At 56.7% G+C, this 57,671-nt stretch carries 53 protein-coding genes (2 of these 53 running past the window's edge); 27 read left to right on the top strand and 26 right to left on the bottom strand.

Annotated elements, in window-relative coordinates; genetic code table 11:
- From glgX to AC6I8C_RS17340, 5 genes are all read left to right on the top strand, one after another.
- Positions 1-1,074 carry the 3' portion of a glycogen debranching protein GlgX gene (glgX, locus tag AC6I8C_RS17360; RefSeq protein ID WP_497823143.1) on the top strand. Its footprint begins 909 nt before the window's first position, so the window shows 1,074 of its 1,983 coding nt (coding positions 910-1,983); the start codon falls outside the window, past its left edge; its stop codon occupies positions 1,072-1,074.
- Between the two features lie 10 nt (positions 1,075-1,084).
- Positions 1,085-2,377, top strand: coding sequence for a glucose-1-phosphate adenylyltransferase (gene glgC / locus AC6I8C_RS17355; RefSeq protein WP_497823142.1), 1,293 nt, complete (start codon positions 1,085-1,087; stop codon positions 2,375-2,377).
- A 63-nt stretch (positions 2,378-2,440) separates the two neighbouring features.
- Positions 2,441-3,874, top strand: coding sequence for a glycogen synthase GlgA (gene glgA, locus AC6I8C_RS17350; RefSeq protein WP_098052165.1), 1,434 nt, complete (start codon positions 2,441-2,443; stop codon positions 3,872-3,874).
- A gap of 19 nt (positions 3,875-3,893) precedes the next feature.
- On the top strand, positions 3,894-6,341 hold the full coding sequence (gene glgP, locus AC6I8C_RS17345) for a glycogen phosphorylase (RefSeq protein ID WP_497823141.1): 2,448 nt from the start codon (positions 3,894-3,896) through the stop codon (positions 6,339-6,341).
- A 227-nt stretch (positions 6,342-6,568) separates the two neighbouring features.
- Complete coding sequence (locus tag AC6I8C_RS17340) at positions 6,569-7,504, top strand: LysR family transcriptional regulator (protein WP_497823140.1); 936 nt, start codon at positions 6,569-6,571, stop codon at positions 7,502-7,504.
- On the opposite strand, the gene mdcH is transcribed toward AC6I8C_RS17340, so the two are convergent.
- From mdcH to glpD, 9 genes are all read right to left on the bottom strand, one after another.
- The gene (gene mdcH, locus AC6I8C_RS17335) at positions 7,485-8,387 is read right to left on the bottom strand and encodes a malonate decarboxylase subunit epsilon (RefSeq protein ID WP_497823139.1); all 903 of its coding nucleotides are present in this window, start codon (positions 8,385-8,387) and stop codon (positions 7,485-7,487) included. The genes AC6I8C_RS17340 and mdcH overlap by 20 nt on opposite strands.
- Positions 8,384-9,001, bottom strand: coding sequence for a malonate decarboxylase holo-ACP synthase (locus AC6I8C_RS17330; protein WP_497823138.1), 618 nt, complete (start codon positions 8,999-9,001; stop codon positions 8,384-8,386). Before AC6I8C_RS17330 ends, mdcH begins: the two co-directional genes overlap by 4 nt.
- A gap of 1 nt (position 9,002) precedes the next feature.
- Positions 9,003-9,962, bottom strand: a complete 960-nt coding sequence (locus AC6I8C_RS17325; protein ID WP_497823137.1) for an AEC family transporter — start codon at positions 9,960-9,962, stop codon at positions 9,003-9,005.
- Positions 9,963-10,092: 130 nt separating this feature from the next.
- Positions 10,093-10,893: a biotin-independent malonate decarboxylase subunit gamma gene (gene mdcE / locus AC6I8C_RS17320; protein ID WP_497823136.1), complete on the bottom strand. Its 801-nt coding sequence runs from the start codon at positions 10,891-10,893 to the stop codon at positions 10,093-10,095.
- A complete protein-coding gene (locus tag AC6I8C_RS17315) occupies positions 10,893-11,726 on the bottom strand; it encodes a biotin-independent malonate decarboxylase subunit beta (RefSeq protein WP_497823135.1) in 834 nt (277 codons plus the stop codon). The genes mdcE and AC6I8C_RS17315 overlap by 1 nt, the downstream gene beginning before the upstream one ends.
- A complete protein-coding gene (gene mdcC, locus AC6I8C_RS17310) occupies positions 11,719-12,018 on the bottom strand; it encodes a malonate decarboxylase acyl carrier protein (protein WP_033734248.1) in 300 nt (99 codons plus the stop codon). The genes AC6I8C_RS17315 and mdcC overlap by 8 nt, the downstream gene beginning before the upstream one ends.
- A gap of 8 nt (positions 12,019-12,026) precedes the next feature.
- The gene (locus AC6I8C_RS17305; RefSeq protein WP_497823134.1) at positions 12,027-12,887 is read right to left on the bottom strand and encodes a triphosphoribosyl-dephospho-CoA synthase; all 861 of its coding nucleotides are present in this window, start codon (positions 12,885-12,887) and stop codon (positions 12,027-12,029) included.
- Positions 12,887-14,542 (bottom strand): malonate decarboxylase subunit alpha, encoded by a 1,656-nt coding sequence (mdcA, locus tag AC6I8C_RS17300; RefSeq protein ID WP_497823133.1) that lies wholly within the window; start codon positions 14,540-14,542, stop codon positions 12,887-12,889. Before mdcA ends, AC6I8C_RS17305 begins: the two co-directional genes overlap by 1 nt.
- 376 nt (positions 14,543-14,918) lie before the next feature.
- Complete coding sequence (glpD, locus tag AC6I8C_RS17295; RefSeq protein WP_497823132.1) at positions 14,919-16,424, bottom strand: glycerol-3-phosphate dehydrogenase; 1,506 nt, start codon at positions 16,422-16,424, stop codon at positions 14,919-14,921.
- Between the two features lie 230 nt (positions 16,425-16,654).
- Here glpD and glpE point away from each other — a divergent pair, with 230 nt between their 5' ends.
- The 5 genes from glpE (at position 16,655) to malQ (ending at position 23,275) form a co-directional block, all read left to right on the top strand.
- On the top strand, positions 16,655-16,981 hold the full coding sequence (gene glpE / locus AC6I8C_RS17290) for a thiosulfate sulfurtransferase GlpE (RefSeq protein WP_049788879.1): 327 nt from the start codon (positions 16,655-16,657) through the stop codon (positions 16,979-16,981).
- Between the two features lie 29 nt (positions 16,982-17,010).
- Complete coding sequence (gene glpG / locus AC6I8C_RS17285) at positions 17,011-17,832, top strand: rhomboid family intramembrane serine protease GlpG (RefSeq protein WP_013359304.1); 822 nt, start codon at positions 17,011-17,013, stop codon at positions 17,830-17,832.
- A gap of 32 nt (positions 17,833-17,864) precedes the next feature.
- Positions 17,865-18,623, top strand: coding sequence for a DeoR/GlpR family transcriptional regulator (locus AC6I8C_RS17280; RefSeq protein ID WP_013359303.1), 759 nt, complete (start codon positions 17,865-17,867; stop codon positions 18,621-18,623).
- Positions 18,624-18,778: 155 nt separating this feature from the next.
- On the top strand, positions 18,779-21,184 hold the full coding sequence (gene malP / locus AC6I8C_RS17275) for a maltodextrin phosphorylase (RefSeq protein WP_497823131.1): 2,406 nt from the start codon (positions 18,779-18,781) through the stop codon (positions 21,182-21,184).
- Positions 21,185-21,193: 9 nt separating this feature from the next.
- Positions 21,194-23,275 carry a 4-alpha-glucanotransferase gene (malQ, locus tag AC6I8C_RS17270; protein ID WP_497823130.1) on the top strand — a complete coding sequence of 694 codons (2,082 nt, stop codon included), beginning with the start codon at positions 21,194-21,196 and terminating at the stop codon, positions 23,273-23,275.
- Positions 23,276-23,310: 35 nt separating this feature from the next.
- Here malQ and nfuA read toward each other — a convergent pair whose 3' ends face one another.
- The gene (gene nfuA / locus AC6I8C_RS17265; protein ID WP_161733698.1) at positions 23,311-23,886 is read right to left on the bottom strand and encodes a Fe-S biogenesis protein NfuA; all 576 of its coding nucleotides are present in this window, start codon (positions 23,884-23,886) and stop codon (positions 23,311-23,313) included.
- Positions 23,887-23,944: 58 nt separating this feature from the next.
- The gene (gene gntX, locus AC6I8C_RS17260; RefSeq protein ID WP_497823129.1) at positions 23,945-24,625 is read right to left on the bottom strand and encodes a DNA utilization protein GntX; all 681 of its coding nucleotides are present in this window, start codon (positions 24,623-24,625) and stop codon (positions 23,945-23,947) included.
- A gap of 34 nt (positions 24,626-24,659) precedes the next feature.
- On the opposite strand from gntX, the gene bioH reads away from it, so the two are divergent.
- Complete coding sequence (gene bioH / locus AC6I8C_RS17255) at positions 24,660-25,436, top strand: pimeloyl-ACP methyl ester esterase BioH (protein ID WP_497823128.1); 777 nt, start codon at positions 24,660-24,662, stop codon at positions 25,434-25,436.
- A 170-nt stretch (positions 25,437-25,606) separates the two neighbouring features.
- Positions 25,607-25,876 (top strand): YdgH/BhsA/McbA-like domain containing protein, encoded by a 270-nt coding sequence (locus tag AC6I8C_RS17250; RefSeq protein ID WP_003853019.1) that lies wholly within the window; start codon positions 25,607-25,609, stop codon positions 25,874-25,876.
- Here the strand turns inward: AC6I8C_RS17250 and AC6I8C_RS17245 are convergent, their stop codons facing one another.
- The 4 genes from AC6I8C_RS17245 to yjbE all read right to left on the bottom strand — a co-directional run bounded on the left by AC6I8C_RS17245 (position 25,877) and on the right by yjbE (position 31,023).
- Complete coding sequence (locus tag AC6I8C_RS17245) at positions 25,877-27,562, bottom strand: sugar phosphorylase (protein WP_497823127.1); 1,686 nt, start codon at positions 27,560-27,562, stop codon at positions 25,877-25,879.
- Positions 27,563-27,690: 128 nt separating this feature from the next.
- Entirely contained in the window at positions 27,691-30,018 is a 2,328-nt protein-coding gene (locus AC6I8C_RS17240; protein ID WP_497823126.1) for a Tex family protein, read from the bottom strand.
- 103 nt (positions 30,019-30,121) lie between these two features.
- Positions 30,122-30,595 (bottom strand): transcription elongation factor GreB, encoded by a 474-nt coding sequence (gene greB, locus AC6I8C_RS17235; protein ID WP_013359296.1) that lies wholly within the window; start codon positions 30,593-30,595, stop codon positions 30,122-30,124.
- 179 nt (positions 30,596-30,774) lie between these two features.
- Entirely contained in the window at positions 30,775-31,023 is a 249-nt protein-coding gene (gene yjbE / locus AC6I8C_RS17230; RefSeq protein ID WP_013359295.1) for an exopolysaccharide production protein YjbE, read from the bottom strand.
- Between the two features lie 535 nt (positions 31,024-31,558).
- Here yjbE and ompR point away from each other — a divergent pair.
- Together ompR and envZ are read left to right on the top strand one after the other, a co-directional pair.
- Positions 31,559-32,278 carry an osmolarity response regulator transcription factor OmpR gene (gene ompR, locus AC6I8C_RS17225; protein ID WP_003853014.1) on the top strand — a complete coding sequence of 240 codons (720 nt, stop codon included), beginning with the start codon at positions 31,559-31,561 and terminating at the stop codon, positions 32,276-32,278.
- The gene (envZ, locus tag AC6I8C_RS17220) at positions 32,275-33,642 is read left to right on the top strand and encodes a two-component system sensor histidine kinase EnvZ (protein WP_013359293.1); all 1,368 of its coding nucleotides are present in this window, start codon (positions 32,275-32,277) and stop codon (positions 33,640-33,642) included. The genes ompR and envZ overlap by 4 nt, the downstream gene beginning before the upstream one ends.
- 39 nt (positions 33,643-33,681) lie before the next feature.
- On the opposite strand, the gene pckA is transcribed toward envZ, so the two are convergent.
- The 5 genes from pckA to AC6I8C_RS17195 all read right to left on the bottom strand — a co-directional run bounded on the left by pckA (position 33,682) and on the right by AC6I8C_RS17195 (position 39,841).
- A complete protein-coding gene (gene pckA / locus AC6I8C_RS17215) occupies positions 33,682-35,301 on the bottom strand; it encodes a phosphoenolpyruvate carboxykinase (ATP) (RefSeq protein ID WP_497823125.1) in 1,620 nt (539 codons plus the stop codon).
- Between the two features lie 368 nt (positions 35,302-35,669).
- A complete protein-coding gene (gene hslO, locus AC6I8C_RS17210; protein ID WP_195857619.1) occupies positions 35,670-36,536 on the bottom strand; it encodes an Hsp33 family molecular chaperone HslO in 867 nt (288 codons plus the stop codon).
- A 50-nt stretch (positions 36,537-36,586) separates the two neighbouring features.
- Complete coding sequence (gene hslR / locus AC6I8C_RS17205; RefSeq protein ID WP_013359290.1) at positions 36,587-36,988, bottom strand: ribosome-associated heat shock protein Hsp15; 402 nt, start codon at positions 36,986-36,988, stop codon at positions 36,587-36,589.
- Positions 36,989-37,001: 13 nt separating this feature from the next.
- The gene (gene yrfG, locus AC6I8C_RS17200) at positions 37,002-37,649 is read right to left on the bottom strand and encodes a GMP/IMP nucleotidase (protein WP_033784167.1); all 648 of its coding nucleotides are present in this window, start codon (positions 37,647-37,649) and stop codon (positions 37,002-37,004) included.
- A gap of 56 nt (positions 37,650-37,705) precedes the next feature.
- The gene (locus tag AC6I8C_RS17195; RefSeq protein WP_497823124.1) at positions 37,706-39,841 is read right to left on the bottom strand and encodes an intracellular growth attenuator family protein; all 2,136 of its coding nucleotides are present in this window, start codon (positions 39,839-39,841) and stop codon (positions 37,706-37,708) included.
- Between the two features lie 391 nt (positions 39,842-40,232).
- Here AC6I8C_RS17195 and nudE point away from each other — a divergent pair, with 391 nt between their 5' ends.
- Positions 40,233-40,796, top strand: a complete 564-nt coding sequence (gene nudE, locus AC6I8C_RS17190) for an ADP compounds hydrolase NudE (RefSeq protein WP_033784164.1) — start codon at positions 40,233-40,235, stop codon at positions 40,794-40,796.
- Between the two features lie 50 nt (positions 40,797-40,846).
- On the opposite strand, the gene AC6I8C_RS17185 is transcribed toward nudE, so the two are convergent.
- The 4 genes from AC6I8C_RS17185 to mrcA all read right to left on the bottom strand — a co-directional run bounded on the left by AC6I8C_RS17185 (position 40,847) and on the right by mrcA (position 46,324).
- Positions 40,847-42,145, bottom strand: a complete 1,299-nt coding sequence (locus AC6I8C_RS17185) for a cytosine permease (protein WP_497823123.1) — start codon at positions 42,143-42,145, stop codon at positions 40,847-40,849.
- 19 nt (positions 42,146-42,164) lie between these two features.
- The gene (locus tag AC6I8C_RS17180) at positions 42,165-42,854 is read right to left on the bottom strand and encodes a helix-turn-helix transcriptional regulator (RefSeq protein WP_497823122.1); all 690 of its coding nucleotides are present in this window, start codon (positions 42,852-42,854) and stop codon (positions 42,165-42,167) included.
- Between the two features lie 24 nt (positions 42,855-42,878).
- The gene (locus tag AC6I8C_RS17175) at positions 42,879-43,289 is read right to left on the bottom strand and encodes a GNAT family N-acetyltransferase (protein WP_497823121.1); all 411 of its coding nucleotides are present in this window, start codon (positions 43,287-43,289) and stop codon (positions 42,879-42,881) included.
- A 485-nt stretch (positions 43,290-43,774) separates the two neighbouring features.
- The gene (mrcA, locus tag AC6I8C_RS17170) at positions 43,775-46,324 is read right to left on the bottom strand and encodes a peptidoglycan glycosyltransferase/peptidoglycan DD-transpeptidase MrcA (protein WP_278495493.1); all 2,550 of its coding nucleotides are present in this window, start codon (positions 46,322-46,324) and stop codon (positions 43,775-43,777) included.
- A 117-nt stretch (positions 46,325-46,441) separates the two neighbouring features.
- Between mrcA and pilM the strand changes: the two genes are divergently transcribed.
- From pilM to hofQ, 5 genes are read left to right on the top strand one after another with little or no spacing between them, the layout of a single operon-like run.
- Positions 46,442-47,248: a type IV pilus biogenesis protein PilM gene (gene pilM / locus AC6I8C_RS17165; protein ID WP_497823120.1), complete on the top strand. Its 807-nt coding sequence runs from the start codon at positions 46,442-46,444 to the stop codon at positions 47,246-47,248.
- On the top strand, positions 47,245-47,790 hold the full coding sequence (locus tag AC6I8C_RS17160) for a PilN domain-containing protein (protein WP_497823119.1): 546 nt from the start codon (positions 47,245-47,247) through the stop codon (positions 47,788-47,790). Before pilM ends, AC6I8C_RS17160 begins: the two co-directional genes overlap by 4 nt.
- On the top strand, positions 47,783-48,280 hold the full coding sequence (locus AC6I8C_RS17155; RefSeq protein ID WP_497823118.1) for a HofO family protein: 498 nt from the start codon (positions 47,783-47,785) through the stop codon (positions 48,278-48,280). The genes AC6I8C_RS17160 and AC6I8C_RS17155 overlap by 8 nt, the downstream gene beginning before the upstream one ends.
- Positions 48,270-48,653, top strand: coding sequence for a HofP DNA utilization family protein (locus AC6I8C_RS17150; protein ID WP_497823117.1), 384 nt, complete (start codon positions 48,270-48,272; stop codon positions 48,651-48,653). Before AC6I8C_RS17155 ends, AC6I8C_RS17150 begins: the two co-directional genes overlap by 11 nt.
- Positions 48,592-49,863: a DNA uptake porin HofQ gene (gene hofQ / locus AC6I8C_RS17145; protein ID WP_497823116.1), complete on the top strand. Its 1,272-nt coding sequence runs from the start codon at positions 48,592-48,594 to the stop codon at positions 49,861-49,863. Before AC6I8C_RS17150 ends, hofQ begins: the two co-directional genes overlap by 62 nt.
- A gap of 91 nt (positions 49,864-49,954) precedes the next feature.
- Here the strand turns inward: hofQ and AC6I8C_RS17140 are convergent, their stop codons facing one another.
- On the bottom strand, positions 49,955-50,128 hold the full coding sequence (locus AC6I8C_RS17140; protein WP_223811662.1) for a hypothetical protein: 174 nt from the start codon (positions 50,126-50,128) through the stop codon (positions 49,955-49,957).
- 97 nt (positions 50,129-50,225) lie between these two features.
- Here AC6I8C_RS17140 and aroK point away from each other — a divergent pair, with 97 nt between their 5' ends.
- The 7 genes from aroK to trpS all read left to right on the top strand — a co-directional run bounded on the left by aroK (position 50,226) and on the right by trpS (position 56,338).
- Positions 50,226-50,747, top strand: a complete 522-nt coding sequence (aroK, locus tag AC6I8C_RS17135; protein WP_003852989.1) for a shikimate kinase AroK — start codon at positions 50,226-50,228, stop codon at positions 50,745-50,747.
- A gap of 38 nt (positions 50,748-50,785) precedes the next feature.
- A complete protein-coding gene (gene aroB / locus AC6I8C_RS17130) occupies positions 50,786-51,874 on the top strand; it encodes a 3-dehydroquinate synthase (RefSeq protein WP_497823115.1) in 1,089 nt (362 codons plus the stop codon).
- A 72-nt stretch (positions 51,875-51,946) separates the two neighbouring features.
- Positions 51,947-52,999 carry an SPOR domain-containing protein gene (locus AC6I8C_RS17125; RefSeq protein WP_497823114.1) on the top strand — a complete coding sequence of 351 codons (1,053 nt, stop codon included), beginning with the start codon at positions 51,947-51,949 and terminating at the stop codon, positions 52,997-52,999.
- Positions 53,000-53,092: 93 nt separating this feature from the next.
- On the top strand, positions 53,093-53,908 hold the full coding sequence (gene dam / locus AC6I8C_RS17120) for an adenine-specific DNA-methyltransferase (protein ID WP_161733667.1): 816 nt from the start codon (positions 53,093-53,095) through the stop codon (positions 53,906-53,908).
- A gap of 67 nt (positions 53,909-53,975) precedes the next feature.
- On the top strand, positions 53,976-54,659 hold the full coding sequence (gene rpe / locus AC6I8C_RS17115) for a ribulose-phosphate 3-epimerase (RefSeq protein ID WP_497823113.1): 684 nt from the start codon (positions 53,976-53,978) through the stop codon (positions 54,657-54,659).
- The gene (locus AC6I8C_RS17110) at positions 54,643-55,320 is read left to right on the top strand and encodes a phosphoglycolate phosphatase (protein WP_497823112.1); all 678 of its coding nucleotides are present in this window, start codon (positions 54,643-54,645) and stop codon (positions 55,318-55,320) included. Before rpe ends, AC6I8C_RS17110 begins: the two co-directional genes overlap by 17 nt.
- 16 nt (positions 55,321-55,336) lie before the next feature.
- Positions 55,337-56,338, top strand: coding sequence for a tryptophan--tRNA ligase (gene trpS, locus AC6I8C_RS17105; protein ID WP_013359276.1), 1,002 nt, complete (start codon positions 55,337-55,339; stop codon positions 56,336-56,338).
- Positions 56,339-56,393: 55 nt separating this feature from the next.
- On the opposite strand, the gene cysG is transcribed toward trpS, so the two are convergent.
- Positions 56,394-57,671 carry the 3' portion of a siroheme synthase CysG gene (gene cysG, locus AC6I8C_RS17100; RefSeq protein ID WP_497823111.1) on the bottom strand. Its footprint extends 87 nt past the window's final position, so only the last 1,278 of its 1,365 coding nucleotides appear in the window; its start codon lies beyond the right edge, outside the window; the stop codon is at positions 56,394-56,396.

Raw genomic sequence — 57,671 nt, 5'->3', positions numbered from 1 at the left:
GGCAACACGCTGAATATCCACCATCCGCAGGTGATGGCGTGGACCTTAGAGGCGCTGCGCTACTGGGTACGCGTCTGCCATGTCGACGGCTTCCGCTTTGACCTTGCGCCGGTTCTGGGCCGCACACCCGATTACCAGCGTGATGCACCCTTTTTTGAGGCGATACGCGCCTGTCCGCTGCTCTCTCAGGTCAAGCTGATTGCAGAACCCTGGGATATCGGCCCTGACGGCTATCAGGTTGGCCGTTTTCCGCCACCGTTTGCCGAATGGAACGATAAGTTTCGCGACACCGCGCGTCGTTACTGGCTGCATGGCGGCTTGAGCAATGGTGAGTTCGTCCGCCGCTTTGCCGCCTCCAGCGATCTCTATCAGCATGATGACCGGCCGCCACACGCCACGGTTAACCTGATCACCGCCCATGACGGCTTTACGCTGTGGGATGTGGTGAGCTTCGAACGTAAACACAACGAAGCGAACGGGGAAGATAACCGTGATGGCCACGGTGATAACTACAGCCACAACCACGGCAAAGAGGGGCTGAACGTCAGCTTTGACGTGATCGAACGCCGCCGTCGCAGCGTACGGGCACTGCTAACGACGCTGCTGCTGTCACAGGGCACGCCAATGCTGCTGGCCGGCGATGAGCGCGGCCATACGCAGCGTGGCAACAACAACGCCTACTGTCAGGATAACGCCCTGAGCTGGCTTGACTGGCAGGCGGATGAGAAGGGATTAGTCGGATTCACCGCAGCACTGATTGCTCTGCGGCAGCGCATTCCGGCGCTGACCGCAGATCGCTGGTGGCAGGACGGTGACGGCAATGTGCAGTGGCTCAATGCCGGTGGCCAGCCACTGCAACACGATGAATGGGCACAGGGGATGCACAGATTGCAGATCCTGCTGTCCGGCCGCTGGTTAATAACAATAAACGCCACGGATACGGTGAATGACATCGTGTTACCAGACGGAGAATGGCGTGCCCTTCCTCCTTTCGCCGGGGACGACAACCCCATCCTGCTAACTGTCTGGCATGGTCCCGCACACGGTGTGTGCGTGTTCCAAAAGCAATCATAAGGAGTCAGACATGGTTAAGTTAGATAGAACAGAACACCTGATGCTGGCCCGCCAGCTCCCTACACAGACGGTTGCTCTGATCCTTGCCGGCGGACGCGGCACGCGGCTGGTCGATTTAACGGCCAAACGTGCCAAACCGGCGGTGCATTTCGGCGGCAAGTTCCGCATTATCGACTTTGCCCTCTCCAACTGCGTCAACTCCGGTATCCGGCGGATTGGCGTCATTACGCAGTATCAGTCCCATACCCTCACTCAGCATATCCAGCGTGGCTGGTCGATCTTCAATGAAGAGATGAATGAGTTTGTCGATTTGCTGCCAGCGCAGCAGCGCTTTTCGACCGAACAGTGGTATCGCGGAACGGCCGATGCCGTGACGCAAAACCTTGATGTGATTCGCCGCTATCAGGCGCAGTACATCGTGATCCTTGCCGGGGACCACATTTATAAGATGGATTATTCACGCATGCTGCTGGATCACGTGGTAAACGAGGCGAAATGTACCATCGCCTGTTTACCGGTACCGGTGCATGAAGCCACGGCGTTTGGCGTGATGGCGGTGAATGAGGAGAACATGGTGATCGACTTCGTGGAGAAACCCGCGAAACCGCCCACCATGCCAGGTGATGACACGCAGTCGCTCGCCAGCATGGGGATTTACGTGTTTAACGCGGACTATCTCTATGAGCTGCTGGAGGAGGATCTGCAGACGCCAGGCTCTAACCATGATTTCGGCAAAGATATCCTGCCGAAAATCGTGGCAAGCGGCGAAGGCTATGCGCACTCCTTTGCGCTCTCCTGTGTCCAGAACGATGACAATGCGCCGCCTTACTGGCGCGATGTCGGAACGCTGGAAGCCTACTGGCGCGCCAATCTCGACCTGGCCTCGGTGATGCCTGAGCTTGATATGTATGACGTCACCTGGCCGATTCGTACGCACATGGAGCCGCTGCCGCCGGCCAAATTTGTTCAGGATCGTTCCGGGAGTCACGGGATGACCATGAACTCGCTGGTTTCGGGCGGCTGCATCATCTCCGGTTCGGTGGTGGTCAATTCCGTGCTGTTCCCACGCGTTCGCGTTAACTCGTTTTGTAATATTGATTCAACCGTACTGCTGCCTGATGTGGTAGTGGGCCGATCGTGTCGCCTGCGTCGCTGTGTGATTGATCGCGCCTGCGAACTGCCGGAAGGCATGGTTATTGGCGAAAACCCCGATGAAGACAGTCGCCGGTTTCACCGTTCGGATGAAGGGATCGTACTGGTCACCCGCGCCATGCTGGCAAGGCTGGCCAAAGCGGGGCTGTAAGCGATAAGCGGAACTTACGCAATCGGCACGCGGAGCGTGCCGGATAACTTAATGAGGTCGAGGATGCAGGTTTTACATGTCTGTTCAGAACTTTTCCCGCTGCTGAAAACGGGCGGACTGGCTGATGTAGTCGGGGCATTACCTCAGGCGCAGATTGCGGGCGGCACGGATACACGGGTACTGTTGCCCGCTTTTCCCGCATTGCGCAAAGGCATACCCGATCTCCAGGTAGTGACGGAGCGAGAGACATTTGCCGGTCATATACGTCTGCTATTTGGTGAATTTAATGGTGTGGGCATCTACTTAATTGATGCGCCTGGCCTCTACGATCGTCCCGGCAGTCCCTACCATGACGAGTCGCAGTTTGCGTATGTTGACAACTATCTGCGCTTTGCGCTGCTGGGCTGGGTCGGCTGTGAACTGGCGTGCGGCATGGACTCTATGTGGCGTCCCGAGATTGTGCATGCGCATGACTGGCATGCTGGCCTGACCTGCGCCTATCTGGAAGCGCGTGGTCGTCCGGCTAAATCCGTCTTCACCGTACACAACCTGGCGTACCAGGGGCTGTTCATGGCGCATCACATGGATGAGATTGGCCTGCCGTGGTCGTTCTTTAACATGCATGGGCTGGAGTTCTTCGGTCAGATCTCCTTCCTGAAAGCGGGACTCTTTTACGCTGACCACATTACGGCGGTGAGCCCGACTTACGCGCATGAAATTACCTCTGCCGAATATGCTTATGGCATGGAAAGCCTGCTGGCGCAGCGGATGCTGGAAGGCCGTCTTAGCGGGATCCTTAATGGCGTCGATCCCTCTATCTGGGACCCGGCGCACGACCTGCTGCTGAGTGCGCGCTATAACCGCGACACGCTGGAAGCGAAAGCGGAAAACAAACGGCAGTTGCAGGTGGCGATGGGGCTGAAGGTGGATGATAAAGCGCCGGTATTCTGCGTGATCAGCCGACTGACTAAACAGAAAGGCCTGGATTTGGTGCTTGAGGCGCTGCCTGGCCTGCTGGCGCAGGGCGGACAGCTGGTGCTGCTGGGACAGGGTGATGCCGAGCTGCAACAGGGATTCCTGGCGGCAGCAGCGGAGCATCCGGGCAGTGTGGGTGTGCAGATTGGCTATCACGAAGCGTTCTCCCACCGCATTGTCGGTGGCGCGGATGTGATCGTGGTGCCGAGTCGCTTTGAGCCCTGCGGCCTGACTCAACTTTATGGCCTGAAGTATGGTACGTTGCCGTTAGTGCGCCGCACCGGCGGGCTGGCAGATACCGTCAATGACAGCTCTCTGGAGAACCTTGCCGACGGTATCGCCAGTGGCTTCAGCTTTGAAGATGCCAACGCCTGGTCGCTGTTGCGGGCCATCCGGCGCGCGTTTGTGTTGTGGTCCCGTCCTTCACTGTGGCGTTACGTTCAGCGTCAGGCGATGGGCATGGACTTTAGCTGGCAGGTGGCCGCACAAGCCTACCGTGATCTCTACCAACGTTTGATGTAACGGATTGGGAAAACTGGATATGAATGCACCTTTCACTTACGCCTCACCAACGTTGACGGTTGATGCCTTAAAGCATTCGATTGCCTACAAACTGATGTTCACTATCGGCAAAGATCCCTCGATCGCCAACAAGCACGAGTGGCTCAACGCCTCGCTGCTGGCAGTGCGAGACCGGATGGTGGAGCGCTGGCTGCGTTCCAGCCGTGCCCAGCTCTCTCAGGATGTCCGCCAGGTCTATTACCTGTCGATGGAGTTCCTGATGGGCCGCACGTTAGGAAATGCGCTGCTGGCGATGGGGATCTATGACGATCTCAACCAGGCGCTGGATGAGATGGGTCTGGATCTGGCCGAGCTGATGGAAGAGGAGAACGATCCGGGGCTGGGCAACGGTGGTCTGGGTCGCCTGGCGGCCTGTTTCCTCGATTCACTGGCAACGCTGGGCATGCCGGGCCGCGGTTATGGCATTCGCTATGATTACGGCATGTTCAAACAGAACATCGTGGAAGGTGAGCAGAAAGAGTCGCCGGATTACTGGCTCGAATATGGTAATCCGTGGGAATTCCAGCGTTTCAATACCCGTTACAAAGTACGATTTGGCGGTCGCGTTCAGCATGAAGGCACGAAGGTGCGCTGGCTGGAGACCGAAGAGATCCTGGCGATGGCCTATGACCAGATCATTCCGGGCTTCGACACTGATGCCACCAATACCCTGAGACTGTGGGGGGCGCAGGCCAGCAACGAAATCAACCTCGGCAAGTTCAACCAGGGTGACTATTTTGCGGCGGTGGAAGATAAAAACCACTCTGAAAACGTGTCGCGCGTGCTCTACCCGGATGACTCCACCTATTCAGGCCGTGAGCTGCGTCTGCGTCAGGAATATTTCCTGGTCTCCGCGACCGTGCAGGACATCCTGAATCGCCACTGGCGGATGCACCAGACCTGGGACAACCTGGCGGACAAGATCGCCATTCACCTGAATGATACCCATCCGGTGCTGGCGATCCCCGAACTGATGCGCCTGCTGATCGACGAACATAAATTCAGCTGGGACAGCGCTTTTGACGTCTGCTGTCAGGTCTTCTCCTATACCAACCATACGCTGATGACCGAAGCGCTCGAGACCTGGCCGGTCGATATGATCGGTAAGATCCTGCCGCGCCACCTCAGCATCATTTTCGAGATTAACGACTTCTTCCTCAAGACGATTCAGGATCACTATCCTGATGACCTGGATCTGCTGTCGCGCATTTCGATCATCGACGAAAACGATGGACGCCGGATACGCATGGGCTGGCTGGCCGTCGTCGTCAGTCATAAAGTGAATGGCGTGTCAGAGCTGCACTCCAATTTAATGGTGCAGTCACTGTTTGCCGACTTCTCCCGTCTGTTCCCGGGCCGCTTCTGCAACAAAACCAACGGCGTCACTCCACGTCGCTGGCTGGCGCTGGCGAACCCGGCGCTGTCAGAGGTGCTGGATGAGGAGATTGGTCGCAACTGGCGTACCGATCTCAGCCAGCTGGATGAGCTGAAAGCCCAGATCGACTATCCGGCGTTTATTGAAAAAGTCGCAGTTGCCAAGCATCAGAACAAGCGTCGGCTGGCCGACTGGGTAGCGAAGAATCTGGATGTGGTGCTCGACCCGAACGCGCTGTTTGATGTACAGATCAAGCGTATTCACGAGTACAAACGCCAGCTGCTCAACGTGCTGCATGTGATCACCCGTTACAATCGCATCAAAGCCGATCCGCAGGCGGATTGGGTGCCGCGCGTGAATATCTTTGCCGGTAAAGCGGCGTCGGCCTATTACGTCGCCAAGCACATCATTCATCTGATCAACGATGTCGCGAATGTGATCAACAACGATCCGCAGGTGAAGAACAAACTGAAGGTGGTGTTCATCCCGAACTATAGCGTGAGTCTGGCACAGATCATTATACCGGCGGCCGATCTCTCTGAGCAGATCTCGACCGCAGGGACGGAAGCGTCCGGCACCAGTAACATGAAGTTTGCGCTGAACGGTGCGCTGACGATCGGTACGCTGGATGGCGCCAACGTTGAGATGCTGGATCACGTCGGGGAAGAGAACATCTTTATCTTTGGTAATACCACGCCGCAGGTCGAAGCGCTGCGTAAGGGCGGCTATAACCCGCGTGACTATTACGAAAAGGACGAAGAGCTGCATCAGGTGCTGACTCAGATTGCCTCTGGTGTATTCAGCCCGCAGGATCCGGGTCGCTACCGCAATCTGTTCGATTCTCTGGTTAACTTCGGCGATCACTACCAGTTACTGGCGGATTATCGCAGCTATGTGGATACCCAGGATAAGGTGGATGCGCTCTATCGTAAACCGGATGAGTGGCAGCGCCGCGCAGCGAAAAATATCGCCGGCATGGGCTACTTCTCGTCGGACCGTACCATTCAGGAGTACGCCGATGAGATCTGGAACATCACACCAATAAGGCTGTAGGGTCGGGCAGTACGCCTTTCTGACGCTCTTTGCGGCCGGGTAACCGGCCGCCACATTGCCATCTTCTCTTCTGACCCTCCCGCCATCCCGCGCACTTTTTCATAGGGTTCAGCGTCTTATGATTTCTGTGCCGGTATCTGCCCGCAGAGCGAGCCAGATCATTACACCCTGGCTGAGAATCGCTACTATGCGGGAAAGCAAAACGACCCGACAGGCAACCGCGGCCCATGAGTGACAACATCAATCAGGAAATTACCTTTCGCAAGCTCAGCGTCTTTATGATGTTTATGAGCAAAGGGAATATCGCCCGCACGGCGGAATCGCTGGCGCTAAGCAGCGTCAGCGTGCATCGCGCGCTGCACACGCTGGAAGAGGGCATCGACTGCCCGCTGTTCATCCACAAAGGCCGTAACCTGGTGCCGTTGCCTGCCGCCTGGACGCTGCTGGACTACTGTCGCGACGTAACTACCCTGATGGGCAAAGGTATTGAAGAGGCGCGCAAGGTGGCGGGCATCGGCGTAGGTCGTCTGCGGCTTGGCACGCTCTACTCGCTGACGCTTGAAACCATCCCCCGGCTGATTATGGGTATGAAACTGCGCCGGCCCACGCTGGAGCTTGATCTGACCATGGGCTCCAATCAGATGCTCATGAATATGCTGGAAGATGACGCGCTGGATGCGATTCTGATCGCCACCGATGACGGTGAACTCAGCGATGCGCATTTTGATGTGATTCCGCTGTTTGAGGACAGTATTTTTCTGGCTGCACCGGCCGGAGAGACGCAGGAGGGAACCGGCCCGGTGGATCTGCGTGATTTTGCCAACCGTGATTTTGTCTCACTGGCTGAGGGATTTGCCACCTATGCCGGTTCGCGGGAGGCGTTTCAGATAGCCGGATTTGAACCGCGCATGGTCACCCAGGTAAATGACATCTTCTCAATGATAAGCCTGGTGCAGGCGGGCATTGGCCTGGCGCTGATCCCGGGACGAATGAAGAAGGTGTATGAAAACAACATTCAGTTGCTGCCGCTCGCTGAGCCTTATCAGATGCGTCAGCAGATCTCGATTGTCTACTCACATCGTCGCGAACGGGATAATGACCTGCTGGCGCTGGCGGCAGAAGGGCGGATGTATGCCCGCAGCCTTACTGACTCAACCGTTTAGCCAGATGCTGCGCCACCCCGACGCTGTTGCGCTCCAGACAGATCGCTTCGCCCTGCCAGTTCGCCTGCAGCGTCAGGCCGGTCAGAACATTGCCAGGCGGCATCTCAATCGCCAGTCGGGCATCGCGCTGATTAGCGGAAACCATCGCATCATTCCACTGCACCGTGCGCGCCATATTAAAGGCGAGATCGTCAGCAATCTTCTCCGGTTCCCAAATTACCCGTCCGGTTGAGCCGCTGAGGTAAGCGCAATCGGGGCGGGAGAGGGTGACGGACTCAAAGGCGCGAGCCAGTTCGGCGGCGGGTTTATCCAGCAGTGCGCAGTGCGACGGCACGCTCACCGCGAGTTTAATCGCTTTACTGGCACCGGCATCCAGCGCCTTCTTCGCCACGACAGCCATATCCTCATCACGACCGGCAATCACAATCTGCGTTTCCGCATTCAGGTTGGCGATGTAGGTATTGCTGCCAGCCAGTAGCTTCTCAAGACGATTCAGCGTCAGGCCGGCGATGGCGGTCAGGCCATATCCCTGCGGATACGCCTGCTCCATCAGGTCACCGCGCAGCGCAACCAGCCGCAGGGCATCGCTGAAATCGAGCGCACCGGCGATCACCGCAGCGGGAAATGCACCAATCGACAGACCACTGACGATGTCCGGTTTCACTCCACAGCGTATCAGCTCGCGCGCCCAGGCGACGCCGGCAATCAGCAGACTAAGCTGCACGGCGCGGGTATGGCGCAGCGCCTCAGTGCTGTCGAGCCGGTCGGTCTCGTCGCCCAGTACCACTCGCACGCTGTTTAACACCGCGTCGCCGTCGGGCAGATGCTGCAGCATCCCGGCACGCTGGGTGCCCTGGCCGGGAAAGGTAAAGAGTATTTTCATGGATTCTCCCTGCTCCAGGGTGAAGCGGTCAGTATCGGTCCGGTATCGGTTTTTAACAGCACGCGCCCCTCACGCAGCCACTCGTTCAGCGCAAACGCGCCAGACGGCGTTTCCACCTGGGTATCCACACGGCAGTCCAGTGCGTCGGTCTGCGTCAGCCACTGTTGCAGCGCATCGCGTGGCTGCGGCTGCGGGGCGCGGATCACTAAATCAAGATCGCTGGCAGCGTGCAGCACAGGGCGCTGCGTCGCCAGCGCATAACCGGTGCTGCCGGTAATGCCCCAGTGCCAGGGCCAGAGAGTCTCGCTGAGCGCAATCGCCGCGCGAACCGGCGCATAGGCGGTAAAGGGTGAATCCAGCAGCCATGTCCGTTCTGCCAGCCTCTCTGGCGTCACCATCCGGACAATATCGGCTGGACTAATCCAGCCGGCGGCGCGCTGCTCACGTCGTTCACCGCGCACACCCACCGGAATCAGACCGGATTCACGGTGGTCGCGCCGTACCACCACCGGCAGATCGGGATGCCAGAACGGGCTGACCCAGCTCTCTTTAACCGCGGCTAACGTGTCACTGTGACGCAGCCAGAGCAGATCGTGGGGGCGCGGTGCACTCATATTACATTCCTGAAGTCAGCGTGATGAACAGCGGTAACGATAAAATACACAGAATTGAGCTTAACAGCAGCACGGCTTCAGCATCGGGTGACTGCACGCCAAAGCGGTTGCCGAACACCACGCCGAAGAAACCGGCCGACAGCGCAATCATCAGGATAGCGGTGATGGCCACTGAACCGTTAAGCCCCAGCGCCAGAACCAGACCCCAGGCGATAAAGGGCTGAATCAGCAGCTTAGCCACAGTACCGACGCCGACGACGGCGTTGAGTTTCAGCTGACGCGCAGAGAGGATGACACCCGTCAGGAACAATGCAGCCGCGGTGGCAGCCAGGCCCAGCGGTTTGATCGCGGCCAGCACCAGATCCGGCATTTTAATGCCCAGCGCTGACAGCACCACACCAATCAACGGTCCCATCACGATAGGTTTTTTTACTGAACGCCACATCAGGATCGGCAGCATTTTCAGCGTTGAACCGTGTTCGGTACCTGCGGCAAACGCCTTTTCACGTTCCAGGATCAGCAGGCACAGCGGGGTGAGCAGCACTGAACCACAGGCAATCGACACCGCGACAGAGAGGGAGGTGGCCGCATTTTCACCCAGCACGCTGGCCAGAATGGGCAGTCCCAGTGCGGCGTAGTTAGGCAGCGCCACGGTCAGCGTCAGAACGGCCGCATCCTGCGGTGACTTTTTGAACACTTTGGTCGCAAGAAAATAGACGGTGCCATAGGTAATCCACATTGCACCGGTGATCACCACAATCAGCGGCCACTGCGCCACAATGCCTGGCCACGGTGTCTGAACTGTGGCGCTGAACAGCGCGGCGGGCAGTGCAAAATCCATCACGAAGATATTAAGCAGAGAGACATCTTTGTTGTTGACCATTCCGGCCTTACCGGCCCAGAAACCCAGCAGCATAATGACAAAGATCGGAGCAAGGGCATGAACAATTATATAAATCATAAATCACCTGTATTTAAGAAAAATTCTTTAAAAAACAGCGATGTTTATAATTCTGAACACGGCCACTGCTCCGGGGCGCAATTAGCGATGCGCCCCGTCAGACCGGTTTCGGCAGGTTTTTTTTAGTTAATTACCAGGCCGCGCGCATACGTTCGCGAACCAGGGAGGAGCTGTGACGATTGGAGGCACCGAGGCGGCTTTTCAGGCTCGGATCCTGGCGTGCGTCGCTGATCGCCTTGTGCAGCGCAATCTCAACCATCGCCACATCAGCGTCAGACGGCGCATCAGGATTGCCCACGTTCAGCAGATCGGAGAGCAGGCCCAGCGTGGCGAAGTTATTTACGTCGTAAGCCATCGGTGGAATGGTCGCAGCCAGTTTTTCCAGCGCTTCCACGGAACGCAGCGTAATACGCGCCGCCGATGCTTTGCCCATGGCATGCACCAGCACACCCTGATCGTTAAGCGCAATCAGTCGGTTAGCCTGATAGCCGTGTGCCAGAAACGCACCGGACATCGCTTTGCCGACAATCAGGCCTATCACCGGATGACCATCAAGGCGTGCGTTGGCATAGGCACCCGCCGCACCTGCCAGCGCCTGATGAATACCAAATGCCTCTTCGCGGCGGCCATAGGCCTGACTTGGCACATCGATCACCGCCACAATCGGGCGTTTCACGGCACTGTTTTTGTCTGCTTCCCGTGTTTCATTCACCACTTTCGCCAGCGTCCAGCCTTCCAGCAGACCGACTTCACCCTGCGCGGCGCGCGGATAGTGGTTCTGTGCATCGGGCACGACGGCGATAAAGCGGACGTTTTCGCCATTGAGCTGGCCGTCAGCCACCTGAACAGAGGCACACAGGCCGCTAAGACGCTGTGCATTGGGTGCGAGTTTTTCCAGCCAGGTTGCACCGCGGCTGCTTGTCTGAGTCATTATTTCTCCTCCCGGGCGAAAAGCTGTTTAATCTGCGCGGTATCCGCCTGCTGGCGGGTATCAAACTGCGACAGACGTGACAGGAAATCGGCATAGTTATCGCTGCGGTTCCGGGCCGGAACGCCTTTAGCAATGAACTCATTCATGGCGGTTTTCACCGCGTTGATGCCGTCACTCACCAGTGCATCGACCAGGCCGCTGGCGTAGCGGATTTCGCCGCCGGTCATGCTCCAGATAAACGGGCGATCGCGCGAGTCATACTCTTCAATGCCTGCTTCCTGCTCGATCACCTGCGGACCGTTCAGCCCCAGACGGGCTTCGCGCGTGACAATCAGGTAGCTGCACAGCGCGGCAGCGATAGACATTCCGCCGAAGCAGCCAACGGTGCCGCTGATGATGCCGATAACCGGGGTGTAGCGACGCAGATCGACAATCGCTGCGTGAATATCCGCAATCGCCGCCAGGCCGAGATTCGCTTCCTGTAAGCGCACGCCACCGGTCTCCAGGCAAAGCACCGCCTGAGTCGGAATGCCGTTGCGATTGTCTTCCGCCGCCAGCTCCAGCGCTGCCGCCATCTTCGCCCCGGAGACTTCGCCCATGCTGCCGCCCTGGAAGGTGCCTTCGATGGCAACCACCACGGCAGGCTGACCGTTCAGGGTGCCGCGCGCGACCACCATGCCGTCTTCTGACTGAGGTACCACGCCCTGCGGGGCCAGCCATGGCGACATAATGCCTTCAAACGGATCAAGCAGTTCGCGGTAGCTGCCTGCATCCAGCAGCGCATGGGCGCGTTCACGGGCCCGTAATTCAATAAAACTGGCATCGTTACGCATGGCTCACCTCTTCAAAAACCTGTTCAATACGGATACGCGCTACGCCGGGTGTCGCGCCGAAATCGTGAATAATCAGCTCTCCGGCGGGCAGGCCGTTAATTAAGTTCAGGCGGTCAAACAGCGCCTTCCAGCGAGCGTCGCTGTTATCCAGTGAGGTGGTGATATCGATGTTGAGTGTCTGGCCTTCAGTTGCGGTGTACAGCACTTCCATATCACCGGAACCAACGACCCCGGCCAGCGCTCTGCCATTGAGCAGGCGGTTAGCAGGTAAAGATAATGTGATGTGTTCCATAATGGCCTCTAAAAATAAGAATGTTCAGGTGAACAGACCCGATCAATAAACAGCGTCGCGGCCAGCAAATCGGCGGCCCCGCCAGGCGAAGCATTGAGCACCAGCATGCGCCGGTCGAGCTGCGACAGCGCCACCTGACCCGCGGCTGTGCGGCAGCCTCCCGCCAGCAGTACGGCGCGTGCGCCCTGCTGCATGGCGTTCAGTCCGTTCATACCCGCACGCGACAGCACGCAGGTATCGCTGAGCGAGGTCATGATCGCCATCAGCGCATCAAGACGGGCTTCACTTTCACTGGCACCCACCGCCCGGCTGGTCAGCAGCTGTGGCAGCGCCAGCTTCATCACGTGAGGAAACGCCTGTTGCGCCTCTTCGCGTGCGCCGGGCACCTGATAGCGGTGCGTCGCTTTTAACCCTTTGCTGAACAGCTTTGGCGCAGCCCGGTCGGGCAGGCTGGCCAGTGCGGCGGCGGTGCGGGTCAGCTGGTCGGCACTGGCAGCACCGCCGTGCATGGCCGCGGCACTCACCAGCAAGCCCAGCGCCCAGATCGCGCCACGATGGGTGTTAACGCCGCCGGTTGCCGCCATCATCTGCTGCTCACCGTCGCGGCCCAGGCGGCCTACCGTTTCGCGCAGGGCGATATCAGCGGGACGCAGCCAGCTGTGACGGGCCAGCGCCAGAAAGGCTGGCATCAGGCTGTGAGCGGAACGCTCCATCAGCGCCAGCGTCAGATCCTGATGCGCGCCGTTTCCCCGACTGTCGACCAGACCCGGCTTAGGGCTCAGGCGTGCTTCATCGATCAGACAATCGCGCGCCATCGTCGCCAGCTGGCTGGACTGCGCCTCGGTTTGAGTCTGCGACAGAAGTTTCATTACCAGCTCCGGAATTTAGCAGGTGGGTTATAAAGACCACCCGACCATTCCACCAGGTCAGAGACGCTGCTTGCGGCGAGCAGTGAGCGGGTCGCATCTGAACGACGAATGCCCATATCTTCCGGGTAGACCACTTTGCCGCTTTTACGCAGGAATGCGACGCGTGCCGCATCCACACCCAGACCGATGTCGGTAATGCCCGCAACGGCAGCGACCATAGCGCGACGCTCTTCAAGACTTTCTGCGCGATAGAGATAGGCAATACCCTCTTCGGTCAGCACGTGGGTGACGTCATCGCCATAGATCATCACCGGTGCCAGCGGCATACCGGTCGATTTCGCCACTTCAACGGCATCAAGCGTTTCAACAAAGGTCGGTTTGGCACCGGCCTGGAAGGTTTCCACCATCTGAACCACCAGTTTTTTACCGCGCTGCATCGGGTCCGGTTCGGTGATCATATTGAGCCATGCAGGCGTGGCATGACGTCGGCCGTGCGGATCGTGGCCCATGTTAGGCGCACCGCCGAACCCGGAAAGACGACCGCGGGTTACGGTTGAGGAGTTTGCCAGGCCATCGACCTGCAGGGTGGCGCCGATAAACATATCGACCGCATACTGACCTGCCAGCTGACAGAAGGCGCGGTTAGAGCGCATAGAGCCGTCGCTGCCGGTGAAGAAGATATCGGGACGGGCGCGAATGTACTCTTCCATGCCCAGTTCGCCACCGAAGCAGTGCACGCTTTCAACCCAGCCGCTCTCAATCGCCGGGATCAGCGTCGGATGCGGGTTAAGGGTCCAGTGCTTACAGATTTTGCCTTTCAGGCCGAGTTGTTCGCCGTAGGTGGGCAGCAGCAGTTCGATCGCGGCGGTGTTAAAACCGATACCGTGGTTAAGTGACTGCACCTGATGTTCGGCGTAAATGCCTTTAATGGCCATCATCGCCATCAGGATATGTTCCTGCTTAATCAGGCGCGGATCGCGGGTAAACAGCGGTTCGATAAAGAAAGGTTTATCGGCTACGACGATATAATCGATCCAGGAGCCGGGAATATCGACGCGGGGCAGGTCGGTCTCGTCATCGACCAGTTCATTGACCTGGGCAATCACGATACCGTCACGGAACGCGGCGGCTTCCACCAGGGCAGGCGTATCTTCCGTACTCGGGCCGGTGTAAAGGTTGCCTTTGCGGTCAGCTTTGTAACCGGCAATCAGTGCCACATTCGGGCTGAGATCAACATAGAGGCGGGAATAGAGTTCGATATAGGTATGGATAGCGCCAATTTCCAGCTGACCGTCTTCTAACAACTGAGAAATACGTAGACTTTGCGGACCTGAAAAAGAGAAGTCGAGTTTACGCGCAATGCCTTTTTCAAAAATATCGAGATGCTCACTGCGGCCGACGCTCGGCATAATCATATGCAGGTCGTGTACTATCGCCGGATTAACCTCAGCCAGGGTACGTGATAAAAAATCGGCCTGCTTCTGGTTATTCCCTTCCAGTACCACCCGGTCGCCCGGTGCAATCAGTTTTTCAAATGCTTCTACAGCTCTTTCAGTAGGAATGACTTTGCCATCAACAGGGAAGGATGCCAGACGACGCGCTTTTTCACTGCGGCGCGTGTTCCATTCCCGGGCAGGCGTTTGGCCTGTGTTCATTTCAACCTCCTGATTAAAATAACGGTTGTTTCGTTTTTACTGAGGAAAGTTTGTGCTTTCTGATGACGTCGTTCAATTAAGCAAAAAGCCTGAACGTTATATTTACAGTAACAATGGGATGTGAACGTTTTGATATACGAAGCAGAAAGAGTTGAGTTTAGGCGCTGACTAAAAATGTGATCGCATAAACGGATTTCTGTATAAAGAATGGTGTGAGCCTGGCATTTTGAATAAAAAGTTCGTCGTACAAAAATAAACTCTGCTACACGCTGAAAAGCGCAACCTGTCGGATCAGCACCCGGATTCACCGACCCGCTATCGCAGACATAAAAAAAGCAGGCCGAAGCCTGCTTTCTGATTCTTTAGTTAGGACAGTTTATGATGCCAGCGACAGGGCGGGTTTAGCTTTCGCTGCCAGCCACTCGGTGACTCGCGCCTGCTGCTCTTTGGTCAGCCACATACCCTGTTTGGTACGACGCCAGATAGCATCATCCAGTTCACGCACCCACTCATGCTGCACCAGGTAGCGCAGTTCCGCTTCGTAGAACTCGTGTCCGAAGTTCTCACCCAGGTCATCCAGACTTTTCGCGCCAGCCAGCAGGGTTTCCGTGCTGCTGCCATAAGTGCGCGAGAAGTGACGCGCCATATTTTCGCTGATGAACGGATAACGACGACGCAGGCTGGCTGCATAATCTTCACGGGTGCCGGAGATATTGCCGCCCGGTAACACGCAGTTTTTGGTCCAGGCCGGACCGGCGTTCGGGTAGTACTTCACCAGTTTTTCCAGCGCATGTTCTGCCAGCTTACGATAGGTGGTCAGCTTGCCGCCGAATACGGAAAGCAGCGGTGCCTGACCATTATCGTCGCGCACGTCCAGCGTGTAATCACGGGTGATCGCCTGAGGTGAATCGGATTCATCATCACACAGCGGACGTACACCAGAGTAAGACCAGACGATATCGTCAGCGGTCAGCTGCTTTTTAAAGTGTCCGTTGAACACTTTCAGCAGGTATTCGGTCTCGTTGTCGTCGATATTGACGTTTTTCGGATCGCCTTTGTACTCCACATCGGTGGTGCCGATGATTGAGAACTCATCCATCCACGGGATGACAAACACGATACGGTTATCTTCGTTCTGCAGAATATAAGCCTGCTTCTCGGTATGAACGCGCGGCACCACGATGTGGCTGCCTTTGATCAGGCGGATACCGTAAGGCGATTTCAGCTTCAGGCTGTCATCAAACAGCTGCTTAACCCACGGACCAGCGGCGTTGACCAGGCCTTTCGCCTGCCAGGTAAAGGTTTTGCCGGTATCGACATCTTCCGCTTCAACCTTCCACAAGCCACCTTCACGCCAGGCACGGGTTACACGGGTGCGGGTACGGACTTCACCGCCACGCTTCACCACTTCCTGCGCATTCAGTACTACCATGCGGGCATCATCGACCCAGCAGTCAGAATATTCGAATCCGCGCGTAATTTCCGGCTTCAGGGCCGAATCCGCGCCAAACCGCAGACTTTTACTACCTGGCAGACTGGTACGCTTGCCAAGATGGTCATACATAAACAGACCGGTACGGATCATCCACGCCGGACGCAAGTGCGGACGGTGCGGCAGGCGGAAGCGCATCGGGAACGCCAGATGCGGGGCCATCTTCAGCAGGACTTCGCGCTCGGCCAGTGCTTCACTGACCAGACGGAATTCGTAATGTTCAAGGTAGCGCAGGCCGCCGTGAATCAGTTTTGAACTGGCAGAGGAGGTCGCGCAAGCCAGATCCCGCGCCTCCAGCATTAACACCGACAGTCCGCGTCCTGCAGCATCTGCTGCAATGCCGGCACCGTTGATGCCGCCGCCGATCACGATCAGGTCTTTGGTTTCCACGTCATCTCCTCCGATGTTCGGAATAGTTCTCTAATGTTCGTTTTCGAGCATAATCATAATCGCAAACCAACATTTACGCCAGTCTTTAACCGGGTAAAAACATTTTTGCGTGATATAGCTAACATTCTGCCCACCAAAAAAACAGATAGCCGTAACGATTGTCAGGTTATCGGCGTGGATTCTCGGGTTACACTACGCACCATTACGACGACGCTGTTATGAGAGATTCCATGGAAATGTTCGAATGTATTAACGTGCAGCAGGCGCAGGCGCATCTGGCTGAGGGTGCATTGCTGGTGGATATCCGCGATCCGCAAAGTTATGCCCTGGGTCATGCGGCAGGCGCGCTTCATCTGACCAACACCAACCTCAGCGACTTTGTCAGCGGCGCAGACCACAGCCTGCCGGTGCTGGTAATGTGCTATCACGGCAACAGCAGCAAAAGCGCGGCGCAATATCTGCTGGGACAGGGTTTCAGCGCGGCCTACAGCATTGATGGCGGCTTTGATGCCTGGCGTGCCGCCTTTCCTCAGCAGGTTGCCCTCGGCAGTGAATAAATTGCCGCCCGTCACATGGAGAGTTACTGATGCGCATTACCCAGTTTAATCAGCCGCGCATGGCGCAGGCGTTTGTGGACTACATGGCGACGCAGGGCATCACGCTGCGCATCGAGCATGAAAATCACTACGTCATCATGCTGGATGACGAGAGCAAGATCTCAGTGGTTGAAAACGAACTTCAGCAGTTTTTGCACGACCCTAACCATCCGCGCTATCAGGCTGCCAGCTGGCACAGCGGCAAGACCGACAGCGGCCTGCGCTATGAGCGCAGCAACATCTGGGCGAACATCCGCGAGCGGGCCGGTCCGCTGACCATGTCCCTGATGGTGCTCTGTATTGCCGTGTTTATTCTGATGCAGGTGATGGGCGATCAGACTGTGATGGCCTGGCTCTCCTGGCCGGATGCCGACCAGCATCTGCAGGTCTGGCGCTGGTTCAGCCATGCGCTGCTGCACTTTTCACTGCTGCACATCCTGTTTAATCTGATGTGGTGGTGGTATCTCGGCGGCGCGGTTGAGAAGCGCCTTGGCAGCGGCAAACTGTTCGTGATAATGCTGATTTCGGCGCTGCTCAGCGGCTGGCTGCAGGCGAAGTTCAGCGGCATCTGGTTTGGCGGTCTGTCTGGCGTGGTGTATGCGCTGATGGGTTACTGCTGGCTGCGCGGCGAGCGCGATCCTGACAGCGGCGTCTATCTTGAAAGGGGATTGATCGGATTTGCGCTGGTCTGGCTGGTGATTGGCTGGTTCGGCGTCTTTGGTCTGGCTATTGCCAACGCGGCGCACGTCGCCGGTCTGGTCGTCGGGCTGGCGATGGCGCTGGTGGATACGCGTCACGTCACGCGTCGTTAGACAGGATATAAGCGGGTTAACAGGAGAGGAACGTGAAGCAGACGCAACGTCATGATGCGATTATCGATTTAGTCCGTCGTCAGGGATATGTCAGTACTGAGGAGCTGGTGGATCACTTTGAGGTCAGCCCGCAAACCATTCGTCGCGATCTCAACGATCTGGCCGATCAGAATAAAATTCAGCGTCACCACGGCGGCGCGGCGCTTCCTTCCAGCTCTGAGAATACCGCCTGGCACGATCGTAAAATGATGTGGTCAGCGGAAAAAGCGCGGATTGCGCAGCGCGTTGCCAGCCAGATCCCGGATGGCGCCACGCTGTTTATCGACATCGGCACCACGCCGGAAGCGGTGGCGCACGCGCTGCTCAACCATAGCGATTTACGTGTGGTGACCAACAATCTTAACGTGGCGATGCTGTTGATGGGCAAACCCGACTTCCGGGTGATCATCGCAGGCGGTGAAGTACGGACCCGCGATGGGGCGGTAATGGGTGAAGCGACGCTCGACTTTATTTCCCAGTTCCGGCTCGATTACGGCATCCTGGGGATCAGCGGCATCGATATGGATGGATCGCTGCTGGAGTTCGACTATCACGAAGTCCGCACCAAGCGCGCCATCATTGAAAATTCACGCTGCGTGATGCTGGTGGTGGATCACTCGAAGTTTGGCCGTAACGCCATGGTTAACCTTGGCAATATGAGTCTGCTGGACTATCTCTACACCGACAAAATGCCACCCGCCAGCGTCATGAAAGTGATTGAGCAGCATGAGGTTCACCTCGAACTCTGCTGATTCCTGCCACGCCAGCCGCCCGGCTGGCGTTTTTCTTTGATTGCTGTCGCTTTTTTCCTCACTCACGTCTTTACTTAACGGTTGCTGGCACCCGGTTGCCAGCCCGTGCGCTTTCTATTTTTGCTTCACCTCATTGCGTAACAGAAGGGAGTGATATGCCGCAGCAAAAATTTAATAAAGCCCGTTTTAACGCCGCATTGACCCGCCAGTGGCAGCAGTTAAGTCTCCTCTCCGCACAACAGATGACCCCGCACCAGGCGTGGCAGGCGGTGAGTGCGGTGCTGGCAGAACTGCTGGCCGCACAACCGGCACCGCGTCCAGCGGTGCAGCAGCGGCATGTTAATTATCTGTCGATGGAGTTTCTGATTGGTCGTCTGACCGGCAACAATCTGCTGAATCTCGGCTGGTATGACGAGGTTAAGGCGGCGCTGGCTGAGCAGCAGCTCGATTTAACCGAACTGCTGGAGCAGGAGGTCGATCCGGCGCTCGGCAACGGCGGGCTTGGACGACTGGCCGCCTGCTACATGGATTCAATGGCAACGGTAGGGCAGTCCGCCACCGGCCACGGACTGAATTACCAGTACGGCCTGTTCCGCCAGTCTTTTGACGAGGGTAAGCAGATTGAAGCGCCCGATGACTGGCAGCGCGAGCGCTATCCCTGGTTCCGTCACAATGCGGCGCTGGATGTTGACGTCGCGATGGGCGGCCGGGTAGAAAAGCTGGAAAACGGTGGTGTACGCTGGCATCCCGATTTTACGCTGCGCGGCGAGGCCTGGGATTTGCCGGTTACCGGCTATCGCAACGGCGTGACGCTGCCGCTGCGCCTGTGGCAGGCAGTGAGCGCGCATCCCTTTGATCTTACCGCCTTTAACGACGGCCAGTTCCTGCAGGCGGAGCAGCCCGGCATCGAAGCGGCAAAGCTCACCAAAGTACTCTATCCCAATGACAACCATCAGGCTGGCAAGCGGCTGCGCCTGATGCAGCAATATTTCCAGTGTGCCTGTGCGGTGGCGGATATCCTGCGGCGTCACCATCTGGCGGGGCGTAGTATTCACAGCCTGCCGGATTTCGAAGTGATCCAGCTCAATGATACCCATCCGACCATTGCCATTCCGGAGATGCTGCGTGTGCTGCTGGATGAGCATCAGTTGAGCTGGGATGAGGCATGGCAGATCACCAGCCGGTTGTTTGCTTATACCAACCACACGCTGATGCCGGAGGCGCTGGAGCGCTGGGATGAGAAGCTGATGCGCAGCCTGTTGCCGCGCCATATGCTGATTATCAAAGAGATTAATCAGCGGCTGAAAAAGCAGGTGAAGCAGCGCTGGCCGGATGACAAAGCGATGTGGCACAAGCTGGCGGTGGTGGCTGACGGCCAGGTGCGGATGGCGAATCTGTGCGTGGTCAGCGGCTTTGCGGTCAACGGCGTGGCGGCGCTGCATTCCCGTCTGGTGGTCAGCGATCTCTTCCCTGAATATCACCAGCTCTGGCCGCAAAAATTCCATAACGTCACCAATGGCATTACGCCGCGTCGCTGGCTGAAGCAGTGCAATCCGGCGCTGGCCGGGCTGATTGATGAGACGCTGAAAACGGAGTGGGCCAATAACCTTGATGCGTTGATGGGTCTGGAGGTTTATGCCGACGATCAGGCGTTTCGTCAGCGCTATCGCAGCATCAAACAGCAGAACAAAGCGCAGCTTACAGAGTATATTGCGCGGCACACCGGCGTCATCGTGAATCCGGCTGCGCTGTTCGATGTGCAGATCAAGCGACTGCATGAGTACAAGCGGCAGCATCTCAGCCTGCTGCATATCCTCTACTGCTATCAGACGCTCTGTAATAACCCGGAAGATGTCACTTTTACGCTACGGGTATTCCTGTTCGGGGCTAAGGCCGCGCCGGGTTACTACCTCGCCAAAAATATCATCTACGCCATTAACAAAGTGGCAGAGGTGGTGAACAACGATCCGCGGGTTGGCGACAGACTCAAAGTGGTGTTTATCCCCGACTACCGTATCACCGTGGCCGAGCAGATGATCCCGGCAGCCGATCTTTCTGAGCAGATCTCCACCGCCGGTTATGAAGCCTCTGGCACCGGCAACATGAAGCTGGCGCTGAACGGTGCGCTGACGATTGGCACGCTGGATGGGGCTAATGTCGAAATTGCCGAACAGGTGGGCGAGGAGAACATCTTTATCTTCGGCCACACCGTGGATGAGGTGAAGGCGCTCAAGGCGAAAGGCTACAACCCGAAAAAGGTGCGTAAGCAGAACAAGCCGCTGGACGATTTACTGAAATCGCTGGAGAAGGGCAAATTCAGCGACGGGGATAAGCACGCCTTTGACCTGATGCTGGAAAGCCTGACCAAACACGGCGATCCCTGGCTGGTGCTGGCCGATTTCCAGGCCTATATCGAGGCGCAGCAACGGGTTGAAGCGCTATGGCGTGACCCCGAAGGCTGGACCCGCGCCGCCATCCTCAATACGGCACGAACCGGCATGTTCAGTTCGGACCGTTCCATTCGTGACTATCAGCAACGTATCTGGCAGGCACCGCGCTAAGGAGCAGCAATGAAGCAAAATTCACTCGATCAGGCCGCCCGTGCCGCAGGCATTTCACTGGATTACATCGACGTCAACGGCAGGAAAGAGGCCGTCAGCGATGAGACCAAACGCGCACTGCTGGCGGTGATGGCCGAACCGCAGAAGGCCAGTAAATCACCGCTGCCGCCAGTCGCGGTGTTCAGCGGCAGCAGTAAGCGACAGCTGACGCCACAGGGCAGTGGCACTTACCGCTGGCAGTTGCAAACCGAAAAGGGCAAACAGCACAGCGGCGAGTTAACCGCCGGTGAGCCTTTTACGCTGCCGGGACCGCTGACCCAGGGTTATCACCAGCTGACGCTCACTAAAGGAAAGAAAAGCTGGCAGACGCAGATTATTGTCGCGCCGCGGCGCTGCTATCTGCCTCCGGCGCTGGAAGCCGGAGAAAAACGCTGGGGTGCACTGGTTCAGCTTTATACCGTGCGCTCTGAACAGAACTGGGGCATCGGCGACTTCGGCGATCTCGATCAACTGCTGGTACAGCTGGCTGAGCGCGGCGGCGATTTCGTCGGGCTGAATCCGCTGCATGCGCTCTATCCCGCCAGCGCCGGTTTTGCCAGCCCGTATAGCCCGTCATCGCGCCGCTGGCTGAACGTAATTTATATCGACGTCAGTCAGGTGACCGATTTTCAGCAAAGCGCGGCGGCGCAGAAGTGGTGGAAAAGCGCGAAAACACAGAAGGCGCTGACCAAAGCGCGTGAGGCGGAGCAGGTCGACTACGAAGCCGTGATGGCGCTGAAGCTGGCGGCGCTGCGCCATGCCTGGACACACTTTCAGGCGCGTGACAGCCAGAGCGAAGAGCCTCTCTCCTTTGCTGCTTTTGTGCGTGACGGCGGTGACAGCCTGCGCTATCAGGCTGCCTACGATGGCATACAGCTGGAGCGGCAGGCAGACAAGTCGCAGCAGGGCGGCTGGCCTGCCTGGCCAGAGGCGTGGCGCAACAGTCAGTCGCCGGAAGTGCAGCAGTGGTGTGAACAGCATGAAGAGGAGATCGCCTTCTGGCAGTGGCTGCAATGGCTGGCGCAGCAGCAGTTCTCAGGCTGCTGGGCGCACAGTCAGGCGCTGGGCATGAGCGTCGGTCTCTACCGTGACCTGGCGGTGGGCGTGGCGGAAGGTAGTGCGGAGACCTGGCACGACCCGGAGCTTTATCGCCTCAAGGCCTCGGTGGGCGCACCGCCTGACCGTCTGGGACCGCTGGGACAAAACTGGGGCTTACCGCCGATGGATCCGCATGTGATGCAGGCGCGCGCCTATCAGCCATTTATCGACATGCTGCGCGCCAATATGCGTGACTGTGGCGCGCTGCGTATCGACCATGTGATGTCGCTGCTGCGCCTGTGGTGGGTGCCAGCCGGAGAGACGGCGGATAAAGGTGCTTATGTGGCCTATCCGGTCAACGATCTGCTGGCTATTCTGGCGCTGGAGAGCCACCGGCTGCGCTGTATGGTGATTGGCGAAGACCTCGGCACCGTGCCTCAGGAGATCGTCAGCCTGCTGCGTAAAAGCGGCGTCTTTTCATGGAAGGTGCTGTGGTTTGAGCAGGAGAAAGATGAACGCTATCGCGCGCCAGAAGACTACCCGCGTCAGTCTATCGCCAGCGCCAGTACCCATGATCTGCCGACGCTGACCGGCTTCTGGGAGCAGGGCGATTTGGAACTGGGTGAGAAGCTGGGCCTTTATCCGGGCGATGCGGTGAAAGCGTTACATGAGCAGCGTGCCGCACAGAAGCAGGCGCTGCTGGATGCGCTGCATCAGGCGGGTGCCTTACCGGCTCGCAGCCAGAAGAAGGCGGAGAAGCTGGCTATGACGCCTGCGCTGAACCGGGCGATCCATCGCTTCCTGGCGGATACCGACAGTGCGCTGCTGGGGCTACAACCGGAGGACTGGCTCGGCATGACCACGCCGGTTAACGTGCCGGGTACGGTGGATCAGTACCCTAACTGGCGACGCAAGCTGAGCAAAACGCTGGAGGAGATCTTTGCGGACAAGGAAGTGAATGCATTGCTGAAGGTCGTGAGTCAGCAGCGTCAGTCAGGAAAGAAAGAGAATTAAGAAGGGCGCGGCAGCCGGGCTGCCGCGCTTTATCATCAGTAGAACGAGTGTTCGCCGCGCTGATGCTCGGTAATATCGCGCACGCCTTTCAGTTCCGGGAAGGCGGCCAGCAGCTCTTTCTCAATACCATCTTTCAGAGTCACGTCGATCATTGAACAGCCGTTACAGCCGCCGCCAAACTGCAGAATGGCGTAGCCCTCATCGGTAATCTCCATCAGCGACACGCGACCGCCGTGGCCAGCCAGCTGTGGGTTGATCTGCGCCTGCAGCAGATACTCAACGCGCTCAACCATGGGCGCATCATCAGAGACTTTACGCATTTTGGCATTCGGCGCTTTCAGCGTCAGCTGTGAGCCGAGATTATCCGTTACGAAGTCGATTTCCGCATCTTCCAGATACGGTTTGCTCAGCTCATCAATATACGCTGAGAGCTTTTCGAACTTCAGTTCGGTGTCAGTCGCTTCAACTGCATCGGGCGGACAGTAAGAGACGCCACATTCTGCTGTTGGCGTACCCGGGTTAATCACGAATACGCGAATCTGGGTGCCATCTTCTTGTTTGGATAGCAGTTTAGAAAAATGTTCCTGGGCAGAGTCAGTAATTCGGATCATGTCGATTGCTCAATAGTTGACTAATTTAGTTGGTTATAATACGCCCATCAATGACGCTCTACAAGGTACGGCACAGGCACCAGACCTGCACGCTGGCGGCACCCTGCGCCAGTAACAGACGACTGATTTCATCTACGGTACTGCCGGTCGTAATGACGTCATCCAGCAGGGCGATATGGCGTCCCTGCACCGCCATTTCAAGGCGGAAGGCACCGCGTAAATTGGTGCGGCGCTGCCGGGCGCTGAGCTGATGCTGTAGTGCGCCCCTTCGCCTGCGGGAAACACCTTCACGCCATTCACATCCCAGCCAGTGCGCCAGCGGAGCGGCCAGCAGTACCGTCTGATTGAAGCCGCGCTGCCAGCGTCGCCGCCGGTGCAGCGGAACCGGCAGCAGCAGATCGGGACGCGGCACCTTGCCACGCCGGTAAACATTCAGCCAGCTTAGCAAAAGCAGCCGCGCCAGCATCACCCTGAGTGCGGTTATGTGAGAAAACTTCAGCTGATTAACCCACTGGCTGAACGGCGGACAGTAGTCATTGACGCAGACCAGCGCCTGCCAGGCGGGCGGTTTAAGCTGGCAGCGGCCACAGGCGACCTCTGCTGAGCCAGCCGGCAATCCGCAGCGCGGGCAGAGCAATGGCAACGGCGGTAATCCGCGCAGGCATAAACTGCAGATGCCGTGCCGGGCTATCCGTAACGGCATCCGGCATAGCCAACACAGGGCGGGCATTGCTAGCATAGCGACCTCCTTATCAATTTCGGGATAGTAACTGATGATGTCGCTCTATTGGCACACCTGCGGGGAAGGAAAACGCGATCTTGTGCTGCTGCACGGATGGGGACTGAACGCCGAAGTCTGGCAAAGCATTATTCCGCGACTCAGCCCGCACTATCGCCTGCATCTGGTCGATCTGCCGGGTTATGGCCGCAGTCAGAATGTTGGCGCGCTGACGCTGGCGCAGATGGCAGAAGAGATACTGCCTTTGCTGCCACCGCAGGCGATTGTCGTGGGCTGGTCGCTGGGCGGACTGGTAGCAACGCAGCTGGCGCTGACAGCGCCAGAAAAGCTGGCTGCACTGATTACCGTGGCGTCGTCGCCCTGTTTCACCGCCACAGAGCGCTGGCCCGGCATTAAACCGGAGACGCTGCAGAACTTTCAGCAGATGCTCAGCAACGATTTTCAGCGCACGGTGGAGCGCTTTCTGGCGCTGCAGACGCTGGGCACCGAAACCGCGCGTGCCGATGCGCGACAGCTGAAAGAGGTGGTGCTGTCACAACCGATGCCGGAGGTGGCGGTACTGGATGGCGGTCTGGAGATTCTGCGCCAGGTCGATATGCGCGACGCGCTACCGCAGATCAGGCTGCCGTTCCTGCGACTCTACGGGGCGCTGGATGGACTGGTACCGCGCCGGATAGCCGCTGAGATAGATGAAATGTTGCCAGATTCGCCTTCGGTGGTTATCGAAAAAGCAGCGCATGCACCTTTTATTTCCCATCCTGACAACTTCTGTCAGCATATTGTTAACTTTATCAGTAATTTACCAGGATAGTGCTGCTTTATATTGGCAAAATCGCTGACAGCAGCAATACTTCTCTCTGTGAGCAAGGCCGCTGCAATTTTATGTGATTAGTCACGGAAATGACTATGCCGTTCCATACTGCCTTACGCGTTTAGCGGCTGCTTACATCTCACAATGGATCATGAATGAGGGTAAACATAATGAAGGTTTTTAAATGGGTTGTGGCTTCAATGATGATGGGCGCGATTTCATTTTCTGCGATGGCAGCGAAAGAAGTCACCAAAGAAGAAGTTAAGACAATGAACCTGCAGAAGATTGGCACCGTTAACACCACGGCGGAAACTACCTCGCCAATGGATGCTAAAAAAGTGCTGTCTAAGCTCGCTGACGAAAAAGGCGGTAAATATTACCTGGTGATCGCCGGTCGCGAACACGGTAAATTCAGCGCCACCGCTGAAGTCTACAAGTAATTAACGTAGCCACATGAACTGCCAGGCATCCAGCTTAACCGGCTGGGTGCCATCAATTTTCTCTCCGCTCACCACATCCTGCAACGTATGCGCCATCGGCAGCTGCGTCATCACTGACCGTCCACTGAGATTAAACACGCACAGCAGTCCGTCGCCGCTCTCCGGCTGATGACGGCTGAGCACCAGCACGGCATTTTCGCTGTCATACAGCGTCATCGGATTATCGGGATGGAATGCAGGCTGGCGACGACGCAGCTGTATCAACTGGCCGAGCCGGGTATAAATCTGCTGCCGCAGCCAGTCACCGCCCGCCAGCGCCGCTTCAATCTGCTGCAAATCATACTTCTGACGGTTAATCGCTCGGTTGTGTCCGGCGGCCCGCACGCCATCATAATGGTTACGACCGCCCAGAATGCTCTGGATATAGATGGCAGGCACGCCAGGAAAGACCAGCAGAATCGCATGGGCCAGCAAAAAGCGTTTCAGTCGCGTGGCGTCATCGTCAGCCTCGCTATTTAACGCATCCAGATAGGTGACGTTGATTTCATAGGGGCTGGTGGTGCCGTCGGGGTTATTTTTATAGGAGACGAGCGCGCCTTCCAGTGCCAGATCGCGCACCAGCGCCACAATCTCCACTTCAGACAAAATGCCGCGCGCCGGATTCAGCCCGATGCCATCGTGTGACGCCAGAAAGTTGAAGAAGGTGGTGTCGTTGCTGCTGAGATCCAGCGAACTGGCCCACTGCCGCAGCGCGCGCGCCGATCCGGTATGAATGGCATGCAGGACCAGCGGCGGCAGTGAAAACTGATAGACCATCTGCGCCTCATCGTGGCCGTTGCCCAGATAACTGATGTTGTCCTGATGCGGCACGTTGGTCTCGGTGATAATCACCGTGCCGGGCGCGACATGGTCGGCAATGGCGCGAAACAGCTTCACCAGCTGATGGGTTTTTTCCAGATGAATACAGCGCGTGCCGGGCGTTTTCCACATATAGCCGACCGCATCGAGACGTACATAGTCAGCGCCACGGATCAGGTAGTCGAGCAGCACGTTAACCATGCGCAGCAACACCTCAGGATTGGCAAAGTTAAGGTCGATCTGGTCGGCGCTGAAGGTGGTCCAGATAAAGCGGGTATCGCCATCGGCCATCTTAAACGGCGTCAGCAGCGGCGAAGTGCGCGGTCGCGTGACGGCACTGAGATCGGTAGCGGGCGGCATGCTGATAAAGAAATCGTCCCAGCCAGGATCCTGCGCCAGAAAGTGGCGGAACCAGGCGCTCTGCGACGACATGTGGTTGCAGACGAAGTCAAACATCAGACGGGTTTCCTGATGCAGGCGCGCAATGTCCTGCCAGTCGCCGCACTGCGGATCGACCTGATGGTAATCAATCACCGAAAATCCATCATCGGACGACCAGGGGAAAAAGGGCAGCAGGTGAACCAGCGGAAATGTGGATTGCAGATGCTGCTGGTAGAAACGGGAGAAGGTGCTGAGTGTGGGTTTACCGGCTTCACGAAACTGATCGGCGTAGGTGATCAGCACCACATCCTGTTCATCCCAGTGTGCCTTACGGGGCAGCTTAATCGCCTCGCGGGCGGTAGCGATGTCAGCCTGCAGGCGCGCAAAGGTCGCCTCCGGGAATGTGCCAGCATAAATCTTCTCAATCAGATCGGTGATCGTTTCCATTGTGAATTGGGTGCCACAGCAGGTGTTGTTTTTATGACAGGCGTCTTTTCAGCGTAGCGCGATGGCGGGGATTTTCAACCGGGGAGAAGGGTGAGAAAGGGGGGCCAGATGATGGCCCCCTGAAAAGCTTAGCGTTTTTTACCGAATGCCGCGGCCAGTGCATCACCCATCGCGCTGTTACCCGCAGATGTGCTGACCGGACGTGGACGGCCTTTACCGGCGGCCGGACGTTTCTCTTCGCGCGGGGCGGCATTCTTTGCGCCGCCACGTGCATTGCCTTCGCCTGGCTGCTCATCAAGACGCATGGTCAGGGCAATACGTTTACGCTGGAGATCGACTTCCATCACTTTCACTTTGACGATATCACCCGCTTTTACCACCTGATGTGGATCTTCCACAAAGCGGTCTGAAAGCGACGAGATATGGACCAGGCCATCCTGATGCACGCCGATATCCACAAACGCACCGAAGTTAGTGACGTTGGTGACGGCACCTTCGAGGATCATGCCTGGCGTCAGATCGTTCAGCGTTTCCACGCCTTCCGCGAACTGCGCGGTTTTGAACTCAGGACGGGGATCGCGGCCCGGCTTCTCCAGCTCTTTCATGATGTCGGTAACAGTCGGCAGACCAAAACGTTCATCAATGAAATCGCGGGCGCTGAGGTTACGCAGGCTGCCCGCGTTGCCCATCAGATCGCTCAGTGCCTGCTCGGTGGCGGCCAGAATACGCTCCACGACCGGGTAGGCTTCCGGGTGGACGGTCGAGGCATCCAGCGGGTTATCGCCGTGGTTGATGCGCAGGAAGCCCGCACACTGCTCAAAGGCTTTTGGCCCAAGACGGCTCACTTTCAGCAGCTGCTGGCGATTCTGGAAGCGGCCGTTCTCATCACGCCAGCCGACAATGTTCTGCGCCATCATGCGCGTCAGGCCCGCGACGCGGGTCAGCAGCGGCACCGAGGCGGTGTTAAGGTCAACGCCGACGGCATTTACGCAATCCTCTACTACGGCGTCGAGTTTCTTTGCCAGCTGGCTCTGACTGACGTCATGCTGATACTGACCGACACCGATCGATTTCGGGTCTATTTTCACCAGCTCAGCCAGTGGATCCTGCAGACGGCGGGCAATCGACACCGCGCCGCGCAGCGAAACATCAAGATCCGGAAATTCCAGCGCCGCCAGTTCAGAGGCAGAGTAGACCGATGCGCCAGCTTCACTGACAATCACTTTCTGTGCCGTGACCTGTGGAAACTGCTGCTGCAGATCCAGGAAGAAGCGCTCTGTTTCACGGGAAGCGGTGCCGTTGCCAATTGCCACCAGCTCGACCTGATGCTTAATGCAGAGCGCGGCAACAGCGGCAGCCGCTTTGGCGGTCTGTCCGGTGTGTGGATAAACGGTATCGGTCGCCACGAGTTTACCGGTGGCATCGACCACAGCGACTTTAACGCCGGTACGCAGGCCGGGATCCAGCCCCATGGTGGCACGCATCCCCGCCGGCGCTGCCATCAGCAGGTCGTGCAGGTTGCGGGCAAAAACGTTGATCGCTTCATCTTCTGCACGCTCACGCACCGTACCCATCAGTTCGGTTTCCAGATGCAGCATCACCTTGATGCGCCACGTCCAGCTCACGACGGCTTTACGCCAGCTATCGGCAGGGGCGTTATTCAGGCGCAGATTCAGGTGCTCAGCAATCAGGGTTTCGCCGTGGCTTTCACGCGGTGCTTCATCAAACTGCGGATCGGCATTCAGCGAGAGTTGCAGCACGCCTTCGTTGCGGCCACGCAGCATCGCCAGCGCACGGTGCGACGGCACGGTGCTCAGCGCTTCATGATGATCAAAGTAGTCACGGAACTTCGCGCCCGCTTCCTCTTTGCCTTCCACTACGCGTGAGACCAGGTGGGCATTTTTCCACAGGTAGTTACGCACTTTGGCCAGCAGCGCGGCATCCTCGGCGAAACGCTCCATCAGAATGTAGCGGGCACCATCCAGCGCAGCACGGACGTCGGCGACGCCTTTGTCAGCATCGACATACTGCTCAGCCAGCTGCTCCGGGATGTGCGACGGATCCTGCCACAGTGTGTCCGCCAGCGGTTCCAGACCGGCTTCAATCGCGATCTGTCCACGCGTGCGGCGTTTCTGTTTGTAGGGCAGGTAGAGGTCTTCAAGCTCGGTTTTGCTGAGGGTGGTATTGATGGCGTGGGCGAGGTCGTCAGTCAGTTTTCCCTGATCGTCAATCGACTTCAGAATCGACTGGCGTCGCTCTTCAAGTTCACGCAGATAGCTGAGGCGGGTTTCCAGCTGGCGGAGTTGGGTATCATCCAGGCCGCCGGTGACCTCTTTACGATAGCGTGCGATAAACGGCACGGTATTCCCTTCATCTAACAGGCGAACGGCAGCGTCAACCTGCTCTGGTCGCGCCTGTAGCTCACTGGCAATTATCTGGCTCAGAACTTTCATCATCAGGACTGTCTTGCTTTCCGGGTTGAGAAATAGCCGACAGTTATACGGATTGATGGTCAAAATTGCCAGAGACGCGGGCGGCTTTCAGCGATAATCTGAATCGTTATTGCGGGTAGTCAATCGCGTTGACATACCACAGTGCCGGACCCAGTGGCGTCTCAACGGTGGCGGCATCGCCGACCTCTTTTTTCAGCAGCGCCCGCGCCATCGGCGAGTCGATAGAGATGTAATCTTTGCGGCCAAAAATCTCATCGTAGCCCACAATGCGGAAGCGTTTGAGGTCGCCCTCATCGTTCTCAATTTCCACCCAGGCACCAAAGAAGACTTTGCCATCCTGCTGGGGGGAATAGTCAACAATACGCAGCTGTTCAAGACTTTTGGTCAGGTAGCGAACGCGGCGGTCAATTTCACGCAGCCGTTTTTTGTTGTACTGATAATCGGCATTTTCACTGCGATCGCCAAGACTGGCAGCCCAGGTGACTTTTTTCGTCACTTCCGGTCGCTCTTCACGCCATAAATAGTCGAGTTCCGCTTTCAGCTTATCGAAGCCTTCGCGGGTAATAAGTCGGGTTTTCATGCTATACCGGCCACAGTGATCTCAGGAGCGACAGTGTAAGGCAAAGAGGGCGCGGCAAAAAAGAGTCGGGGAAAGGGTTTTTAAAGGCTAAAAACCCACGTTGATTTCCCCGGCGGCGAAAGGGTTGGTGCTGTGATTCAAAATCAAACCAGTAATCTGAAGCCAGTAGATGCTTAAACTTATTTTCCGGCGTGAGTCGCCGTGGTGGTCGAGGTGCCGGTGCTGTGACCGTCACCACCGCCGCCGCCCATGGTGGCCAGCGCAACGCCCAGCAGGGCTGCGACTGCACCCACACCGATGGCGTCAGAGTTACCTTTTGCAGTCGTTGTCGCTGCTGCACCGGCGGCTTCACCGGTTGCTGTGGCAGCATAACCTGGGCTGACGCTGCCTAATGCCAGCGCGCTCAGCAGTAAAATTGTTTTTTTCATTGTGTATTCCCCGTTGAGACATCGAATGTTGCCAGAGCAGTCTGGTTCAAAACGAGAGGGGCGAAAAGTTGGCTTTACTGATTGATTTAAAGGGCTTTAATTTAAACTGGCCTTGCTGAGAGGGCCGCTGAAACTAATCCGAGAGGAGCGTGGGGCGTTAGGCAGGTTTACTGGAATATTATGCTGCCGCTTCGCTGTTGAGGTAGATTATCTGGAGCTTATCTACAATGATGGCTGATCATTAAGTCAAATTATCTGCTAACTCACTGAATTGATTCATTGATTAAAAACTGGCTCGCTTCTGACGCCAGCGATACAGAGAAACAGGGCCTTTTTTTCAGATTTGCCGTATCAGGGGCCGGGCAGGGGCAAATGGGTTAAAACAGGCCCGAAATCATCTTAATTCAAATATAAGCTCCTGTTTAATATGCTTTGTAACAATTTTGGCTAGAATATAAACCATTAATGACTGTCACTATAAGGCATCTTTTTTTAACAATGTTGGCTCAGGCAATAGCGCCTTTGGGAGTTGAAAATGCAAGAGAACTACAAAATTCTGGTCGTCGATGATGATATGCGTCTGCGTGCACTGCTTGAACGCTATCTCACCGAGCAGGGCTTTCAGGTGCGCAGTGTCGCTAATGCCGAGCAGATGGATCGTCTGTTAACCCGTGAATCCTTTCATCTGATGGTGCTCGATCTGATGTTGCCGGGCGAAGATGGCCTCTCTATCTGCCGTCGTCTGCGCAGTCAGAGCAACCCGATGCCCATTATCATGGTGACCGCCAAGGGCGAAGAGGTGGACCGTATCGTGGGGCTGGAGATCGGCGCTGACGACTACATTCCCAAGCCTTTCAACCCGCGTGAGCTGCTGGCGCGTATCCGCGCGGTGCTGCGCCGTCAGGCCAACGAACTGCCAGGCGCACCGTCGCAGGAAGAGGCGATTATCGCCTTCGGTAAATTCAAACTTAACCTCGGCACCCGCGAGATGTTCCGTGAAGATGAGCCGATGCCGCTGACCAGCGGTGAGTTTGCCGTGCTGAAAGCGCTGGTCAGCCACCCGCGTGAGCCGCTGTCCCGTGACAAACTGATGAACCTGGCGCGTGGCCGTGAATACAGTGCCATGGAACGTTCGATCGATGTCCAGATCTCCCGCCTGCGTCGCATGGTGGAAGAGGATCCTGCGCATCCGCGTTATATTCAGACCGTCTGGGGTCTGGGCTACGTCTTTGTGCCGGACGGCAGTAAAGCATGAAGCGACTGCGCTTCTCGCCACGGAGTTCGTTTGCCCGCACCCTGCTGCTGATCGTTACCCTGCTGTTCGTCAGCCTGGTCACGACCTATCTGGTGGTGCTGAACTTCGCCATTCTTCCCAGCCTGCAACAGTTCAATAAGGTGCTCGCTTACGAAGTTCGTATGCTGATGACCGACCGGTTGCAGCTGGAAGATGGCACGCAGCTGGAAGTGCCCCCGGCGTTTCGCCGGGAAATCTACCGCGAACTGGGGATCTCGCTCTACACCAATGCAGCAGCAGAGGAGAGCGGATTGCGCTGGGCGCAGCATTATGAATTCCTGAGCGAGCAGATGGGGCAGCAGCTCGGCGGTCCGACCGATGTCCGGGTTGAGGTGAACAAAAACTCGCCGGTAGTCTGGCTGAAAACCTGGCTGTCGCCCGACATCTGGGTGCGGGTGCCACTGACAGAGATTCATCAGGGCGACTTCTCACCGCTGTTCCGCTATACCCTGGCGATTATGCTGCTGGCGATTGGCGGTGCCTGGCTGTTTATCCGCATCCAGAACCGACCGCTGGTGGATCTGGAGCACGCCGCTCTGCAGGTGGGACGCGGGATTATTCCGCCGCCGCTGCGTGAGTATGGCGCGTCAGAAGTGCGATCGGTAACGCGTGCCTTTAATCAGATGGCGGCCGGGGTGAAGCAGCTGGCGGATGACCGCACGCTGTTAATGGCGGGCGTCAGCCACGATTTGCGTACGCCGCTGACCCGTATTCGTCTCGCCACCGAGATGATGAGCGAGCAGGATGGCTATCTGGCCGAATCGATTAATAAAGATATCGAAGAGTGCAACGCCATCATCGAACAGTTCATCGACTACCTGCGCACCGGTCAGGAGATGCAGACCGAGCGCGCCGACCTCAACAGCGTGCTGGGTGAGGTAGTTGCGGCGGAAAGTGGCTACGAGCGTGAAATCGAAAATGCGGTGATGCCGGAAGAGTTAATGCTGGATATCAACCCGCTGTCGATTAAGCGCGCGCTGGCTAACCTGGTGGTCAACGCCGCACGCTACGGCAATGGCTGGATCAAGGTCAGCAGCGGACGGGAACTGCATCGCGCCTGGTTCCAGGTGGAAGATGATGGCCCTGGCATCAAGCCGGATCAGCTGGCGCATCTGTTCCAGCCGTTTGTGCGGGGCGACAGCGCCCGCAGCACCAGCGGAACCGGTCTCGGTCTGGCAATTGTACAGCGGATTATCGATGCCCATCAGGGCTCGCTGGAGATTGGCGAAAGCGAACGCGGCGGGTTACGTATTCGTGCCTGGTTGCCGTTAGTGGAAACGATGGCGCTGAGCCACAACAATGGCAGCAACAGCATCTCAAACTGATAAACGCGGCGCGGCAGTATCACTGCCGCGCCGGTTCTGTTAGCGTTGCGGGCCGGCTTTCACCAGCGCAGCACCTGCGGCGTTATCTGTATACTTGTCGAAGTTATCAATAAAGCGCTGTGCCAGACCTTCGGCGGCAGCGGTCCACTTCTCTTCACTTTCCCAGCTACGACGCGGATCGAGTGTGTCACTGTCCAGCTCGCCCAGCGCAACCGGCATCTGCAGATTAAAGATTGGCAGCGTTTCTGTCGGTGCATCATCCAGCTCACCCGCCAGGATTGCATTGATAATGGCGCGGGTATTCTTCAGTGAGATGCGTTTGCCACTGCCGTTCCAGCCGGTATTGACCAGGTAAGCCTGGGCACCGGACGCCTCCATCCGCTTCACCAGCACTTCAGCGTACTGCGTCGGATGCAGCGTCAGGAATGCCGCGCCAAAACAGGCGGAGAAGGTCGGGGTCGGCGCCGTCACGCCACGCTCGGTGCCGGCCAGTTTGGCGGTGAAGCCTGACAGGAAATGATACTGCGTCTGCTCCGGGGTCAGGCGTGAAACCGGTGGCAGCACGCCAAACGCATCGGCGGTCAGGAAAATCACCTTCTTCGCGTGGCCCGCTTTTGAGACCGGCTGCACGATATTGTCGATGTGATTAATCGGATAGGAGACGCGGGTGTTCTCTGTTTTGCTGCCGTCGGCGTAATCAACACTGCCATCTTCGCGCACTACCACGTTTTCCAGCAGCGCATTGCGGCGAATGGCGCGGTAGATCTCCGGCTCAGCCTGCTCAGAAAGGTTGATGGTTTTGGCGTAGCAACCGCCTTCGAAGTTAAACACGCCATCATCGTCCCAGCCGTGCTCATCATCGCCGATCAACTGGCGGTCAGGATCGGTGGAGAGTGTGGTTTTGCCGGTGCCGGAGAGACCGAAGAAGACCGCCACATCACCTGCTTTACCGACGTTAGCTGAACAGTGCATTGAGGCGATGCCTTTCAGCGGCAGCAGGTAGTTCATGATGGCGAACAGACCTTTCTTCATCTCGCCACCGTACCAGGTGCCGCCAATCAGCTGCATGCGTTCCGTCAGATTGAAGGCAACAAAGTTCTCCGAGTGCAGACCCTGCGCCTGCCAGTCCGGATTGGTGCATTTGGCTCCGTTCATCACCACAAAGTCAGGCGTGAAGTCGGCCAGCTCAGCGTCTGTAGGCTGAATAAACATGTTTTTCACGAAGTGCGCCTGCCAGGCCACCTCGGTGACAAAACGAACGCTCAGACGTGAATCGGCATTGGCACCGCAGAAGGCATCCACCACAAACAGACGCTTGCCGGAAAGCTGGCGGGTAACGCAGCTTTTCAGTGCGTTCCAGGTCTCCTGTGACAGAGGCTGATTGTCGTTTTTGCCGGTGCCCTGGTCGTTCCACCACAGGGTATCGCGCGTGGTGTCGTCACGCACAATGTACTTATCCTTTGGCGATCGCCCGGTGAAAATTCCGGTGTCTACTGCAATCGCGCCGCTCTGCGTCAGGGTGCCACGAGCAAAACCTTCGAGGTCCGGGCGCGTCTCTTCCTGAAATAGCGTGTCGAAATCAGGGTTGTAAACCACTTCCGTGGTATCCACGATGCCCAAAGCGGCAAGGTCTTGCGAGGTCAGGCCGTTAACGCGCATTTTACTGCTCCTTAAATCGGTGTCTGTTCTGCAAAGCAGAGATAGGTTGGGATCGTGCCACCGGCTGTTGTATCGGGTGCGGTGAATCACTGACGGTTTACTGCGCGTCGTTACGACAGCCTGCAAAGCTAACCGGGCTATTCAGGGCATCTGCCCCTGGCTTCCGGGCGTTTGCACGATCGCGCGCAGTTTACTCTTCTGCGTTAAGGGAAAAAGGGCAGTGATCTAAAAATGCGACTCAGGGCGCGTTAAGGCCATGTTTCGAACGTTTAAAAGATGTTATGAAAGTAAAAAAAGATAATTTGTCTGAAAAATTATGGGGATAGGCTGGGGGAGAAGAGAAGGGGCGGCAGACGCCGCCCGATTAATCAGTGCAGTCGGTCGTTATTCTCATGGGAGTGGCTGCGGATAGCGGCAATGTCTACTGCGTCAAACACATAGTTTGAGCCGCAATAGTCGCAGTGCATGTCAATTTTGCCATCTTCCGCGATGATCTCATCCACTTCTTCCTGCGGCAGCGTAGTCAGCACTTCGCCACATCGTTCACGCGAGCAGGTGCACTTGTAGATCACCGGTTGCGGATCGTAGAGGGTAACCTCTTCCTGATGGTAGAGACGCCACAGCGCTTCATTGGCAGGCAGATCGATCAGCTCTTCCGTTTTGATGGTTTCGGTCAGTGTCGCCAGGTGTTCGAAGACCTCTTTCTCTGTATCCTGCGCAGGCAGTACCTGCAACAGAATACCGGCAGCGCCTTTGTCGCTGGTGCGGATAAACAGGCGCGTGGGTAACTGCTCTGAGCGCATGAAGTAATCTTCCAGGCACGCTGCCAGGGTGTCACCTTCCAGCCCGACCACGCCCTGATAACGCTCACCCTTTTCAGGGGAGATGGTGATCACCAGATAGCCATTGCCGACCATGCTTTTCAGGGTGCTGTCGTCCGCGATGTCGCCTTTGATACGTGCGACGCCGCGCAGCTCCTGATTATTGTTACCGTTGATCACCGCCAGCGACAGCGGACCGTCACCCTGTAACTGCACGGTGATTTCGCCATCAAACTTCAGCGTAGCGGTCAGCAGGCTGGTGGCGACCAGCATCTCACCCAACAGCGTTTTAACCGGTGCCGGATAGTCGTGGTTCTTCACGGTTTCACGCCAGGTGTCAGAGACGTTCACCAGCTCGCCGCGCACGGCGGCATTTTCAAACAGATAACGGTGCAGTTGATCCTGGACTGACATATTTTTTTCTCTCACTGGAACGGGGCGATGGTGCGTCAGCGAAGACGGCGTTATTCATCGCCCGATAATTTAAACTTCATCAAATCGCGACGCTCTTTTTTGTCAGGTCGCCGATCGGGATGGGGCATAGTCAGCGCATTCATCTTGCGCGCCTGCGCCATTTTTTCGCGTTTTTCAATGCTGGCATCGGTTTCGTGATAGAGCTGTTGGGCTTCGCTGGCGGGACGGCGCTGCGCGGTGATACCCGCTACCACCACGGTACGTTCATCATTGCCCTGACGCAGTGTCAGTTCCGCATTCAGCTCTACCACTTTGCCGGGTTTGCTGCGCTGGCCGTTGTAATGCACCTTGCCGCCTTCAATCATTTCCCGCGCCATCGCCCGGGTTTTGTAGAAGCGCGCCGCCCACAGCCACTTGTCGAGGCGAACCTCTTCGCTGCTTTTCTCTTTCATTGCTGCTCCTGACTCAGATCAGCGTCCGGTAATCGTCCGTGGCGCGGTGACGCTGAAAGATTTGTTCAGGACGACCCGAATCGGGATTCTTAACGCCTAAACACCAGCCGATGCCCCATAACGTTGCAGCATCCAGAATCACTTCGCTATCGTCGATAAACAGCGTGCGCGGCGCAGAAAAGCCGGTGTGCTGTTGTACCGCGTGCCATAAACGCGGGTCTTCTTTCGGATACCCAAAGGTATGGGTGGAAAGTAATAAATCAAGGTGCGGCGCTAAACCTGTCTGCGCCAGTTTGACGTCCAGATTGTAAGGATGCGCGTTGGTCAGCAGAATCGTGGACTTTCCGGCGCGACGCAGGGCCTGCAAAAAAGGCAGCGTATCGTCACGCAGTGCGATCCGGCTGCGCATCGCCCAGGTCATGGCACGGATGTCCAGCGACAGCGCCTCTGCCCAGTAATCCAGACAATACCAGTTTAGCGTATGGGCGACGGCCTGATACTTTTCCGTGATGATCGCGTCGGCTTCTGCACGGGTGATGTCGCGTTGCTGGCTGAGCTGTTCAGGGACATGCTCCAGCCAGAAGTGGCGATCAAATGCCAGATCCAGCAGCGTGCCATCCATGTCGAGCAGCACGGTATCAATCTCAGACCAGTTGAGCATCGTCGTGTCAGACCCTCTAAAAAACCGGGCGACAGGGTAGCACAGAAGGGCAGGGCTCAGAATATCGAGCGCACGCTCTGCAAAGTGCCGAGGTTATGGTTGAAACACTTGTCGTAGTATTGCTGGATATCGATCATGCGCTGGCGATTACGGTGCATGCGGCGCAGCGCCAGCAGCCCGTTGATTACGCCGCAGGTCAGCAGCACCAGCAGCAGCAATACGGTGCCGAGATAGCGCCACTGCGCCATGGCGTCCGGTTCATTGTGCAGCATGATGTGACGTGTGCCGTTGGCATCGGTAGAAATGCCAGTAATGATGCCGCTGGCGCTGAACGGCGTGTGCAGCAACATGGCAGAGATACGTTGCAGCTCGCGCCACTGAGAGGGCGGATCGAGATCAAACAGTGACACGGTGGGCTGTGGCTGATTCACCAGCTGGCGACCCTCGTCGCTGACGATCAGGAATCCCCCTGGCGGCGGGCTGTTGAGATTTTCTGCCGCACGACGGGTTTCGCGGAAAAAGAAGGTTGAGGTAGCGGTATTGACCAGATTTTCCAGCGCTTCCGCGCTCACTGGCCGCAGGAGCACATTCATGCCGTTAAGTTGGCCGGAATCTGCCCGGCGCATCAGCGCTTCCCAGTCTTTGGCATTGCCCAGGTTCACCAGCGCATTTTTCAGGCGCATACAGTCCTGCGGCTGATTGCAGAGATCCTGCGTTTTCATCACCAGATCAGAAAAATCATCCAGCAGGATCATGCCGGACTTCTGAATCGCGGACGCCAGTTGTGGATTGAGTTTGGGATCGGTATTGGTTTCCGGATGCAGCTGCTTTGTCGTGGTATCCAGCAGCGCCGCGGCTTTGTCGATGATGTCCGATTGTGGCTGCGGCAATGGCGTGGCGTTATTCCAGTAGACCGCCGAGCAGTCAAACGGCATATAGGCGTAACTGCGGTTGCTCTGGTAGTTGTCCGGCACGGAACACATGCCGGTACCACTCACTTTAAGGTTGTCGCCAATATTCAGCGGCACGCTGCTGAGTTTATCGACGCTGTTGACCTCCAGACTGTCGGTGCCTCTGGCCCAGGCCAGACTGAGCTTAATCGGCATACCAAGCGGGATCCAGGTAACCAGCATGGTCAGCACCATCAGCGAACCACAGGCCAGCACCACGTTTTTCCGCCAGCGCTGGATAGGGAAGTTTTTGACTTCATCCTGCAGCGACAGGAAACGTCCCTGACGCACCACCTGGCGGTTGAGGTAAATTTCGACATCCGTCACCTGACCAAGATCGTGTGCCACATAGGGCTGCCAGTGCGGGGGATAGGCCAGGTCAATAATCCCCAGCGTAATGTTGCTCTGCTCCTGATTCGATTCGCTGAACAGGCCCCAGCGCTTTGGCGCGCCGCGCAGGCAATGGATATCACGCAGTCCGCGCTCACCGGGAATGCGATAGAGCAGCCACAGACTGGCCGCGATCGTGACTGCGCCCGTCAGTACCAGCCAGATCATCAGTGTGGTGGGCACTAACAGGCTGAAGAAGAAGAGTAAGAAGGCAAGGGAGATCATCACCGCTTCACGCGTGCCGTCTGGCCGTGACAGCTGATACTCTTCCGCTGTCTCTTTGCGCACCTGCAGCAGTTCGACATTTTCCGTTTCTGCTTTGCGGATAGAGGCGTTGGTCGACACCGGGCGCATCAGTGTTGGCAGCGATTGCTGGTCGACCGCGTAATCCACCAACGAGTGGCCGTTCAGTGAGATCACCAGCGGAATGGACTGTGTGCGGATTAACTCAACGTAGTTTTCGTCGGTGATGTACTGTTCCCACAGCGGCGGCAGATGAACTTCAACTTCATCCAGGTAGTAGCGCCATTTATGGGGATCGTCAGTCGAGAGGCCATAGCGGGTAATGGCGCGGGTAACCGGATAGACATTGTTGCTCTGCGCCGTGAGTGTCAGACGTTCAGGCGCGCTGCGCTTATCGGTAGTCAGCGTGGTACGGGGCTGCTTTTCCAGCGCGGCGACATATTTATCGACCGCCTCACGCTCCTGGGCAGAAAGTTTACGGCAGGGCGGACTGATGAATGGCAGCGGTTTCGCCAACGGCGGGCGATGCCGCATAGCGTACCAGAACCCAATACCTGCCAGGATTGAACAGGTCAGCACTATGGCCAGTATCATAAAGATTGTGCTCATGCTCTGCTCAATTCAGCCAAAATGCTGCCTTCACTTTAAACTTTCGCCTCCGGTTATGCTCACTATAAAAGAGGCATTCCGGAAGATTATATAACCCTGAGGAGTCAGACACCCGATGAAATAGTGCCAGCGTATATCTTATTGGCATTTGTTAAACCCTGCCTTGTCCGAATGGTAACTGGCACAAACTGGATTAAATATCGGTATTATCTGAAACTTATCGCAGCATATTGACTAATGCAAATTTAGTCTTAACTGATAACCAAAGGCTGTTATTCAATCGCTGTAATCTATGCAACGATAACGTCATTGCCTGACTGTCGCACAATTGCCCGTGGTTAGGTATGCTAATTCGCTCCAGATAGCCGACGCAGAATAATTTGAGGCTGATATGAAAATTCCAAAAAAACCCGACATCCTCAATATCACCGCCGTGGCACGTTCACGGTTATTCACTATTGAGTCGGTCGATCTGGCTTTCAGCAATGGGGCGCATCGCGTTTATGAGCGGATGAAGCCCTCTGAGCGTGAAGCGGTAATGATTGTGCCGATTATTGATGACCATCTGATCCTGATTCAGGAGTATGCCGTCGGACTGGAAACCTACGAGCTGGGTTTTCCGAAAGGGCTGATTGATGCCGGTGAAACCGTCAATGAAGCGGCGGTGCGCGAACTGAAAGAAGAGGTGGGTTTTGGTGCCGAACAGCTGACCACGCTGGGCAAGCTCACCATGGCTCCTTCCTATTTTTCCAGCAAGATGAATATTGTGATAGCGGAAGGTCTCTACGCTGAAAAGCTGGAAGGCGATGAGCCGGAGCCGTTGATTGTCCACCGCTGGCCGCTGAGCGATATGCTGTCGCTGCTGGACGAACCCGATTTCCGCGAAGCACGTAATGTCAGTGCGCTGTTTATGGCGCGCGAATGGCTGGTGAAACAGGGGCGGCTGAATTACTGAAGCGTAACGGCTGAGAAAAGAAACGCGCCTGCTACAGGCGCGTTTTTGCTTTATTCAGCAGTAACTTTTTCCTGTAAGGACGATGATCGCTTTAAGAGTGGCGCGGTCAGCAGGTAAATGACGCACGCGACAAGCATTGAATTAAGCACCGGTACGCCGCGCTCAACCAGCAAACCCGTGGCTGTACCTGCGACGCTAGCGATCAGCGCGGGCCAGCCAATAAGCTGAGAGGTTGCCGGTAAGGCACCGCTGGTACGGCTGAGCGCCAGCGTCTTTCGGTCAGTTTTCAGTACGTAGTAGTCAACGATCATTACGCCCAGTATCGGCGGGAAGATGACGCCCAGCAGTTCCAGAAAATCGACAAAGCGATCGAGAATGCCGAACACTGAACAGAGTGTGCCGAGCAGCCCCAGCAGCAGCGTAATCACCTGATAGCGAGGTTTATAGCCAGTCACGCCTTCAATCGCGTTAGCGATGCCCAGCGTGGATGAATAGAGATTCAGGTCATTGATGCGCAGGGTAGAAAAAACGACAGCCAGCAAACCCAGTGAACTGGTGGTTTGCGTAATAATCGCGATGATATCTGAGGTCTGCAATTCTCTGGCAATAAGAATCGCTACGCCATTGACCCCATATTCGCCCGCCAGAATGGTCAGCAGCGTAATGGCAAACACATCTTTGCCGTGACGTGAAAAACGCGTCAGGTCAGGCGTCATCAGGCTGGCCAGGATAGCACCACCAATCACCATGGTCATCGCGGCACTTATGGTAATGGCCTGGCTGGCGATAACCGGCGGTATATTCTGGCCAGACTGGCCGTGAAATGCGTGCCAGAAAATCCAGCCGACCAGCGCGATGAAAAGCGGAACCGCAATGCGTGCGGTAAAGCGCAGCGCCTTAAAGCCAAAAGTAACCAGTAACGTCAACACGGTACCTGAGAGTGCGGCCGACTCTGCAAAGCTGAGCTTGCCATTCAGGGCATAGCTCAGCGATCGGGCAAACACCGCGTTCTGAATGCCGAACCACCCCAGCAGGCTGACCGCGACCAGTAGGCCAATCAGCACAGAGCCGTGGCGACCAAAACCACACCATCGCGCCAGCAAGCTCCCCGGCAGTCCCTCGCGCATTCCTGCATAGCCGAGCGCAAAGGTCAGCACGCCAAACAGCAGGCTGGCCAGCGTGATTGCGGTAAACGCCTCTGCCAGCGTCATGCTGTTGCCCAGAACCGCGCCGAGCATAAACTGATCCAGCGCAGTCAGCATACCCATATGCACAATAGCGACGCTCAGCAGTGAGAGTCTTTTATTTGCCGGGACAGGGCTCAGTGGATAATCATCAAATTTACTCACGACATGGTTTCCTTACCGTTTATATATAAACAACGCCTGTGCTGAGAAACCGCTCTGGCAGATAATTCTCCAGTGACTCCGCACGGCAGTAGCTTTCAAATTGTTGTAGCGAATGCACACCCGCTTTTTGATACAGCGTGGTGATGCGGTTACCGACAGTTTTTACGCTGAGGTTATAGATGCGGGCGATCTCTTTTGCGCTGAAGCGCCGTAGCAGCAGAAAAATGACATCCAGCTCGGCGGGGGTAAACAGGGCATGTTCCAGACGCGTCGTCAGTACAGAGGATTTTCTGGGATCGATAAAGCTCATTGCCGTAAGGTTATCAACCGGACGAGCATTCCAGATGCAGCCCAGCCACTGATTTCGATTGTCGAAAACAGGGTATTTTTCACTGATAAACGGGGTGAGATAATTGTTGCCATACCAGTAATGGGTTTCAATCACGGCTACGCAACGGTTATTCAATTTTACCTGTTGATCGTGATTGCAGAATTCATCGGCGCAATCACTCCAGCGCGTGGGAAACTCACTGTCTCTTTTTCCCTCTAATAAATAACTTTTAGGCGTAGCAGTATACAATTTTGCAGCTTCATTCATATAAAGATGCTGCGATGCAGCATTCTTAAAACCCCAGGGCGTTGGTAATAAATCCATGGTGGTGGCGAATGCAGAAATGAATTCATCGATACTACGGTATGGGCTGTCCATGGCGCCTCGCTGAAAGCGTTCAGATTATAATCTTTTTGCCAGATAATAACGTGCGTAGCGCTGCGCATAGCCATCCTGTTCGCCATAAACACGATAACCCAGCTTTTCGTAGAAACCACGCGCCTGAAAACTTAACGTGTCAACGACGGACATATGGCAGCCTCGATTGCGCGCTTCCTCTTCTGCCCTCTGCATCAGCTGACGTCCGGTGCCATGCAGGCGCCAGGCATCATCTATCCAGAGGTAATGAATATCCAGCGTGCCGCACCAGGTATGAGCTAACAGGCCACCCTGGATATTTTGCTGATCGTCATACAGGATAACATTCAGCGTTTTCATGTTGATGTCAGCAAAGCGTCCATTATGCTGCCAGAGTTGCTGAATAATATATTCTTCGGTTTTGGGGTCTTGCGTATGGCCCACTTTAATTTCCATATACAAAAATATCCTTAGGTGATTAAATCAAATTAGAGGGTTTCGGGCTTTCCATTCTTATCATGATGATAAGCGATGCGCAAGAGTTAATATCCCTCCTGTTATTGATCGTAATTAACAGTACGCTGGCAACCGTTGTTTATTTGATATACCAATAATTATATTTGCTGGCACCAGGGAAGACTAAGCTAATCATAGCGATATAATAACTATATTATTTTTTTCGGTTCACTTACCGAATCGCTTAATACACATTGCTTTATATTGTCAGACTCAATTAATGCCGATCGCTCAGAGTGATCGGCATTTTTCTCAGCAACAGATGATGCTCTCTTCGGTTTTTACCTTTCTTTTTTCCGCCCCGACTGACTGAGCCGCGCAGGTACGAAAAGCATCACCTGTTTCGTCAGGATAAACGGGCCGATAAAAAAGGCTGGTCACCTTACAGTGACCAGCCTCAGACATTTCAATTGATGGATATCACATCAGAACAGCTCGTGACTCTCGCCGTTATCCATAATCGTCGTACCCACATCATGCACCGAATATTCGGTTGGCTGGGTGCCATTGATGAAGTACTCCTGACGGGTGTTGCCACCGCCATTGGCCAGCTTGCCGGTGCTGCGGTCGATAGTCACTGTGACCACGCCATCCGGCGGGGTTAACGGCTGTACCGGCACACCGTCCAGCGCGCTCTTCATGTACTCATCCCATGCCGGTTGTGCACTCTTCGCACCGCCTTCATAGCCCGAAATCTGATCGGGAATGGCACCGGAGAGCGTGCTGCGGCCCAGATTGCGGCGCGCATCATCAAAACCGATCCAGACTGACGTCACCACGCCAGGGCCGTAACCTGAGAACCAGGCGTCTTTCGAGCTGTTGGTGGTACCGGTTTTGCCGCCGATATCATTACGCTTGAGGTCACGCCCGGCACGCCAGCCGGTTCCCATCCAGCCCGGTTCGCCAAAGATATTACTGTTCAGCGCGCTCTTAATCAGGAAGGTGAGTGGGGTATTGATCACGTGCGGCGCATATTGCTGCTCACCCTGCTGTGCCTGCGCCGGAACCTGCTCCAGTTCAGGCTGAGGAACCGCCTGATTCTGGTTGTTATTTGAGGCAGCAACGTTCTCGACGCTCTCTTCATTCAACGCCAGCGCTTTTTTGGTCTCACCGTAGATGACCGGCAGATTGCACTGTGGACAGGCGATCTTCGGTTTCTCTTCAAATACGGTGCCGCCCTGTTCGTTCTCAATTTTGGTAATGAAGTAAGGATCGACCAGGAAGCCGCCATTCGCCATCACGGAGTAGCCACGTACCACCTGTAACGGTGTGAATGAGGCCGCACCCAATGCCAGCGACTCGGTGTGCACAATGTTCTGAGCCGGGAAACCAAAGCGCTGCAGATACTCTGCGGCATAGTCCACGCCCATCGCACGCATCGCACGTACCATGACGACGTTTTTCGACTGGCCAAGCCCCTGACGCAGACGAATCGGACCATCATACGTCGGCGGTGAGTTTTTCGGACGCCAGTCCGCACCGGCACCCGCATCCCAGCGGGAAATCGGCACATCGTTCAGGATGGAAGCGAGCGTCAGCCCGCGATCCATGGCGGCGGTATAGAGGAAAGGCTTGATGTTAGAACCGACCTGGCGCAGCGCCTGGGTCGCACGGTTAAACATGCTCTGGTTAAAGGCGAAACCGCCGACCAGCGCGCGCACCGCACCATCATTGGGATCCAGCGAGACCAGCGCAGAGTTCACATCCGGCACCTGGCCCAGCCACCAGTCGTCACCCACTTTACGCACCCAGATCTGCTGGCCTGCCTGCAGGACCTGCGTCACGCTTTTCGGCGTCGGGCCCTGCACGGTGTCAGACTTATAAGGACGTGCCCAGCGCACACCCGCCAGTGCCAGCGACACATTGCTGCCATCTTTCAGCATCACGGTCGCTTCATCGCTGCGTGCTTCTGTGACCACGGCCGGATGCAACGGTCCATAGACCGGCAGCGGCTTCAGCGCCTTCTCAATCTTCGTCTGATCCCAGGCAGGTTCACCCACTTTCCACAGCACGCTGGTCGGGCCGCGATAGCCATGACGCATATCGTAAGCCATGACGTTATTGCGCACCGAGGTCTGAGCGGCTTCCTGCAGACGGCGGGTGACAGTGGTGTAAACCTTGTAACCGTCGGTATAGGCATTGTCGCCGTAGCGTTTCACCATCTCCTGACGCACCATCTCGCTGAGATAGGGGGCAGAGAAGGCGATTTCCGGACCGTGATACTTCGCTACCAGCGGCGTATTACGTGCCTCGTCATACTGCTGCTGCGTGATGTAATGCTGATCCAGCATACGCGCCAGTACCACGTTGCGGCGTGACAGGGCGCGGCTCGGTGAATAAAGCGGGTTAAAGGTGGACGGCGCTTTTGGCAGACCGGCAATCATCGCCATCTCACTCAGCGACAGTTGGTCAACCGGCTTACCAAAATAGACCTGCGAAGCTGCGCCGACGCCATAAGCACGGTAGCCGAGGTAGATCTTATTCAGGTAGAGCTCAAGAATTTCATCTTTGTTCAGCAACTGCTCAATGCGGATCGCCAGGAACGCTTCCTTTATTTTACGCATCAGAGTGCGTTCCGGGCTCAGGAAGAAGTTACGGGCTAGCTGCTGAGTGATGGTACTGGCACCCTGTGAGGCGTGACCGGAAACCAGCGCAATGCTGGCCGCACGGAAAATACCCACCGGGTCAACACCATGGTGCTCATAGAAACGGCTGTCTTCGGTCGCAATAAACGCTTTCACCATCACAGGTGGCACTTGCTGCAGAGTCAAAGGGATACGGCGCATTTCGCCATACTGGGCGATTAAATCGCCATCGGCGCTGTAAACCTGCATCGGGGTTTGCAGACGCACATCTTTCAGCGTGTTTACGTCGGGCAGCTGTGGCTCTATGTATTTGTATAAACCATAAATCGAGCCAGCTCCCAACAGGATGCAACACACTGCAAGGATCAATAAATACTTTACGAACTTCACCTGGAATTTCCCATCTCTTGTCGTTTGAGCAGTTTATAAACAACCGCGCGGTAGTATAAAGGCAAGCCAGACGCTTTGATATGTCCATCTTTCCCGGACGATAAGGAGATCGCGCGCATGGCTTTTCATACCTGGCAAATTGGGCTGGATATTCAGAATAGGCAGATTTGTGCCCTGGCCCTCCAGCCTCGTCGTGATGGCTGGCAGCTACGCCACTGGTGGCAGCAGCGGCTGCCGCAAGATACGTTAAGAAACGGCGTGCTGCAATCTTCGCCTGAATTACTGGCAGCCTTAACGGCCTGGCGTCAGCGGTTGCCGCGTCGTTACTCGCTGCGGGTCGCGCTGCCTGCCCGGTTGGTACTGCAGCGCCAGCTTCCCCTGCCCGCACAGTCGCTCAATGAGCCTGCGCTGGGGCACTACGTGCAGGCGGCCGCGCGCCGTCTCTTTCCGCTGGAGCCTGCTGCGCTGGCACTGGATTACCGCACGGATGCACAGAGCGGCCAGCTCTGCGTCACGGCGGCCCGGCTGGAGATTATAGACCAGTGGGCAGCGCCACTGCTGCAGGCGGGATTAAAGCCGCAGGTGTTCGAGCTGACTACCGAAGCGCTCAGGCGGCTGGCCCGACAGGCCGCGCTGCAGGAGGGTGCGGTACTGGTGCTGCAGCAGGATAACCGCTGGCTCTGGAGCGATGTGCATACCGCGGCTGACAACGGCGAAGCTACCACGCTTGCGGCGCTGCAGCAGCAGGCCTTCCCCGACGCCCGTTCTGTCGCCTGGTGCTCAGCCGATAATTCTGCACTGCCCGCTGACGCCCGCGCGTTTTCCACTTTTGATCTGTTCCATTATAAACAGCCGCCGTTTCCGGAAAATCCGGGTGCCTTTGCGCTGGCGGCCGGGCTGGCACTGCGCGACGGAGATCAATGATGGTCGCAGTGAATCTGCTGCCGTGGCGACAGCGTCGTCAGCAACAGCAGCGGCGGCAGAGCCTTGTCGTGCTGTTACTGATGCTGAGTGCTGTTCTGGTGGGAGTCATGCAGCAAAGCTGGCGCATCTGTCAGGCGCGTGAGCAGGTGGCGCAGACGGGCAGGGTACAGCAGCAGGCGCTGGAAAACCTGGACGCGCAGCTGGCGCAGCAAAAGACGTTACTGGCACAGCGCACGGTAGTGCAAAAACAGCAGGCGAAGCAGCGCCAGAAGGCATTGCAACTGACCGCATGGCATCAGTTCTGGCTCGATTTACCCGCGTTACTGCCTGACACCGCCTGGCTGACCCGGCTGGAGAAGCGCGACAATCGTCTCACGCTGGAGGGGCTGGCGCAGGATATGGCGGCGGTCCGGCAGTTCCGTGAGCAGTTAACCACCGTCGCACTGTTTGGTCAGGTGAGGCAGGGCAGCGTTAAGCGTCAGGCTGATAGTCATTATCGCTTTTCACTGCGGGCAGAGGTGCAGGAGGTGACTGATGAATGAGTGGTGGGATCGCTGGTGGCAGATGGCTGCACTTCCGCGTTACAGCATGCTCGCCGCCCTCTCAGCCGGCCTGTTACTGATCTCATGGGTTTTCTGGTTGCGGCCACAGCAGCAGGCGCTGATCGCTGAACAGCAGAAACTGTTGCAGTTGAACCGTAGCCTGGAACAGCGGCGGCAGAAGTGGGGTCAGAACCCGGATATAGCGCAGTTGCAGGCGCAGCTGCAGTCGATGCAGACCGCCAGATCTGCACCGGGCGCATCAGCCCGGGCAGTGGAAGCGATGCTGGCGGCACATCGTCATCAGCTGGAAGAGTGGCAGCCGGATTCTCCTTCACGCACGCTGACCCTGCATCTGCAGTGGCCGGCGTTTCAGTCACTTTTTGCCGAGCTTGCCGATGCTTCCCTGGCGTTTCCGGTGCATTTCCAGCTGCTGGCACAGCCGCAGTATCTGGTGGCTCAACTCTGGCTGGAGCCCGACGATGCGCCATAGCCTGCTGATTTTACTGCTGTGCTGTGGCGGTGTGCTGGCACGTGATCCGTTCCGGCCTGTTGCCGGTTCGATTTGTGAGGCGCTCGTGGAGCCGCTTACCGGCTGGCGTCTGCAGGGGATCATTGGCCGTGAGATGCATTTTCATGCCTGGCTGGTGAACCCGCAGGGAGAGAGCGTCGCAGTCCGCACAGGCAAGCCATTTCCCCTGTCGCCCTGGCAACTCGCTGAGATGACCCACCGCAATCTCTCCTTAGCGGTACCGAATAGCTGCACTGCACAACAGACTTCGTTTTACTTAAAAGGACGCTCGTATGAAAAGGATAGCTACTCTGCTGCTGCTCATAAGCTGCCTGCTGCCAGTTTACGCCGCTGATGAGGAGCCTCTCAGCCTGACATTTGATAATGCGCCGGTAGCGCGCATTTTACAGGCGCTGGCTGACTATCAGCAGATCAACCTGATGATTGCGCCAGAGGTGGAAGGGGCCTTATCGCTGCGGCTCGATAACCTGCCGTGGCATCAGGCGCTGGACCTGGTAGCGCGCATGGCAAAGCTGACGCTGATAGAACAGGATAATGTGCTGCTGGTCTATCCGGAGAGCTGGCAGCAGGCTCAGCAGCAGGCACGGGAAGCGGAGCAGCAGGAAAAGTTGCAGCAGACGCCTTTGCAGCAGCGCGCTGTAATATTGCGCTATGCCAGCGCCAGCGAGGTGCATGCCAGCCTGCTGACTGAACGGCAGTCGCTGATGACACCGCGCGGCAGCGTGACGGTCGACAAACGCACTAACGCCCTGTTACTGCGCGATACCGCAGCGGCGTTGAAAGAGACGGAACGCTGGATACGGGCGCTGGACCTGCCACTGGAGCAGATCGAGCTATCGGCGCATATCGTCACCATCAGCGAAGAGCATCTGCAGGAGCTGGGCGTGAAGTGGGGATTGCAGGCCGGTGACGCCGCCGTGACTGACATCCTGCATCATCCCCGGCTGGATATTCCGCTGGCGGTGAGTTCACCCGGCATCAGCGTGGGTATGGCGCTGGCGCGCATCGGCGGTCAGCTGCTGGATCTGGAATTAAGTGCGCTGGAGCAGGAGAACCAGATTGAAATCATCGCCAGTCCGCGCCTTTTTACCTCACATCAGCAGACCGCGTCGATTAAGCAGGGCACGGAGATACCTTATGAAGTGTCGGCGGGAAACAGCGGTGCCACCAGTATTGAGTTTAAAGAAGCGGTGCTGGGCATGGAGGTAACACCGACGATTTCCGGGAATGGCCGCATCCAGTTGAAGATCCATATCAGTCAGAACATGCCGGGTCGCAGCATCAGAACCGGCGACAGCGACATATTATCCATTGATAAACAGGAAATTGAGACGCAGGTCACGGTCAGTGACGGGCAAACACTGGCGTTAGGGGGTATCTTTCAGCAGCAGCGCAGTCACGGAGAGAATAAAGTGCCACTGCTGGGAAATGTGCCGCTGATTGGCGGGTTGTTTCGTCAGCAATCGGAGCAGCGCAAAAAAAGAGAGCTGGTGATCTTCATAACGCCGCGATTGGTCAGGGAAGCAGCGCTTACGGCTGGATAAAACGGAAAATGCGTCCCTTAAGGCCATCTGCGTTGACGCAGGAGAGGAATTAGCTTACAAGGTTTAGCGATTTTCAATACGGTGTAACCGTCTATGCAGGGTAAATCCCGGCAAACAGATCAGAAAACTCCTCTGTAAGCAGCGTTGTAAAGACGCAGCGCTGGCGCGTTACAGTTTCGCGAACACAGGCCAATTCAGAAATGGATGTGCTGAAGGCAATATAATCGGTTGCCAAACAGCCTTGAGTGTTGAGATAATTTTTCATCTGACTCTTGCTAACGCTCATGAGGTCTCAGTTCCTGTCCCGCCAGCAAATGCTGAACGCGGGGTATCATTAACGAATTCTTAGTAATACCGACAAAATGGCAGAGAAACGCAATATCTTTCTGGTTGGGCCGATGGGTGCCGGCAAAAGCACTATTGGCCGTCAGTTGGCTCAGCAACTCAACATGGAGTTCTTCGATTCCGATCAGGAAATTGAGCGACGCACCGGAGCGGATGTGGGCTGGGTTTTTGATGTCGAAGGCGAAGCTGGCTTTCGCGATCGCGAAGAAAAAATCATTAACGAACTGACCGAGAAGCAAGGCATCGTCCTGGCGACAGGCGGTGGTTCCGTCAAATCCCGGGAAACGCGTAATCGTCTCTCCGCCCGCGGTGTTGTGGTTTATCTTGAAACCACCATCGAGAAGCAACTGGCGCGCACCCAGCGTGACAAAAAACGTCCGTTGCTGCAGGTGGATTCACCGCCGCGCGAAGTGCTTGAAGCGCTGGCTGGCGAACGCAACCCGCTCTACGAAGAGATCGCCGATGTTACCATTCGCACAGATGATCAGAGTGCAAAAGTGGTGGCGAATCAGATTATCCACATGTTGGAAAAAAGTTGATCCAACGTTCGAAGGCTTTTTAACAGGTATCGGGCATCATGGAGAAGATCACCGTCTCACTGGGGGAACGCAGTTACCCCATCACTATCGCCGCCGGACTGTTTAACGATCCGGCTTCTTTTTGGCCGCTGACCGCGGGCGAAAACGCCATGGTGGTGACAAACCAGACGCTGGCTCCGCTCTATCTTGACCAGCTGACAGCGCGGCTGACAGCGGCAGGTGTAAAAGTGGATCAGGTGATCTTACCCGACGGCGAGCAATATAAGACGCTGGCCGTGATGGATCAGGTCTTTACCGCGCTCCTGCAAAAGCCGCATGGTCGTGATACGACGCTTGTTGCCTTAGGCGGCGGCGTCATTGGCGATCTTACCGGTTTTGCTGCGGCCAGTTATCAGCGTGGCGTACGCTTTATCCAGGTACCGACCACCTTACTGTCGCAGGTTGATTCTTCAGTTGGCGGCAAAACGGCCGTTAACCATCCGCTGGGCAAAAACATGATCGGCGCGTTTTATCAACCCGCGTCAGTGGTGATTGATACGGCCTGTCTGAAGACGCTGCCTGCGCGTGAGCTGGCGTCTGGCTTAGCGGAAGTCATTAAGTACGGCATTATCCTCGACGGTGCGTTTTTCCAGTGGCTGGAGCAGAATCTCGATGCTCTGCTAGCGCTGGATGAACAGGCGCTGGCGTACTGCATTCGTCGCTGTTGTGAACTGAAGGCTGACGTCGTGGCGGCCGATGAGCGTGAAAACGGTCAGCGGGCGTTGCTTAATCTGGGCCATACTTTTGGTCATGCGATTGAAGCACACATGGGCTACGGCAACTGGCTGCACGGTGAAGCGATTGCGGCGGGCATGGTAATGGCCGCACGCACGGCTGAACGTCTGGGACAGTTCCGGGCGGAAGAGACCGACCGCATTATTGCCCTGTTCCGTCGTGCCGGTTTACCGGTGCATGGGCCGCAGGCAATGAGTGCAGAGATGTATCTGCCGCACATGATGCGCGATAAAAAAGTTCTGGCGGGCGAACTGCGGCTGATACTCCCGCTGTCGATTGGCCGCTCTGAAGTGCGTGGTGGCGTGGCACATGATATGGTGCTGACTGCAATTAACGATTGTCAGCAACCCTGAGATTAAGCAGTTGAGTGGTGACGCGGCGCGCAGGGTGCGCAGTGCGGAATGCCGCTTTACGGAGGAGCCAAAATGGATGAGTTTAAACCGGAAGACGAGTTAAAGCCTGACGCCAGCGACCGCCGTCCCTCGCGCCCTCGTAAGTCCTCTACTGCGGCCAAAACACCGGTTTCGCGCCAGCGTATCATGATGGGCGTCGGGATCCTGGTTCTGCTGTTACTGGTACTGGGGATTGGTTCGGCGCTGAATGGCCCGGATGAGAAAAAACCGGCCACGGCGGGCACAACCCCTGCCACCAATGGCGGTTCCGGCAGCGAGAAGAACATTGACCTGGGGGGCTCCTCTTCCATGTCCGGCGGTCAGACGCCTCCGTCAGATGCGCAGACTACCCCCGCCACCAGCGAAAATAACGCGGCGACCAGCGGTGATGCTGCCTCTAATCCGCAGCGCGACATCTCGATGCCGCCTGTGGCTTCAACGCCTACCCAGGCCGCACCGGTTGATGCGCCCGCGAACCAGCAGCGTGTCACGCTGCCGGGTGATCTGAACAGCGCGCTGACTAATCAGCAGCAGCAGGTTGACAGTGCCGCGATGGGCACGCAGGGCGGCAGTTCACTGCCAACGGCGCCAGCAACGGTCAGCGGCAATGCCGGAACGGCTGCCAATCCTGTCACGGCACCTTCAGTCCGTCAGACACCGAACAAAACAAATACGGCTGCTCGTCCGGCGCACGATTCATCGCATAAAACAGCATCGAAGCCAGTAACCCGTGACAGCAAAACGCACACCACGCCAGCGCGTACGCCAGTGAGTTCTGCGCCAGCTACCACGGCCGCGGGCAGCAGTTCAGCCAGCAAATCACTGCCAGGTGGCAGCTACACTCTGCAGCTGAGCGGTGCATCGAAGCCGGAAAGCCTGAATGCCTGGGCTAAGCAACAAAATCTGAGTGGATATCACGTCTACAAAACCACCCGTAACGGTCAGTCGTGGTACGTGCTGGTGAGTGGCTCCTATGCCACACCGGCCGATGCCAAACGCGCTGTGGCATCGCTGCCTGCAGACGTGCGTGCGAAGAACCCGTGGGTAAAACCAGTCAGCCAGGTGAAGAAAGAAGCCAGCCAATAGCGGATGTGGGGCCAGGCTCTGGCCCCGTTTTAAGCGCAGATCTGCTGTCGGTCCAGCCACAGCCTCACAATAAGATGTAATAACCACGACAGCATGAAAAAAAATCGCGCTTTCCTGAAATGGGCAGGGGGAAAATTTCCCTTAGTAGAAGAGATCCATCGTCATCTGCCGCAAGGCGACTGTCTGGTTGAGCCATTTGTTGGCGCGGGTTCGGTGTTTCTGAACACGGAATTTGATCGCTACCATCTGGCTGATATCAACAGTGACCTGATTAATCTCTACAACATTGTCAAAACGCGCACGGCGGATTTCATCCGTGACGCGCAGCTGCTTTTTACGCCGGAAGGTAACAACGAAATCTGTTATTACCAGCGGCGCACCGAATTTAATAGCAGCACCGACGCCTACCAGCGCGCGCTGCTGTTCCTCTATCTGAACCGTCACTGTTACAACGGCCTCTGCCGCTATAACCTGCGTGGTGAGTTCAACGTGCCGTTTGGCCGCTATCGCAAACCCTACTTTCCGGAAGCCGAATTGTTGTGGTTTGCCGAGCGTGCGCAAAAAGCGACGTTTGTCTGTGAATCGTACGATGTTACCCTGACCAGTGCCGGTAAAGGCTCGGTGGTCTATTGCGATCCGCCTTATGCGCCGCTGTCAGCCACGGCCAATTTTACGGCTTATCACACCAACAGCTTCAGCCTGCGTGAGCAGGAGAATCTGGCGGCGTTAGCGGCACAGCTGGCTGCGTCGGAGCACCGGATTCCGGTACTGATTTCTAACCACGACACTGCACTGACGCGTTTATGGTATCAGGATGCAGTGTTACATGTGGTCAAAGCCCGGCGTTCTATCAGCCGGAGCATAGCCGGTCGCACCAAGGTCGACGAACTGCTGGCACTTTATCGCTAGTCTGTTTCGTCCGCGACCAACGCATTACGCCAGCCTGAGTGCTGGCGCACAACAGTGGGAGAATCGGATGAAACAATATTTGCTGGCCCCTTCAATCCTGTCGGCGGATTTTGCCCGCCTGGGCGAAGACACAGCCAAAGCGCTGGCGGCCGGAGGTGACGTGGTTCACTTCGACGTAATGGACAACCACTACGTCCCTAATCTGACCATGGGTCCGATGGTGCTGAAAGCACTGCGCGACTATGGCATCACTGCCCCCATCGATGTGCATCTGATGGTAAAACCGGTCGATGCGCTGATCCCGGAGTTTGCCAAAGCCGGTGCCACCTATATTACCTTTCATCCCGAAGCCAGCGAGCACGTTGACCGCACCCTGCAAGTGATCAAAGAGCACGGCTGTAAAGCGGGTATGGTGTTTAATCCGGCGACCCCGCTGAGCTACCTCGATTACGTCATGGATAAGCTGGATATCATTCTGCTGATGTCCGTGAACCCTGGTTTTGGCGGTCAGTCATTTATTCCCGGCACCCTGGATAAACTGCGTGAAGCACGCAGACGTATCGATCAGAGCGGCTACAACATTCGTCTTGAAGTGGATGGCGGCGTGAAGATCGACAATATCCGCGAGATTGCGGCTGCCGGTGCAGATATGTTTGTCGCGGGTTCTGCCATCTTCGGTCATCCTGATTATAAAAAAGTGATCGACGACATGCGCAACGAACTGGAGAAAGCCAATGGCTCATTTCACTGATATTCGTGCGCTGGCGTTTGATCTCGATGGCACGCTGGTGGATAGCGCGCCAGGCCTTGCCGATGCGATCGACCGCACGCTGAACGATCTCCGCCTGCCGCAGGCGGGCCTTGAGCGTGTCTCAACCTGGATTGGCAACGGTGCCGATATCATGATGGCCCGTGCGCTGACCTTTGCGCTGGGCCGTGAGCCCCAGCCGGAAGAGCAGCGTGATGCACGCGCGCTGTTTGACCGCCACTACGCCGACACCGTGGATGCGGGCAGCACGCTGTTCCCACAGGTGAAGCAGACGCTGGATGCCTTAAAAGCTTCCGGGCTGCCGATGGCGATTGTGACCAACAAGCCGACGCCGTTTGTGGCACCGCTGCTTGAATCGCTTGGCATTGCCGATGCATTTTCGCTGATTATCGGTGGCGACGATGTGCCGGTTAAAAAACCGCACCCTGCAGCGATCTTTTTGGTCCTGGGCACCTTCGGCGTACTGCCGAACGAGTTGCTGTTTGTTGGCGACTCTCGCAATGATATCCAGGCGGCGCAGGCGGCGGGCGTGCCCAATGTGGCCATGACCTATGGCTATAACTATGGCGAGCCGATTGCCACCAGCCAGCCCGATTTAACCCTCGACTCTTTCGACGAACTTTTGCCCACACTGGGGCTGTAAATATCAGGACTTAAGTATGAAACCCATCGTTTTCAGCGGCGCACAGCCGTCCGGCGAACTGACCATTGGCAACTATATGGGAGCGCTGCGTCAGTGGGTGCAGATGCAGGATGATTTCCACTGCATTTACTGCATTGTTGATCTGCACGCGATCACCGTGCGTCAGGATCCTGCTGCACTGCGTAAAGCGACGCTGGACACGCTGGCGCTCTATCTGGCCTGTGGTATCGACCCGCAAAAAAGCACCATCTTTGTTCAGTCGCATGTGCCAGAGCACACGCAGCTGAGCTGGATCCTGAACTGCTACGCCTATTTCGGTGAACTGAGCCGTATGACGCAGTTCAAGGACAAATCAGCACGTTACGAAGAGAACATCAACGCCGGACTGTTCGACTACCCGGTGCTGATGGCGGCAGACATTCTGCTCTATCAGACCAATCAGGTGCCGGTCGGTGAAGATCAGAAGCAGCATCTGGAGCTGAGCCGCGATATCGCGCATCGCTTCAATGCGATCTATGGCGATATTTTCCGGGTACCAGAGCCGTTCATTCCGAAGTCTGGCGCGCGCGTGATGTCGCTGCTGGAACCGACCAAAAAGATGTCCAAGTCTGATGACAATCGCAACAACGTGATCGGCCTGCTGGAAGATCCGAAAGCGGTCGTGAAGAAAATCAAACGCGCCGTTACCGATTCTGAAGAGCCGCCAGTGGTGCGCTACGACATCAAAGAGAAAGCGGGCGTCTCTAACCTGTTGGATATTCTGTCGGGCGTGACCGGTAAAACCATCGCTGAGCTGGAGCAGGAGTTCGAAGGCAAGATGTATGGCCACCTGAAAGGTGCAGTAGCCGATGCCGTGTCGGGCATGCTCTCTGAGCTGCAGGAGCGTTATCACAGCTTCCGCAACGATGAAGCGCTGCTGGAGCAGGTGATGCGTGATGGCGCGGCGAAAGCACGCGCACAGGCGCAGGAAACGCTGAAGAAGGTTTACGAAGCGGTAGGCTTTGTCGCGATGCCGTAATGGCTGAGCAGATAAAAAACAGCGGGCATTGTGCCCGCCGTTTTTATTTGCCCATTCAGAACCAGCGCAGGCTGTCGCGCAGACTCACCACGCTGCCGATGATCATCAGGCTGGGACTGCTCACCTGACCGGCTAACGCTTCCAGCTCATTCAGTGTTCCGGTAACCACGCGCTGACGCGTGCTGGTGCCGTTTTCCACCAGCGCCACCGGCATATCGCTGCGCATTCCATGTTTTATCAGCTGCTGCTGAATTTCTCCGGCCTGCGCCAGCCCCATATAAAAAACCAGCGTCTGCTGTTCCGCCGCCAGCGTCTGCCAGGCGAGCGTACCGGATTTCTGCAGATGCCCGGTAACCAGCCTGACGCTCTGCGCATGATTGCGATGGGTCAGGGGAATACCGCTGTAGGCCGCACAGCCCGATGCCGCGGTGATGCCCGGCACCACGCTAAACGGAATTTTCAGCTGTGCCAGCGCTTCCAGCTCTTCACCGCCGCGACCAAAGATAAAGGGATCGCCGCCCTTCAGCCGCACCACGCGTTTGCCGCGCAGCGCCTGTTCGCAGAGCAACTGGTTGATCGCATCCTGCGGCACGCAGTGATGTCCGGCGCGTTTACCGACAAAGATGCGTTCGGCATCGCGGCGCACCAGATTCAAAATCTCATCGGAGACCAACCGGTCATAGACGATGACGTCGGCCTGCTGGATCAGCTGCAGGCCTTTGAGTGTGAGCAATCCGGCATCGCCCGGACCGGCACCGACCAGCGCCACGTCACCCTGACTAGAGATATCTGCGCTAAAAAGCGCGTCGGTAATCTGATCCGCGCGTTCACCGTCGCCGTTAGCCAGCGTCTGGGCCAGCCGCTCGCTGTGAAAGAAGCGCTCCCAGAAGTGGCGGCGGGCATTGAGGGAGCCGAATTGCTTTTTCACTCGTGCACGCAGGCCGCCCGCCCGCTGCGCCAGCTGACCCAGATGCTGCGGCAGCATCGCCTCCAGCTTCTCCCGCAGCAGCCGTGCCAGCACCGGCGCGCGTCCCCCGGAAGAGACGGCGACCATCAGCGGCGAGCGGTCGATGATCGACGGCATAATGGCGCTGGCCTGCTGCGGCGCATCGACCAGATTACAGAAGATCTGCTGTTTTTCAGCTGCGTCTGCCACCTGCTGATTGACCGCGTTATCACTGGTGGCGGCGACCACCAGCCAGCAGCCGGTCAGCCACGCGGGATCGAAATGCCCTGGCAGCAGCGTAACAGCTTTCTGCTGCGCCCATTGCAGGAAAGTGGGGGAGAAATCGGGGGCACCGACCCACAGATCGGCACCGGCCTCCAGCAGCAG

The organism is Pantoea sp. X-Soil-YNGN-844, from assembly GCF_059730595.1.
Note: the sequence above shows the minus strand (reverse complement) of the source record. Positions and strands in the feature narration are given on the sequence as shown.

Coding starts and splice junctions, on each gene's coding strand:
- glgC (WP_497823142.1), top strand. CDS start 1,085: ATGGTTAAGTTAGATAGAACAGAACACCTGATGCTGGCCCGCCAGCTC.
- glgA (WP_098052165.1), top strand. CDS start 2,441: ATGCAGGTTTTACATGTCTGTTCAGAACTTTTCCCGCTGCTGAAAACG.
- glgP (WP_497823141.1), top strand. CDS start 3,894: ATGAATGCACCTTTCACTTACGCCTCACCAACGTTGACGGTTGATGCC.
- AC6I8C_RS17340 (WP_497823140.1), top strand. CDS start 6,569: ATGAGTGACAACATCAATCAGGAAATTACCTTTCGCAAGCTCAGCGTC.
- mdcH (WP_497823139.1), bottom strand. CDS start 8,387: ATGAAAATACTCTTTACCTTTCCCGGCCAGGGCACCCAGCGTGCCGGG.
- AC6I8C_RS17330 (WP_497823138.1), bottom strand. CDS start 9,001: ATGAGTGCACCGCGCCCCCACGATCTGCTCTGGCTGCGTCACAGTGAC.
- AC6I8C_RS17325 (WP_497823137.1), bottom strand. CDS start 9,962: ATGATTTATATAATTGTTCATGCCCTTGCTCCGATCTTTGTCATTATG.
- mdcE (WP_497823136.1), bottom strand. CDS start 10,893: ATGACTCAGACAAGCAGCCGCGGTGCAACCTGGCTGGAAAAACTCGCA.
- AC6I8C_RS17315 (WP_497823135.1), bottom strand. CDS start 11,726: ATGCGTAACGATGCCAGTTTTATTGAATTACGGGCCCGTGAACGCGCC.
- mdcC (WP_033734248.1), bottom strand. CDS start 12,018: ATGGAACACATCACATTATCTTTACCTGCTAACCGCCTGCTCAATGGC.
- AC6I8C_RS17305 (WP_497823134.1), bottom strand. CDS start 12,887: ATGAAACTTCTGTCGCAGACTCAAACCGAGGCGCAGTCCAGCCAGCTG.
- mdcA (WP_497823133.1), bottom strand. CDS start 14,542: ATGAACACAGGCCAAACGCCTGCCCGGGAATGGAACACGCGCCGCAGT.
- glpE (WP_049788879.1), top strand. CDS start 16,655: ATGGAAATGTTCGAATGTATTAACGTGCAGCAGGCGCAGGCGCATCTG.
- glpG (WP_013359304.1), top strand. CDS start 17,011: ATGCGCATTACCCAGTTTAATCAGCCGCGCATGGCGCAGGCGTTTGTG.
- malP (WP_497823131.1), top strand. CDS start 18,779: ATGCCGCAGCAAAAATTTAATAAAGCCCGTTTTAACGCCGCATTGACC.
- malQ (WP_497823130.1), top strand. CDS start 21,194: ATGAAGCAAAATTCACTCGATCAGGCCGCCCGTGCCGCAGGCATTTCA.
- nfuA (WP_161733698.1), bottom strand. CDS start 23,886: ATGATCCGAATTACTGACTCTGCCCAGGAACATTTTTCTAAACTGCTA.
- gntX (WP_497823129.1), bottom strand. CDS start 24,625: ATGCTAGCAATGCCCGCCCTGTGTTGGCTATGCCGGATGCCGTTACGG.
- bioH (WP_497823128.1), top strand. CDS start 24,660: ATGATGTCGCTCTATTGGCACACCTGCGGGGAAGGAAAACGCGATCTT.
- AC6I8C_RS17250 (WP_003853019.1), top strand. CDS start 25,607: ATGAAGGTTTTTAAATGGGTTGTGGCTTCAATGATGATGGGCGCGATT.
- AC6I8C_RS17245 (WP_497823127.1), bottom strand. CDS start 27,562: ATGGAAACGATCACCGATCTGATTGAGAAGATTTATGCTGGCACATTC.
- AC6I8C_RS17240 (WP_497823126.1), bottom strand. CDS start 30,018: ATGATGAAAGTTCTGAGCCAGATAATTGCCAGTGAGCTACAGGCGCGA.
- greB (WP_013359296.1), bottom strand. CDS start 30,595: ATGAAAACCCGACTTATTACCCGCGAAGGCTTCGATAAGCTGAAAGCG.
- yjbE (WP_013359295.1), bottom strand. CDS start 31,023: ATGAAAAAAACAATTTTACTGCTGAGCGCGCTGGCATTAGGCAGCGTC.
- ompR (WP_003853014.1), top strand. CDS start 31,559: ATGCAAGAGAACTACAAAATTCTGGTCGTCGATGATGATATGCGTCTG.
- envZ (WP_013359293.1), top strand. CDS start 32,275: ATGAAGCGACTGCGCTTCTCGCCACGGAGTTCGTTTGCCCGCACCCTG.
- pckA (WP_497823125.1), bottom strand. CDS start 35,301: ATGCGCGTTAACGGCCTGACCTCGCAAGACCTTGCCGCTTTGGGCATC.
- hslO (WP_195857619.1), bottom strand. CDS start 36,536: ATGTCAGTCCAGGATCAACTGCACCGTTATCTGTTTGAAAATGCCGCC.
- hslR (WP_013359290.1), bottom strand. CDS start 36,988: ATGAAAGAGAAAAGCAGCGAAGAGGTTCGCCTCGACAAGTGGCTGTGG.
- yrfG (WP_033784167.1), bottom strand. CDS start 37,649: ATGCTCAACTGGTCTGAGATTGATACCGTGCTGCTCGACATGGATGGC.
- AC6I8C_RS17195 (WP_497823124.1), bottom strand. CDS start 39,841: ATGAGCACAATCTTTATGATACTGGCCATAGTGCTGACCTGTTCAATC.
- nudE (WP_033784164.1), top strand. CDS start 40,233: ATGAAAATTCCAAAAAAACCCGACATCCTCAATATCACCGCCGTGGCA.
- AC6I8C_RS17180 (WP_497823122.1), bottom strand. CDS start 42,854: ATGGACAGCCCATACCGTAGTATCGATGAATTCATTTCTGCATTCGCC.
- AC6I8C_RS17175 (WP_497823121.1), bottom strand. CDS start 43,289: ATGGAAATTAAAGTGGGCCATACGCAAGACCCCAAAACCGAAGAATAT.
- pilM (WP_497823120.1), top strand. CDS start 46,442: ATGGCTTTTCATACCTGGCAAATTGGGCTGGATATTCAGAATAGGCAG.
- AC6I8C_RS17160 (WP_497823119.1), top strand. CDS start 47,245: ATGATGGTCGCAGTGAATCTGCTGCCGTGGCGACAGCGTCGTCAGCAA.
- AC6I8C_RS17155 (WP_497823118.1), top strand. CDS start 47,783: ATGAATGAGTGGTGGGATCGCTGGTGGCAGATGGCTGCACTTCCGCGT.
- AC6I8C_RS17150 (WP_497823117.1), top strand. CDS start 48,270: ATGCGCCATAGCCTGCTGATTTTACTGCTGTGCTGTGGCGGTGTGCTG.
- hofQ (WP_497823116.1), top strand. CDS start 48,592: ATGAAAAGGATAGCTACTCTGCTGCTGCTCATAAGCTGCCTGCTGCCA.
- AC6I8C_RS17140 (WP_223811662.1), bottom strand. CDS start 50,128: ATGAAAAATTATCTCAACACTCAAGGCTGTTTGGCAACCGATTATATT.
- aroK (WP_003852989.1), top strand. CDS start 50,226: ATGGCAGAGAAACGCAATATCTTTCTGGTTGGGCCGATGGGTGCCGGC.
- aroB (WP_497823115.1), top strand. CDS start 50,786: ATGGAGAAGATCACCGTCTCACTGGGGGAACGCAGTTACCCCATCACT.
- AC6I8C_RS17125 (WP_497823114.1), top strand. CDS start 51,947: ATGGATGAGTTTAAACCGGAAGACGAGTTAAAGCCTGACGCCAGCGAC.
- dam (WP_161733667.1), top strand. CDS start 53,093: ATGAAAAAAAATCGCGCTTTCCTGAAATGGGCAGGGGGAAAATTTCCC.
- rpe (WP_497823113.1), top strand. CDS start 53,976: ATGAAACAATATTTGCTGGCCCCTTCAATCCTGTCGGCGGATTTTGCC.
- AC6I8C_RS17110 (WP_497823112.1), top strand. CDS start 54,643: ATGGCTCATTTCACTGATATTCGTGCGCTGGCGTTTGATCTCGATGGC.
- trpS (WP_013359276.1), top strand. CDS start 55,337: ATGAAACCCATCGTTTTCAGCGGCGCACAGCCGTCCGGCGAACTGACC.